Origin of the sequence: Candidatus Planktophila sp., assembly GCF_036734405.1 — a bacterium.
Lineage (GTDB): Bacteria > Actinomycetota > Actinomycetes > Nanopelagicales > Nanopelagicaceae > Planktophila.
In genome coordinates this window covers 229,578-286,285 of the sequence record NZ_DAIMYR010000002.1, presented here as the reverse complement: position 1 = coordinate 286,285, position 56,708 = coordinate 229,578, and the positions used below count along the sequence as shown (strand labels likewise).

The following is a 56,708-nucleotide window of genomic DNA, read 5'->3' as shown; positions in this document are numbered from 1 at the left end:
CCTGCCACTGTGCGCGTGGATTTCCCAAGAGCAATGGACGATCTCGGTTGAAGCCAACTCGAGGAGCAGCTGTGGCTAAAGAAACATCTAGAAAAACGACGTGCGATTCTGAATTCTTTATCTCGCTCTGAGCTTGCTCTGAAATTGGTGCTCCCCCGCCAAGACTTATCACACCAGCTTGACGAGTCAGTACGCCCCTTAGGGTTTCTAACTCGATCAAACGAAAATGTGGCTCACCATCTACAACAAAAATGTCGGTAATTGACTTTCCGGTTTCTTCCTCGATCAACTGATCCGTATCAATGAAGTCGATTTGTAAATCCTTGGCTAGCGCTACTCCAACCGTGCTCTTACCTGCTCCAGGAGGGCCAATCAAAAGTATGCGATTCATAGCTGACTTACTTGAAATTTAAGCTCGAGATGTATGATTCAAAGTTACGACGAGTTTCTGTAACTGAATCTCCACCGAACTTCTCCAAGACCGCTTCAGCTAGAACAAGTGCAACCATGGCTTCTGCGACAACTCCTGCTGCAGGTACTGCGCAAACATCAGAGCGTTGATTAATTGCTTTGGCTGCTTCACCAGTTGATACATCAATCGTATCTAACGCCTTGGGTACTGTTGAAATAGGTTTCATGGCGGCTCTTACTCTTAGGATTTCTCCATTAGACATACCGCCTTCAGTACCGCCAGCTCTATCGGTACGACGAACGATTGCCCCTTGGGAATTCTTTTCAATCTCATCATGTGCAACGGACCCACGACGCGCTGCAGTTTGGAAACCATCGCCGATTTCAACGCCTTTGATTGCTTGGATACCCATCACTGCGCCAGCCAATTTTGAATCTAGACGACGGTCCCAATGAACATGAGAGCCCAAACCTGGTGGCATATTAAAAGCTAGAACCTCAACCACTCCACCTAATGTGTCACCATCACGATGTGCCTGTTCGATCTCAGCGATCATTGCCTGACTAGTTTGCGCATCGGCGCAGCGAACTGGATCTTCATCAATTAACTTCATGTCCCCAGCATTAGGTAAGGCAGAACCATCGGGCACGCGAACCGAACCAATGGAAAGAACATGACTAAGAATCGTAATTCCAACACTTTGCTCAAGAAAGTTTCGAGCGACAGCTCCTAGTGCAACTCGGGCCGCTGTTTCACGCGCACTCGCTCTTTCCAAAATTGGTCGGGCATCATCAAAGTTGTACTTCTGCATTCCTACAAGATCAGCGTGGCCTGGTCGTGGCCTGGTTAAGGGTGCATTTCGAGCGAGATCTTTAATCTCTTCCTCTGGAACTGGGTCGGCAGACATTACTTTTTCCCACTTTGGCCATTCCGAATTCCCAACTTGAATCGCAATCGGTCCACCTTGTGTTAGGCCCAAACGCACGCCTCCAAGAATTGTGACCTTGTCAGCTTCAAAATTTTGACGTGCTCCACGTCCCACACCTAAGCGTCGTCGCTGCAAGTGATAATCAATGTGAGAGGTTGTTACGGTGACAGAGGCAGGAATACCTTCAACGATCGCACTGAGCGCTTGCCCATGTGATTCTCCAGCAGTTAACCAACGCATGTTCCTATTGTGACAGATAAGCGGGCTACTAGGTCGCCAAATAAAGTGCCAAGCCCACAAAGATGCTGGGAGCCAACGGAATTCTTCGGGGTAAGGTCTGATTCTTAAGGGTTCTCCACATTACGTGCAGTGAAGCGCTGAGAATGATCAATACAGCTAGAAGAGTTAGATCGCTGTAACCATCCGAGTTGAGAGTAAGCAGGATGATCAATAAAAGTTTTGCATCCCCCATTCCTAAACCAAGCAAGTTGAGCATTAATAGGATGAAGAGTGCTACAAGAATTGTAGAAATTTGTCCAAGGCCGTTGAAGAACACATACGGGGCGCAGAGCAGCGAAAGCATTACTAAGTACACATTTGGAATCGTTAAGGATTTCAAATCTGCCAAGGAAATTGGAATGGCCAGAACAAGAAAAGGAAGCCACATACGATGACTTTATCCAGCTCCTTCACACAAGAGCGTTACCTGTGGATTAAGCCAGTTTTGATAAAGCTGCTTCACGCATTTTCTGGTAGAGAACTTCTCGCTCGACCTTGATACCGGCGAAAATTTCGACCTGAGTTATTGCTTGATGGGTCAAAAGATCCAAACCATCTATGACTGGTGCATGTGAATCAGACCAAAATTTAGATATCGCAGTTGGCCAAGGGTTGTACAAAACCTCGAAGAAAGTTCCACGTGGAGTATCAATTGATGGAAGAAAGAATTCCGCTGCAAATTTCGGGGTTGTATTGATTACCAAGTCGAAAGAATTTATCCGATCAGTGAGCTGCCAAGGCAAGTAGGTAACATCAACAAAGCTTGCTTGATTCATCGCTGATTCACGCTCGGGGTTACGGCTAATCACTGAAACTTCTTTGGCAATCCGTGACACTGAAGCGACCGCTGCACGTGCAGTTGCCCCAGCCCCGATAACTAAGACCGAATCTATTTGTTTTAATCCGTGCGCACTCAAGGAATGGTCGAAGCCAGAGACATCAGTACTTGTTAACTTCCACGCGCCATCACTAAACCACAGAGTGTTTCCACAGGAAATTCGATTAGCGATATCAGAAATTGAACTCGCAACCAAAAGTGCTTCTTCTTTAAGTGGCATCGTAAGTGAGAGACAGTTCTTTTCAGTCGCTGATAAATACTTACTTAGCTCTCCTGCTTTGACTTCAACAGACTCGTAGCGCGCCGAAAGCCCTAGCTGCTCGTAGGCTAAAGCGTGAAGCAATGGACTGAGCGAGTGAGCAATCGGCGAGCCTAGAACCGCTGCATTAATCACTTAAATGCACCAGCCTTTCGATTCTTCGTATACAAAACTTTCCAATCACTGAACTCATCAAAACTGGCGGTGAAACGCGTGTCGCCAGGAGCAACAGTTATGAAATACAACCAGTCCCCCTGCATAGGTTCAAGTGCAGCTTTGATTGCAGCCGAACCGGGGCTACAGATAGGCCCTGGTGGCAAGCCGTACTTTCGGTAGGTGTTGTACGACGAATTAAGCATCGTGGCTTTGCGACTGAGGAAAATGTCTCCACGTGCTTGCATAACAAAATGCACTGTCGAATCCATTTGTAGTGGCATGCCGATTTTTAGACGATTGTAAATGACTCGAGAAACCTTCGTGAAGTCTACGTCCGTACTCTCGGCCTGAATTATTGAAGCGATAGTCAAAAGTTGTTGGGCCGAATATGTACTGGTTCCCTGTAGCAACTTACGACCTTGTGCATCATCACTAAATCGGTCAATCATCCTTTGCGCCGCAACTTGAGCAGATGTTCCTTCCGGAAAGGAATACTGAGCAGGAAAAATCAAACCTTCACTGTTTGAAAAACCTTTCGGAAGTTTTAATCCGGAGAACGCACTTCTTACCTGCTGCTTTGTAAATCCGTAATCTAGAAAAGCTTGCTGAACTTCACTCTTCCAAGCACCCTCGGCAACTCTAATCAAACTAGCAATTCTTTCTGGATCTAACAATTGATCTAGTGCTTGTCGAGCCGAAATCCCAACAGTTAATCGATGGCTTCCGGGTGCGACTTTTTGTGCCCGCACATCTCCAACCGCTACACGAAAGTAAGCCTCAGCAGATTTCACAACACCAGATTGCGCCAGAATCGCGCCAATCTGTGATCCCGTAGCACCCTGCGGGATTTCAACTGTGATCTCAGGTAAACCTTGGACTGATTGGGCGGTGTCAAAATCAGGAGCCGACGTTGTTTGTGAGCGCATGAGAAAGAGCGAGAAGGTGAAAACCACAATCACCAAACCTGCGGCGATAACTCTGGAAATAGCGCGCATCACTTTCTCTTCTCCAGATCAATGGCAAACTCTAAAATTGCGACAGCTGCCGCCATGTCGATGGCGTTCTTTGAATCTTTCGCGTTTCTACCGGCATCGCGCAAGTTACGTGCGGCAGTGACTGTAGATAAACGTTCATCAACCATGACTACTTGTACATCAGTAATTCCTCGCAAAAGCTGCGCAAACTCAATCGCTTTATCCGTTGCAATACCGTCCTGCCCACTAAGCAAAGCAGGTCTTCCGACGAAAATCTGAACAGGTTCAATCTCAAGAAATATCTCAGAAATGCCTTTGAGTAAAGATTTATCTGAAGCTTTCAAGGTTGTTAAAGGTGAACAAATGATCGAATCCGCATCACTTGTTGCAACTCCGATGCGGACATCACCATAATCAAAGGCGATTCGACGTCCTCGTTGCATCATCTAACCAATAAGAGATTGCGAGATAGCGGCGATCGCATCTAATGATTTACCTGCATCAGTGCCTCCACCTTGAGCAAAGTCATCTTTACCACCACCGCCACCACCTAGAACAGTTGAGCCAATCTTTACTAGCGCACCAGCTTTAACACCGGCTGCTCGTGACTCATCACTGACCGCTACAACCAGGACTGGTTTTCCTTCATTATTGCTCAGCAATGCGACCACGGAATTTGCGTTTTGGGACCTTAGGTCGATTGCAATCTTGCGTAGATCATCACCTGAAATTCCATCCGACATTACCGAACCAATAAATGTGTGACCGTTTATTTTCGTTGCTGCCTTAGCTAGATCGCCAACTTGTGACAAAGCTTGCGCAGAACGAACGGCAACTAATTCCTTTTCAATCTCTTTCATCTTGTTCAACATATCTGAAATTCGCTCGGGTAGTTCTTCAGTCCTAGAACCTTTGATCAGTTCAGTAAGCGAATTCAGCAAAATGTGTTCGCGAGCTAAAAACTTATAGGCATCGACTCCGACTAGCGCTTCCACGCGTCGAACTCCGGCACCAATTGAAGATTCTCCCAAAAGTTTTACAACACCCAACTGACCAGAACGGGAAACGTGGGTTCCTCCGCAGAGCTCTCGCGCCCAGTCGCCAACGCTTACGACTCGCACAACATCGCCATATTTTTCGCCAAACAGAGCCATTGCACCGATTTCCTTGGCCTTTGCCTGAGACATGCTTTCAGCGGTTACCTCTAAGTTATCTAACAACAAAGTGTTAACTCGTGATTCAACATCATCCAAAACTGAGGCAGAGACTGCGCCAGTTGCAGGGAAATCAAAACGGAAACGACCAGGAGAGTTTTCTGAACCTGCTTGAGTTGCCGTTTCACCAAGAACTTCTCTAAATGCTTTGTGCACCATATGGGTAGCGGTGTGCGCTCTTGAAATTGCAGAACGTCTTTCAGAATCAATTTCGGCAAGTGCATCAGCACCGACTTCGACAGTTCCATTGATAACTCGACCACGGTGAACCGATACTCCAGGTACCGGCGATTGAACATCATCAATTTCAATTACTGCGCCAGAACTCAGAGTGATTCTTCCACCGTCAGCTAACTGTCCTCCCCCTTCGGCATAGAAAGGAGTTCGATTCAGGATAATTTCTACATCGTCGCCTTCGGTAGCAGAGGAAACACCAACACCGTCAAGCAAGATGCCAGTCAACTTTGATTCAGAACTTGTGTTTGTATAACCAAGGAACTCTGTTTTGCCGCTCTTGTCAGCAATTGATCGATAGACCGACACATCTGTATGGCCGGACTTCTTTGATTTCGCATCAGCCTTCGCGCGATCTTTCTGTTCTTTCATAAGGCGGCGGAAGCCATCTTCGTCAACGCTCAGTCCCTCTTCACGGGCCATTTCAAGAGTTAAATCAAAAGGGAAGCCATACGTATCGTGCAGCTTGAAAACATCTTCGCCAGGTAATACTGAACTTTTGCTCTTCTTCAACGCCGCTGAAGAAACATCAAAGATCTGCGTACCACTCTTTAGAGTCTGCAAAAAGCTTTCCTCTTCCGAGGCGCTAACTGCCAAAATTCTTTTCTTATCTGAAACTAGTTCAGGGTACTGAGGGCCCATTGCACCGATTGCCGCGATAGTAAGTTCAGACATGATTGGATCCATAGAACCAAGAAGGCGCATATTTCGAATGGTTCGACGCATCATTCTGCGAAGAACATAGCCTCGACCTTCGTTTCCTGGTGTGACTCCATCACCAATCAGCATTGCCGATGTTCGAGCGTGGTCTGCAATGACGCGAAGGGATACATCGGATTTTTCAGATGCGCCGTACTTCACACCAGTTAATTCAGAGGCACGATTTAGAATCTGAATTGTCGTATCAATCTCATAAATGTTCTCAACGCCCTGCAAAAGTGCTGCGGTTCGCTCTAGACCCAAACCGGTATCAATACTCTTGGCAGGCAATTCACCAAGAATTGGGTACCCAGCTTTACCGCCGCCTGCTCCGCGTTCATTCTGCATGAAAACCAAGTTCCATACTTCAAGGTAACGATTTTCATCCGCGATTGGTCCGCCTTCAACTCCATAAGCAGGACCGCGGTCGTAGTAAATTTCTGAGCAAGGACCGCATGGGCCAGGAACACCCATAGACCAAAAATTATCCGCCATGTCACGACGCTGGATACGTTCCTTTGGCACACCGATTTGTTTATGCCAAATATCGGCAGCTTCATCATCATCTAGATAAACAGTTACCCACAACTTTTCTTCAGGAAATCCGTAACCACCATCAGCAATTGGTCGAGTCAATAGTTCCCAAGCAAGGGCAATGGCACCCTCTTTAAAATAATCTCCGAATGAGAAATTGCCACACATTTGGAAAAATGAAGCATGTCGAGTTGTCTTGCCAACTTCATCAATATCTAAAGTACGAACACACTTTTGCACAGAAGTTGCTCGCTTGTATGGCGCGGTTACTTCACCCAAAAAGTAAGGCTTGAATGGAACCATTCCAGCGTTAACAAGTAAAAGATTTGGATCATCGGCAATCAAAGAAGCCGAAGGAACAACTGTATGGGTTAACCCTTGACGGTTGTCAGATTCAAAAAAGCGCAGCCAGCGCGAACGGATCTCGGCGGATTCCACTAGTTAAGATCACTCAGCCTTCTTCTTTTTCTTGGAACGATCCTTATTCTTCTGTGCCGCTGAAATAAGGGCTCCCGCAACCTTGACTGCTGAACCATTCTTGTTCATGAATCCTTGCGTTGCTTCGTTTACCTTTTCGCTCATCTCTTCAATATTTTTGCTCACTCGATTGATGCTATGCAGGGGTCCGTTAACCAGAGTTACTGTTGTGTGTACCTCATCGATTAAAGGTGCGGTCTCTTCGGTAAGGGTCTTGAGCGAGGCGCTAGCTTCGTCAATCAAGCGACCTACACGGATGACGGCATAAGCAATCGCGATAGCAATGACAGCTAGCGATGATGCCGCGATTATTGTTGCAATTCCACCTGGACCCATGTTGTTAGCCTACCTGAACCCTTAACTACCCTGTGGGTTTTTAGGCTGTGGCACCCAATCAATTCCGCTCTCTTTTCGCTGAGCGGGCGTGATTGGTGTTGGAGCACCGGTTAACGGGTCTCCACCACTTGCAGTCTTTGGAAAAGCAATAACTTCTCTAATTGAATCTGAGCCCGTTAATAATGCACAGACTCGATCTAGTCCTAACGCGATTCCACCATGTGGAGGCGGACCATAATTGAAAGCTTCTAACAAGAAACCAAACTTACTTGACGCTTCCTCATCAGTTAAACCAATAACAGAGAAAACATCTTTCTGAATATTGCGGTCGTGGATACGAATCGAGCCACCACCTAATTCAGTTCCGTTGAGAACGATGTCGTATGCATAGGCCAAAGCAGATGCTGGATCGGATTTAAAAGTCGCTGCGTATTCTGGTTTTGGTCCAGTAAATGGGTGGTGAACTGCGGTCCATCCTCCGTTGTCAGTTGGTTCGAACATCGGCGCATCTACAACCCACAAAAACTCCCACTGACCATCAGGGATCAAGTTGCAACGCTTTCCAATCTCTAAGCGAACCGCTCCCAAAAGATTAAGCGATGCGGCGCGCTCTCCTGCTGCGAAGAAAATCGCATCCCCGACTTTTGCACCAGCTGCTGCAACGATTCCAGCGGTTTCTTGCTCAGAAATATTCTTAGAAACAGGGCCACCAAGAGTTCCATCCTCATTAACCAAAATGTAAGCCAGCCCCTTTGCGCCACGAGCTTTAGCCCAATCTTGCCAAGCATCAAGTTCACGACGAGCAGATGATGCTCCCCCTGGCATAACAACCGCGCCTACATATGGTGCCTGAAAGACGCGAAATGGGGTTTGTGCAAAGAATGAAGTGAGATCTACGAGTTGGTTATCGAAACGAAGATCTGGCTTGTCGGAACCGTAATTAGTCATTGCATCGGCATATGTCATTCGCTTCAGTGGAAGCGGAATGTTGTAGTTGACCGCTTCCTTCCATACTTGCGCAACAATCTTTTCAGCAACAGCCAAGATGTCCTCTTGATCAATGAACGACATTTCAATGTCTAGTTGTGTGAACTCTGGCTGACGATCGGCGCGGAAATCCTCATCTCGGAAACAACGAGCAATCTGATAATACTTTTCCATTCCAGCCACCATCAAAAGCTGCTTGAACAACTGTGGTGACTGAGGAAGTGCGTACCAAGAGCCAGGTTGTAAACGCACTGGCACAAGGAAGTCTCGAGCACCTTCAGGTGTGGAACGGGTTAAGTAAGGTGTTTCGATTTCTAGAAACTTTTCATCTTCCATGACACGGCGAATAGTCGAAGTCACCTTGGAGCGAAGTCTTAGATTCTGCGCAGGTTTTTCACGACGAAGATCCAAGTAGCGATAGCGCAAGCGGACTTCTTCATTAATATCAGTGTCATCGCCACTATCTACTGGAAATGGCAGTGGTGCGGCTTCAGAAAGAACCACAACAGTGTCACCCATAACTTCGATCTCACCAGTAGGAATATTCGTATTCTCATTACCAGCTGGGCGAGCAACGACCTCGCCAGTTATTAGTAAGCACCATTCTGCGCGAAGTGATCCGGCAACTTTTTCGTCGCGTATAACTACTTGAACTGAACCTGATGCATCACGCAAATCAATGAAAGCGACACCACCATGATCTCGACGGCGTGAAACCCAGCCAGCCAGAGTGACAGTCTGTCCTGCGTTGGATTTACGCAATGACCCAGCTTCATGTGAACGCAACATTTTGCTTCCTAATTCTACTTTTTGAGAGCTTCGAACAATGAATCAATCTTAACCGAGGTTCCAGTGCCAGATTTCATCTCTTTTAACTCGACAGTTCCGCTTGAGATCTCGGCATCACCAAGCACAATCACGTAAGTCGCACCGCTTTTATCGGCGCCCTTCATCGCACCTTTGAGGGCGCGATCACCAAAGGCGATCTCAACTCTCTTTCCTCTAGCACGCAAAGATGTTGCAATCGTGAGTGCCTGCAGTTTTGCACTCTCACCCAGCGGAACAATGAACAGATCAGATACAAATGAATCCGAACCAATTACTTCTTCTGCTTCAGCAGCAAGTAAGGCTCGATCCACGCCCAGACCGAAACCGATTCCCGACAGCGATTGTCCGCCTAATTGCTCCATGAGGCCGTCATAACGGCCGCCTCCACCGATTCCGGATTGAGCTCCTAGTAACTCGTGAACAAATTCAAAAGTAGTCCCGGTGTAGTAATCCAATCCGCGCACCATTCGTGGATTAAGCGTGTAAGAAATATTTAGCGCCTCTAAGTACCCCACAACTTGGTCGAAATGTGCACGGGAAGAGTCATTCAAATAATCCATCAGCAATGGCGCACCCGCCATCGCTTTTTTCATTTCCTCACGCTTATCGTCGAAAAGTCTGAGTGGATTAATGGCCGCACGTGCGGCGGTAGCTTCATCCAATTCCAGTGTCGAAATAAACTTAAGCAGTTCAACTCTGTGTGCTGCCCTTGATGCGGCATCGCCTAACGATGTGATGTCCAAACGATACTTCTTTAGTCCAAGTGCCTTGAAGCCAGCATCAGCAATAGCAATTACTTCTGCATCAATGGCTGGATCATCTAGACCTATTGCTTCAATTCCAACTTGATAGAACTGACGATAACGGCCGGCTTGAGGACGTTCAGCTCTAAAGAACTGACCTGAGTACCAAACTTTTACTGGTAACTGGCCACGATCCAATCCGTGTTCAATGACTGCGCGCATTACACCAGCAGTTCCTTCAGGTCGCAATGTGATTGAACGTCCACCACGATCTTCAAAGGTGTACATTTCTTTAGAAACTACATCCGTTGACTCGCCAACTCCCCGCTTAAACAAATCTGTATCTTCAAAAACTGGAAGTTCGATCAATTGATACCCCGCAAGTCGCGCAGGTGCGATCAAGAACTCACGAACGAATTCAAAGGAACTCGAACGAGGAGGTGTGTATTCACTGACGCCTTTAGGAGCAGCGATTTTTTGTTGAGACATCAGTATTTTCCCACCAGACTTTTTAGATACGGATTGTTCTTTTTCTCATATGACATAGAAGTTCGTGGGCCGTGACCTGGCAATACCTCAAGATGATCTGACAACGGAATCACTTTTTTACGCAATGTTTCATCCATATCTTTACTTGATCCAGTCGGTAGATCGGTACGTCCTATCGAACCAGCAAAGAGCACATCCCCGCTGACCAATACTTGATCCGAAACCTCAAACATTAGAGACCCGCGCGTATGTCCCGGTGCGTGAATTGCCCTGAAGGAAAGTCCCACCAAATCAATCACTTCGCCATTACGTAGTTCACGCACCTGTGCGGGTTCAGCAAAATTCATCGCCGAAACAGTTGCGGCAAACTCGGGGCCGAGAATCTTTTCAGGTGCAGAAAGATAAGCACGATCTTCGCTATGAATGTAGGTCGGGATTTCATATCCATCAGCGATTGGTTGAATAGAAAATGTATGATCTAAATGTCCATGTGTCGCAATGACGGCTACCGGTTTCAGATTATGGCGTTGAAGGATTTCATCTAATTGAGCGCTCACATCTGGCATACCCGGGTCGATGACGACGCATTCGCTGCCAGGCTCACTCGCCAAGACCCAGCAATTGGTTGCAAACATTGGGGCGGCAAAAGAGTCAATCAACAAACCCGGCACCCCCTCATTCACGCTCAATTTTGGCGCGATTGACGCTCACACCATGAGACAGGGTACCTTTTGCCCTACCAATCCACACTCGACCCACGCTTAGAGGGCCCAAATCTTCTAAGCATCGCACCCACACATAGCGAGCCTTACATAAGGTAACGCGCTGAAAGGATCACTCTCATGACAGATATGAATTTCCCACCACAGGGTAGCGCTGCAAGTGCGTTAATCGGAGATCCTTCAGCATTTGGTCGAGTAGCAGAAGATGGAACAGTTTTTGTAAGAACAGCTCATGGTGAAAAAGCCGTTGGGTCGTATCCAGGAAAAACCGCAGAGGAAGCACTTGCTTACTTTGTTCGAAAGTTTGAAGTTCTTGCAGCCGAAGTTGCCTTACTTGCTGCACGCATCAAGAGTGGAGCTATGGTTCCATCCGATGCTTACGCCGCAGTTAAGAAATTGCGTGAGCAAGTGAAGGAGTTAAATGGTGTCGGTGACCTGGATGCATTGGCCGCATCAGTTGAACAAATCGAGCCACTTATTGAGGGACATCGCGAAGCGTATGAAGCTAAGAAGGCTGCTGAAACAGCAGCAAAAGCCGCTCGTCGCGAACAGATTCTTGTCGAAAAGGAAAAAATTGTTGCTGAAGCCGAATCACTAGCACTTTCCGAGAGTTGGAAATCAACTGGTGACCGTCTCAAGGTTTTACTTGATGAATGGAAAGCAGCGCCACGTTTAGAAAAGAAGGCCGACGCCGATCTTTGGAAGCGTTTTTCTTCATCTCGCAACAAGTTCGATAAGCGACGTCGTACCCACTTTGCATCCCTTGAAGCTACGCAATCAGTAGTTGCAGATGCCAAGAAGAAGATTGTCGAAGAGGCTGAAAAGCTAGCAACTTCTACTGAATGGGTTCCTACTGCTAAGCGCTTTAAGGTCCTGATGGATCAGTGGAAAGCTGCAGGACGTGGCAAGAAGAATGATGATGCAAAACTGTGGTCACGATTTAAAGCAGCCCAAGATCAGTTCTTTACCGCAAAGAATGCTGATCTTGAAAAGCGCGATGTGACAATGGCTGCAAACCTTGCAAAGCGCGAGGAAATCGTTCCGCTTATGGAAGCGTTGCTACCTATTACAGATGTTAAAGAGGCTCGCAAGGCTCTAAATGAACTGCAGCGCTCTTGGGAAAAGATCGGCATGACCCATAGGGATAAGCGCGCAGCACTTGATGCTCGCGTAGCCAAGGTTGAATCCACAATTAAGGAAGCAGAAGCTGAAATTTGGCGCAAGACTGATCCGGCCGCAAAGAAGCGCGCGCAAGAAGTTGTTGCACAGCTCACCGAGTCAATCGCTAACTATGAAAAGGCTGCAGCTAAGTTTGCTGCAACTGGCAACACAAAGAAGGCAACTGAAGCTGCTGAATCTGCAGCTGCACGTAAGGTGTGGTTAGCAGAGGCGGAAAAGGGTCTTTCAGAGTTCAACTAACGACAAGATTTAGTTGTTCGTTGTTCGATACACATCGTAAACACCTTCGATGCCGCGCACCGCTGCCAGAACTGCATCTAGATGTGTTGCATCTGCCATTTCAAAAGTAAAGCGTGAAAAAGCTGTGCGATCTTTTGATGTGCTTACAGACGCACTCAAAATGTTTACATGTTGCTCGGACAATGTTCTGGTTACATCGGCCAGCAATGAAGCACGATCTAGCGCTTCTACTTGGATGTTTACCAAGAAGATCGAAGCGGCTCCAGTGCGCCACTTAACTTTGACTACACGATCGGCCTGATGGCTCTGCAGATCTGATGCATTGGTGCAATCGGAACGGTGAATTGATACTCCGCTCCCCTTTGTAATAAATCCCATGATCAAATCACCCGGCACCGGCGTACAACAGCGAGCGAGTTTTACCAAAACATCATCGGTGCCTTCAACATCAATGGCATTGCTGGATCGCCTGGTTGTTGGCGCGCGATTAGGCAACACATCCATAGTTGGCTCTGGATGAGAATCCTCTGCCCCCATTGATGCAACTAGCTTGTCGATAATGGAAGCTGCTGAAACATGACCATCACCGACGGCTGAATACAGACCATCAATGTCTGAATAACGAAGATCATGAGCGAGTTCAAGAAGTGAATGTCCTGCAAATATCTTTTGCAAAGGCAGTCCCGCTTTTCGCATTTGGCGAGCTATAGATTCGCGACCAGCATCAATTGCTTCTTCGCGTCGCTCCTTGCTAAACCAAGCCTTAATCTTCGAGCGCGCACGAGGACTCTTAACAAAGTTCAACCAATCCCTACTTGGCCCTGCGTTCTCACTTTTATTAGTGACAATCTCGACGACATCTCCATTGTTTAAGCGAGATTCCAGCGGAACCAAACGACCATTTACTTTTGCGCCAGCGCATCTAAGCCCAACATCGGTGTGAACAGAAAAAGCAAAGTCGACAGGTGTTGAGCCGCCGGGCAAGGCAACGACACTGCCTTTAGGTGTGAAGACGAAAACTTCTGGGGAACCTAAATCAAATCGCAACGCTTCCAAGAATTCAGAAGGGTCTTCAGTTTCTTTCTGCCATTCATGTAACTGACGAAGCCACAACATTTCTGGAGAAGAATCACTATTTTCTGGTCCCTGTTTGTATTTCCAGTGAGCAGCAATACCAAATTCAGCTCGTGCATGCATATCGTAAGTACGAATCTGGATTTCAATCGCTTTACCGTTAGGTCCAATTACTGTCGTATGAAGCGACTGGTACAAATTGAATTTAGGCATCGCAATGTAATCTTTAAAGCGGCCAGGAACCGGACTCCAGCGGGCGTGGATCGAGCCGAGAACGCCGTAACAATCACGAACATCATTAACTAATACTCGGATACCTACCAAGTCATAAATATCATTGAACTCGCGACCACGCACAACCATCTTTTGATAGACCGAAAAGAAGTGCTTCTTTCGACCCGTAACAGTTGCATCTATCGCATCCCGTAACAAATCCTCTTTAACTGATGCAATTACCTCTTCAGTTAATTTATCTCTAGATGGCGAACGCTCTGCAACTAATCGCGAAATTTCTTCAAACTTTTTTGGTTCTAAAACTTCGAAGGAAAGATCCTCGAGTTCCCATTTCATCGCATTCATTCCCAGGCGATGGGCAAGAGGTGCGTAGATGTCCAAAGTTTCACGAGCCTTACGCAGCGCACTCTCTTCAGAAACGTACTTCCAGGTTCTCGCATTGTGTAAACGATCAGCTAATTTAATAACCAAGACACGGATATCTCTGGACATTGCAATAACCATCTTGCGAACGGTTTCAGCTTCTGCAGTCGGGCCATAGGACAGCTTGTCTAACTTGGTAACGCCATCAACCAAATTGGCTATCTCGTCCCCAAAATCATGGCGAAGTTGTGTTGATGAATACTCGGTGTCTTCAACTGTGTCATGCAACAAGGCGGCAATGATCGTTGCTGGATTCAGACCAAGGTGGGCCAGGATTTCAGCAACTGCTACAGGGTGAGTTATGTAAGGCTCACCAGATTTGCGCAATTGGCCAGCGTGGGCATCTCGTGCGACTTCAAATGCACGAGAAACATCGGCCTCATTTACTGAGGCATGGTTTTCTTTGAGAGCACTAACTAGTGGTGCTATCAAAGTATCCACAAGAGACCCTACTTACGACCTTTGCGCTTTGGTTGGTTGCGAGGACCGCGACCATTAACAGCTGCAACAGGTGCGACCCCTGCAACTGAAGCAGTTGCTGATGCAGACCCGCGTGCTTCAACTCGCTTGGCAAGGGCCTGCATTGCTGGCTCCTTCTCACGAAGTTGAGCCAAGATTGCTGGCGCAATAAAGATCGATGAGTAAGTTCCAACAATCAATCCAATGAACAATGACAGTGATAGATCCTTAAGCGTTCCCGCGCCAAGTAAGCCAGCTCCTACGAACAAAATTGCTGCCACAGGCAGAATTGCAACGATAGAAGTGTTTGCAGAACGAACGATTGTCTGATTAACAGCAAGGTTTACCGCTTGAGAGTAAGTCTTGGTCGATACCGCCGAAATAGCTTTCGTATTATCTCGAACCCTGTCAAAGACCACCACCGTGTCATACAACGAGTAACCCAAGATAGTTAAGAATCCAATTACGGTTGCTGGTGTTACATCGAAACCTACAAGTGCATAGATTCCAACAGTAATGAAAACGTCATGCATAACCGCAATGATTGCCGCAACAGCCATCTTTGGTTCTAGTGCCATTGCAAGATAAATCATTACAACTAATAAGAAGCCGAAGAGACCGTAGAGTGCTTTACGAGTGATTTCCTTACCCCATGAAGGACCGATGATCTGAACATCAATTGATGCCAGATTGACAGAGAACTTGGCCGCTAAAGCATCCTGAACCGCATTGTTTAATGCAGGTTCTAGGGCTTGTGTTTGAACGCGAACCTTGTCATCTCCCACAAGTTGGACAATAGCTTCGCCAGGAACTCCTGCCTCTTCAGCTGCTTCTCTTGCAAGAGCCACCGATGGGTTTGGTGTATTTACTGTAAATGAAGAGCCACCCTTGAATTCAATTCCTAGAGTTAGACCTTGAACCGCTAGCGCTCCAATTGATAGCAGAACGAAGAAACCAGACAGGGCGTACCAACGACGGCGACGACCGATGAAATTAACAGATGTCTCACCACGATAGAGGCGACCACCTAAACCTGAAACCTTTGACACTTTATGCCTCCTTCGCAATGACTAGCCCCAGACTCTTAGGCGAGAAGCCTGAGAGAGGATGACCTGAGTTGAAGAACTTCATTCGAGAAATCAATACAAGTGCTGGCTTGGTGAATAGGAAGATAATGATTAAGTCGATCAATGTTGTTAGTCCAAGCGTAAATGCGAAACCACGAACTCCGCCTACAGAGAAGACATACAGAAGTACTGCGGCAATTAACGACACAAAGTCTGCAATCAGGATTGTACGACGTGCTCGTATCCATCCAGTTTCAGCAGCGGTTCGCAATGATCTGCCTTCTCGCATCTCATCCTTTACGCGTTCAAAGTAAACAATAAATGAGTCTGCCGTAACACCAATCGCGGTAATCGCACCAGCGATTCCGGCTAGCGTTAGCGTGAATCCAATCCATTGACCCATGAGCAAGATCAGTGCGTACAACATGATTGCTGCCACAGCCAATGAACCCACGGTCACAAGTCCTAGAGCTCGGTAATACAAGAGCGTGAAAATTACCACCAATAACATACCCAAACCTGCTGCTAGCACACCAGCGTTAAGTTGATCGGCACCAAGTGTTGGGGAAACTTGCTGTACTTCTCCACGATCAAATGCAAGTGGGAGTGCACCATATTTCAAAACATTAGCAAGATCTTGAGCCTCAAGTTGCGTGAAGCTTCCTGTGATTTGCGCATTACCGGAAGGAATTGCTTCATTAATTCTTGGTGATGAGACAACTAAACCATCGAGAACAATTGCTACCTGATTTGTTGGTTCCGGCAAAGAGGTAACTCTTGCTGTCAAAGCACCGAAAGCAGATGTTCCTTCGTTATCAAAGGTGAGACTTACAAACCATGCGCTGCCGGCCTGAGTGTCTAGCCCGGCTGAGGCCTTTGAGACTTGACGACCTAAAACTTCTGCTGGGGCCAAAATGTATTTTGTTCCACCTGCACGATCACACGTTACCAAAACAGAATTGGCATCATCTGCGCCGTTACCCTGTAAATTCTCTGGCTTTGTGCAATCAAGAGCTGCGAACTTTGCATTGTCTGCCGCGCTTACACCAGCTGCAGGAGTTGCCCCCGCATCACCAGCTGCTGGAATTCCTGAACCAGATGCAAGCACCTGGCGGAAACGAAGTTCTGCAGTCTGTCCAACCAAATCAACAACTCGTCTACCAGTGTCACCAGGTACCGAGATAACAATCTGACGATTTGTACCCGTTCCTTGTGAAGTTACTTCTGATTCAACAACACCTAATGAGTCAACACGTTGGCGAATAATTGAAACCGCCTGATCGATTGCCTCACTTGTAACACTGCCTTCTTGACCTGGTGCGATTCGAGGTTGCAGCGTGACCGATGTACCGCCTCGTAGATCCAAACCTAACTGCAGACTCTTGGAATCTTGAAGGAAAACTAGACCGATCATCGATACGAGGATTAGGCCAAGAATCGCCAAAGTTCGGCCAGGTCGTGAGCTGGTCTTTATTGGTTTCGTTGTTGTAGACATAGGGGCAGAGTCTAGAGGTCAGATGCGGGTAAGTCGAAAAGCGTAGAGATTTCAGCAGGTGGCGTTCGTCCTATATGGCGCCAACCTTGAGCGGTTGCTACCCGTCCACGCGGGGTTCGGGCCATGAAGCCATTGCGCACTAAAAACGGTTCAGCCACCGACTCTACGGTTTCGGTCTCCTCACCCACCGCAATAGCCAAGGTAGAAAGTCCAACGGGACCACCATTGAATCGCTCGATTAACGCTACTAAGACCGCACGATCCAAACGATCCAACCCGAGCTGATCAACTTCATACATCTCTAATGCAGCTTTGGCCTGGGTCAATGCAATAGTCGATGCACCTTGTACTTGCGCATAGTCACGAACACGTCGCAGAAGTCGATTCGCGATTCGAGGTGTCCCCCGAGATCTTCCCGCGACTTCCAAAACCGCATCCTTATCGATTGAAATCTTCAACAACTCTGAACTACGAGAAATTACCTGCGCAATATCGCTTTCTTCATAAAAATCTAAGTGCGCCGTGAAACCAAAACGATCACGTAAGGGACTTGGCAAAAGACCGGCCCGAGTAGTGGCACCTACCAATGTGAAATGTGGAAGTTGCAATGGAATTGCCGTCGCGCCAGGTCCTTTTCCAACAATTACATCTACACGAAAATCCTCCATGGCCAAATAGAGCAACTCTTCGGCAGGTCTTGGCAACCTATGAATCTCATCTAAAAAGAGAATTTCACCTTCTACTAATGATGACAAGATGGCAGCTAAATCACCCGCATGAGTAATTGCGGGACCACTTGTGATCCGAATCGGAGCATTCATTTCACTGGCAAGAATTAAGGCAAGCGTTGTTTTACCTAACCCAGGAGGACCCGAGAGCAAAATATGATCGGCTGGCGAATTACGGTTTCGTGCCGCTGTCAACAAAACATCAATTTGTTCACGTACTCGATGCTGACCAATGAAGTCAGATAGGGACTTTGGACGCAATGCATGCTCTAGTGCAGACTCTTCACTTTTTATGTGCGGAGCAACTAAACGATCATCAGCCACGTGAACTCTTCCCACTAGCTAAGGTGCGCTTTAGTAGATCACTTAGTTCAACACTTGCTGCATCGATTCCATCTGCTTGTAGCCCGGAAACAACTGCAGAAATCGCATTATCGGATTCTCTCGGTGAAAAACCTAGTGAAACTAAAGCACTTGATAACTGTTCTCTCCAAGCGGGCTGATGCCCCTTGTATTGCTGAACATGAGACAAATCGCTCAGCTTTCCTTTGAGCTCCAAGATCATGCGCTGCGCGCCTTTTCGTCCGATCCCAGGTACTTTTTCAATTACACCAATATCTTCTTGCGAAATAGCGCGACCAAGATCTTCTGGAGTAAGCGCTCCCAGAATCGACAGTGCCACTTTAGGTCCAATGCCTGAAACTGTTTGAACTAGTTCAAACAAGCTGCGAGATTCTTCGTTGACAAATCCGAAAAGCGTTAAGGAATCTTCACGCACCACCAGTGAGGTAAATAGTTGCACCTGCGAACCCAGAGTTACTTGAGTAGTTGTTAAAGGTGTGACTAAAACACTTAAACCGAAGCCACCAACTTCAACGACTAAACGATCACTTTGTATTGATCGTACGGTTCCGTTCAAAAGAGAAATCATCGTGATCTCAATTTCTTAAGTCGTGATTGCTCTGCGGTAACAGCTTGTGCCAGTCGGGTGTTTCCGCCACCACGCCAAATGTTACAAATAGCAAGAGCCAAAGCATCTGTTGCATCCACTGGCTTTGGAATCGAATCAAGGTTAAGAATCTTCTGGACCATCATTGCTACTTGGGCTTTGTTTGCGCGACCATTGCCAGTAACCGATGCTTTAACTTCAGATGGCGTGTGCATCATGACTGGGATTCCTGCCTTTGCTGCCAATAGCAATGCAACTCCTGCAGCTTGCCCGGTACCCATCACGGTTCGCACATTGTGTTGTGAAAAGACTCGTTCAACTGCGATTACATCTGGCTTCCACACATTTATCCATTGTGATAATTGTTGATCCAAATCTAAAAGGCGTTGTTCCAGAGGCGCATCAACTGGCGTCAAGATGACACCGACTTCGACAAGTGAAAGAGGTGAACCCACGGCACCATCGACGATACCCACACCGCAACGAGTTAAACCTGGGTCAACACCCAAAACTCTCATTGCCCGCCTCGTGCTTTCTCAATATGTCAAAGTTAAAGCCTAAGGTTATTGCACGAAGCTCTAATCGAGGCTCGCCATAACTTCATCAGAAACATCAAAATTACTATAAACATTCTGCACATCATCAAGTTCTTCAATTGCATCAATTAACTCAAAAACCTTCTTTGCACCTTCGGCATCCAAAGGTATGGACATTGACGGAAGGAATGAAGAATCAGCTGATTCATAGTCAATGCCGGCGCTCTGCAAGGCGGTTCGTACCGGAACCAAATCAACCGGTTCACTCACAATCTCAAAGGCTTCACCGAGATCGTTTACTTCCTCAGCACCTGCTTCTAGGACTGCTTCCAGAATTGAATCTTCGGTCAGAGTTCCATCCTTCTTGACGATGACAACACCTTTGCGATTGAACAAGTAGGAAACCGATCCCAGATCTGCCATTGATCCACCGTTGCGAGTAACTGCGACCTTAACTTCAGATGCCGAACGGTTTCGGTTATCTGATAGACACTCGATCATGATTGCAACGCCATTTGGACCATAACCCTCGTACATGATGGTGATCCAGTCTTTTGCGCCAGCTTCTAATCCTGCACCACGTTTGATTGCACGATCGATGTTGTCGGCGGGCATAGATGATTTCTTAGCTTTGGCCACTGCATCAAATAATGTTGGGTTGCCATCCATATCAGCACCACCATTTCGAGCGGCAACTTCAATAGCACGAATTTGCTTAGCAAATACTTTGGCGCGACGGCTATCAATGATCGCCTTTTTGTGCTTTGTCGTAGCCCATTTGGAATGGCCTGACATGGATTCACCTCACCTAAATAAAGATCAAACTTTTTTCGTCGTGGACTACTTTACCTTGTGAAGTGCTGGACGGGCTACTTGCTCGATAAAATAGCGATGGATTCGATGATCACCAGTTAATTCAGGATGGAATGATGTTGCAAGTGCAGTTTCTGAACGAACGGCAACGGGATGTGTATCAACTGTTGCCAAAACCTGAACTGATCCCGCAACTTTTTCGACCCATGGAGCTCGAATGAAGACCGCCCGAATCAATTCAGGCGAACCATCCTCGAATGCAATATCTGATTCAAATGAATCAACTTGGCGTCCGAAAGCATTGCGTCTAACAGTGATGTCTAATCCACCAAAACTCTTTTGACCAGCTTTTGCATCAAGAATTTCATCGGCTAACAAAATCATTCCAGCGCATGAGCCATACACTGGCATTCCGTTTTTTATCTTGCTCTTGAGCAAATCAAAGATGCCAAAAACCTCGGCCAATTGCGCGATTGTCGTTGACTCTCCCCCCGGTAAAACGAGGGCATCAATCTCATCGATTTCTTGCGCGCGTCTGACAGCAACTGCTTCAACTCCACACGCTAGCAATGATTCGATGTGCTCGCGGACATCACCCTGTAAAGCTAAAACGCCAACCTTCATTGAACGAGAAGTTACCAACCACGCTCTGAAAGACGGTGAGGTGCCGGTAGATCGGCAACGTTAATTCCAACCATTGCCTCACCAAGACCACGAGATGCATCAGCAACAACCTTTGCATCATCCCAAAATGTTGTCGCCTTCACGCACGCTGCTGCGCGTTGGGCAGGATTGCCTGATTTGAAAATACCTGAACCGATGAAGACACCATCTGCGCCCATGCTCATCATCAGTGCCGCATCAGCCGGAGTTGCGATACCACCAGCTGTGAATAGAACGACTGGCAGTTTTCCAGTTTGGGCAACTTCCTTCACCAGGTCATAAGGTGCTTGAAGTTCCTTAGCTGCGACATACAGTTCATCTTCACGCAATGATGACAGTCGACGAATTTCTCCACCGATCATTCGCATGTGCTGCATCGCATTTGAAACATCACCAGTGCCTGCTTCGCCCTTTGAGCGAATCATTGCTGCACCCTCATTAATACGGCGTAGTGCTTCGCCAAGATTTGTTGCGCCACACACAAAGGGAACGGTGAAATCAAACTTATCAATATGGTTTACGTAATCAGCTGGCGTTAAGACTTCTGACTCATCGATGTAGTCAACACCTAGTGATTCCAGGACACGAGCTTCAACAAAGTGCCCGATGCGTGCCTTTGCCATAACTGGGATTGATACCGCGGCTTGAATCTTTTCAATCATGTCAGGATCTGACATGCGGGCTACTCCACCTTGGGCGCGGATATCTGCAGGTACTCGCTCAAGTGCCATAACTGCAACAGCACCGGCATCTTCAGCAATCTTTGCTTGTTCGGCGTTAACAACATCCATGATGACGCCGCCCTTAAGCATTTCAGCCATGCCGCGCTTGACGCGACCGGTGCCTGTTACTTCAGCCATGATTTAGTACTCCGCTTCAATCGAAAGATAGAGCCCAATCCTACTTCGTCTTATCAACACCGCGCCACGTGAATTCAGGCTCACGATCGGTTAAGGCCACCCATATTTGCCCTGCAGCAAAGTTCATTATTGAGCCATCAGCTAATGTGAAGGTTGTCCCTGAATCAGCAAACGCCCTATTCCATGTGGCTGTGAAGAGTTGCCCATCGCGAAGTACATATGCCTTACCGGTGCCAACTGTTTCAGATAGCGGAGTTACTCCACCAAATTTGTCACCGTATTCCGATGGTGAAATCTTTACCATCTGAACAACAAGTGTTGTTGGACCAAGCACAACTCCACTGTCTGCCAGGTTTAACTTACCGTTGTGGGACAAATGCCAACGCGATTCCTTTTCCGACCAATCAGCAGAATACGTTGCAGATGGCCAATTAATTACAGCTTTTTGCACAGCTTTCCCGCCGTCTGGTAAATCACCGAAGACGAAACCAACATTCTTGGCAACATCAACGGACAAATCATCATCCTTGATTTTTTGCATGAGTAAATCAGCACGAAGAACCATTGCGACCGGGGAAACTCTGTTTGGGTCAGTTGTGTAAATCGTTGGGCTCTGGCGTTGCGCGCCCATGTCCTGCAGGTTAGCTGCTGCAATTACTGGAAGTAATTTTCGCTGAGCTCCGCTGTAAGCAAAGGCCACACGTCCATACTGACTTAAAATATCGATATCCGAAATTCGCGCACTGCGGACAGGTCCTATTCGCTGCGGAATAACAGTTGAATAAATTGCTGCCAATCTAGTTAGTCCAGCTTCAACCTGTTCTATGTAAACAATTTCCGCATCTTCTAAGCCGATTTGCGGATGTGCCGCATTTGTATCATCAATTTTTACAACTAGGACTTGCCCATCGATTCCTTCGCGGCCACTGAGAACACTGGTTGCCTTCTTTTCAGGCAACAAATCCGTAACCGCTGCACACCCGGTAAGCAATACAAATGATGCTACAAGAAGTGCAAAAGCTCTTTTAGAGAACATCAGATTCGAATTCATATGTGATCGGTAATGGCGCTGTTCCAGCCAGTCGGAAAAGTCGGACAATCAATTTACTGCGCACCATTTGGGTGCGAGCAACGGCATCAGTGTGCAAAGCAATGGCAACTCTGATTTTGTCGGTGAGCCCTGATAATTCGGTAAGTAAAGCGCTATCGGCCGCCGTTGCCAGATGTTGTGAATCCTCTAGAAGTAGACCCAAAGCCCCTGATAATCCACTTTCGGCTTGCGAACGATTTTGAATATTTGCATCGCGTGCTTGATATGCAGCCGCGGTCAACAACATAGAAGAAGCAGGATCAGCAATATCGCTATGAGCTATCTCTAGCGCAACCGCTGCGCGCTTTTGCAACAGGACATCCAAATTTGCCCAACTTGTTTCTACCCGATGGTGCAACCTGTCTAAACGAGTTGCAGTAAAGGTCAGGTACCACGCAATAAGCAGCACCAGCAACGCAGCGAGCAACCATTTAGTCATTACTTGTCATCCTTATTCAAGAATCGATTCCACGGACGGGTGTCTGAGGCCAATCGAACTTTCTGACTTCCGACCATGGACATTTCATATACAGAGAAAATTTGTTCTGCAACCACTTTCCAATCAAACATCTTTGCTCGTTCTTTACCGCGAGTGGACAGTACTTTTCTTTTCTTTTCATCTCGCAGCAGATCAATCGCGACTTTTGCCAATTCGGTGGAGCTTTCGGATTCAAACAATGCACCGTATTCTCCGTGACCCAACAAATCATCAAAGGCAGGAATATCACTCGCGATGACACAAGCGCCCCCAGCAAGTGCTTCAGCAAGGATAATTCCAAAGGATTCACCACCTGTATTGGGTGCGACATACAAAGAAACAGATGACACGAAGTCAGCCTTGTCTGATTCTGAAATCTTTCCTAGAAATTCAAATCGATGACGAAGTTGTGGGTCAATGCTCTCGATGACTTCTGCAGGATCACCAGGACCGGCCACGAATACCTTTACATCAGGTGCAAAACGGGAAATGACGGGTAGCGCATCAACCAGAACACTTAACCCTTTCCGAGGTTCTTCAAACCTCCCAATGAATCCAATCGTATTTCCAGACCACTTCTCTAAGGACTTTCCATCTGTGTAGCGATCGGCATAGATACCATTAGGGATGATCACTGCATCCGTTTCAAGGTGATCTGTCAGAGTGAAGCGTGCTGCTTCTGAAACCGCAATCCTTGCTGATAGTTTCTCAATTGCAGGTTCGAGTATCGGCCCAATTGCAAAAATAATTTTCTGACGCTTTGCCGCTGCATGAAAGGTTCCAACCATTGGTCCATCGGCAGCCCAACAAGCCAAGAGGGAAATGGACGGAATGGCAGGTTCGTGAAGATGTAACAAATCAAAATCACCTTGTGAAATCCATTGTCGAACTCGAGCAAAAGCAACTGGCCCAAATAGAACTCGCGCAACTGCGCCGTTATAAGGAATCGAAATCGGCTTACCTGCGTTGACAACGTAATCAGGTAACTTCGTTTCATCGATCGCTGGCGCTAAAACCGAAACATCATGTCCGGATGCAATTAAGAACTCGGCCAAATCACGAATATGGTTTTGAACTCCACCTGGTGTGTCCCAACTGTACGGACACACAATTCCTATTTTTAGCGATCGCGTAAGCACTATGCGCGATCCTTAAAATCGCCATCGACCCAAATGCGTTGCAACATGTGCCAGTCTTGGGGTTTCTCTGAGATACCGTCCTGGAAATACTCCGCCGTCATCTGAACTATTTCTTGTACCTTGCTTCTTTCATCCCCCGTGCTAGGCAAAACGACATTTCTAAACTCAATATGCACTCCATTGTCCGTGTACGAAACAAAAGCTGTTATCAATGGCGCCTTGGTTCGCAAGGCAAGTAAAGCCGGACCTGCCGGCATTCGCGCTGGAGCTCCAAAGAATTCAACCTCGATTCCAGAGCGTGAAAGATCTCTATCTGAAACAAGTGCAACTAATGCACCTTCATTAAGTCGTTCTTCCAAGGTGTTCAATACCCGACCATCTAGCGGCAGAACCTCCATGCCCATGGCTTGTCTGTAAGCAAGAAACTTCAAAAATAACTTTTCAGGCTTTAAGCGTTCGGCCACAGTTACCAACCGAATTCCCTTAGCGCAGAAGTACGCACCTGCATGATCCCAATTTCCGGCATGTGGGACCGCAACTATGACACCAGTTTTGGCTGCGATCGCATCAGTTAACAAGTGCTCATTTGTAACTGTTGTTGTTTCCAAAATTCGTTGATCGCTCCAGTCCGGCAATCTAAATGTGTCACACCAATAGCGCATGTATGACCGCATGGCTTCGATAATCAAGAGGTCCAGATTCAAGGCGGTTATGCCCGGCTGCGTCCTGGAAAGATTCGAACGCAATCGTTGAACGCTTTTTCCATTGCGTTTAACTAGAAAATCCGAGACCCGATATGCCAATTTGTAGGCAGTTCTTTCAGGTAGCCACCTAACGATTCGCCAACCTGCAAAATATACATACGCTGATAAATTATCCTTCATGCTAAATCGCTCGCTTAACAATTAGCATGCGTTGCACCACAGTGAACAAGCCAAGAATTGCTAACAACCACATTCCACCCGCAAGAACGTAAGGAACTCCTAAGCCATCAAAGCCGATTGCAGCAAGAGAGATGATTAGCCGCTCTGTTCGTTCGGCAATTCCACCAGAGCAAGCGATCCCAAAACTTTCAGCTTTTGCTCTGATGTACGGGACCAGCAATCCAGTAACCAGAGTCGCAAGTGCTACATAAGCAAGCTGATCATTTTCATTAATTAGATAAATCGTTACACCGATTAAGATTGAAGAATCAGTAATTCGATCAATCGTGGAGTCTAAGAACCCTCCCCAACGACTTGAACCCTTACTTGATAAACGGGCCATCGTTCCATCAAAAAGATCGCTTAAAGCCAAAACACAAATGGCTAGGGTTCCAACAAAAAACTCGCCACGAGGATAGAAGTACAGCGAACAGATCACGACCCCAGTCGCACCAATCCAGGTGACAGCATTCGGAGTAAGTCCTCGGCGCAACGCAAAAGCTGCCACTGGGGTAATTACCCGGGTGACCGCTGGCTTCAAACGTGCACTTAACATCAAGGTCCATCGTAGGCTGACCCAGTGCAAACACAAATCACCAAGGGCGTATTTCATGTCTATGGTCATGCCAGCGCTGAGCCTGAGCAGGTTGCACAAGCCTTCGGTGCAACCGTGGCACAACAAGTTCACAGTGATAGCGATCTTGCAATCTTTGCCATCAACCCCTCTGCTGGTGTGGATCAACCGACAATCGAGCAATGGGCCGAACTTGATGAATTTCAGATTCCGCGACTAGTTGTTGTTACACATCTAGAAAAACAAGAGGCCGACTTTGATGATGCGGTCATGATCGCAAATCGCGTTTTTTCTCCAATGGCTACGCCGTATTTGGTTTTGCATGATGAAGAAGGATTGCCAATTGCACTGATATCACTGAGTGACTTAAATATTATTGACTACTCAACTCGTCCTTCCACGGTGCGAATGAGCGATCCAGAACACCAAACTCTGGTGCAAGAGTTCCGAGATGAATACATGGAGTTAGTTCAATCAACTGGTGATCAAGCTTTTGCGGCAGGTTTGCTTTTTCCCGCAATCCCTCTATGGATTGAAAAAGGAATTGGCGTTGACATCGTTAATCAATACATCAACCAATTAAATCTTTAATCACCAAGCCGCTGATAACTCGTCTCGAGTTAGGTGCAACAATTGAGGCAGCACCTTAGTTTTACCAATAATCGGCATAAAATTTGCATCCCCACTCCAACGAGGAACAACATGCTGATGAATATGCGCAGCTACACCTGCACCTGAAATCGCCCCTTGGTTCATTCCTAAGTTGAATCCTTCTGGACCAGAAACCTTACGAATTGTCTGCATGGCATGGGCCGTCAGCGCCGAAATCTCATTGCGCTCTTCTTCACTTAAATCTGTCAGATCTGCAACGTGACGATAAGCGCAAACCAGTAGGTGCCCAGGGTTGTACGGATAAAGATTCATTACAACGTAGGCATTAACGCCTCGGTGAACTATCAAACCCTCTTCGTCACTCATTTCAGGAATAGCGCAGAATGGGCATGCAACATCATTGCCCACTAACGGTCTGTTCTCGCCACGTAAGTATTCAAGTCGGTGCGGAGCCCATAACCGTTGCCAGTTATCAGGCATTCCAACACCATTTATCTCATGACTCATTGACTACACCTGAGTTCGTTCGGAAACAACCTTTTTGATCTCAGCAATCGCATCAGCTATCGGAATGCCATTTTTTTGTTCGCCATTGCGGTAGCGGAAAGAAACCGCACCCGCCTGCTGATCCTCTTCACCGGCAATGACCATAAAAGGAATCTTTTGCAACTGTGCATTTCGAACCTTCTTCTGCATGCGGTCATCTGAGGCATCTAGTTCAGCTCGAATGCCTGCTTTACGCATGGTCTTTATGACTTCGCCCAAGTAATCAGAGAAAGAATCAGCAACTGGAATTCCTATTGCTTGAACCGGCGCTAACCATGGTGGGAATGCTCCGCTGTAATGCTCGGTCAATACTCCGAAGAAGCGCTCGATGGAACCAAACAAAGCTCGGTGAATCATCACCGGTCGTTGACGAGTTCCATCGGATGCTGAATATTCAAGTTCAAAACGTTGAGGCAATTGGAAATCAACTTGAATCGTAGACATCTGCCAGGTGCGACCAATTGCATCCTTTGCCTGAACCGAAATCTTTGGTCCGTAGAAAGCTGCTCCGCCTTCATCCAAAACTAGTTCAAGATTTTGCGCGGTTGCTGCTTTACGAAGCGCATCAGTTGCTTCGGCCCAATCTGCATCTTCTCCAACAAACTTTTCTTCATTTTTTGTCGATAACTCAAGATAGAACTCATTGAGTCCATAGTCACGCAATAAGTTCAAGACAAATGTCAGAAGTGAATCGAGTTCTCCCACCATTTGTTCTTTGGTGCAATAGATATGCGCATCATCTTGAGTGAATCCACGAGCACGAGTAATACCGTGAAGGACGCCTGACTTTTCATAGCGATAGACAGTTCCAAATTCGAAGAGGCGCAAAGGAAGTTCACGGTATGAACGTCCACGAGACTTATAAATCAAATTGTGGAATGGACAGTTCATTGGCTTCATGTAGTACTGCTGGCCAGCTTTTTTGACTGTCCCATCAGCATTGAGTTCTTCATCCAGGATCATTGGTGGATACATTCCATCGGCATACCACTGCAAGTGACCTGAAGTTTCAAAAAGTGCAGCTTTTGTTAAGTGCGGTGAATAAACGAACTCGTAATTCTCTTCTTCATGACGGATGCGTGAGTAATCCTCCATTGCGCGGCGAACGATTCCGCCCTTGGGATGAAAGACCGCTAACCCTGAACCGATTTCTTCAGGAAAAGAGAACAAATCTAATTCAGTTCCCAAACGGCGGTGATCACGCTTTTCTGCTTCGGCCAACAGTTCCAGGTATGCATTGAGTTCGTCTTGAGATGGCCAAGCAGTTCCATACACTCTCTGCAACATCGGATTCTTTTCAGATCCGCGCCAATACGCCGCAGCTGTTCGCATTAATTTGAAGGCAGGAATGTGTTTAGTTGATGGTAAATGTGGACCACGACATAAATCACTCCACACCGGATTGCCGTCACGGCCTAGATTGTCATAAATAGTTAGTTCAGCGCCGCCAACTTCAACCGATGCTTCTTCGCCTGCTGGCCCCTTAATCCCGATCAGTTCGCACTTGTACGGTTCGTGCGCTAATTCCTTAAGTGCCTCGGCTTCGGTGGTTACGCGTCGACGAAATCTTTGACCTTCTTTAACGATCTTGCGCATAGCACTTTCAATTTTTACCAAATCATCCGGATTAAAGGTGCTAACTGGATCGAAATCATAATAAAAGCCATCTTTGATTGGAGGTCCGATTCCAAGTCGAGTGTTTGCGTATACCTCTTGTACTGCTTGGGCCATCACGTGCGCAGTTGAGTGGCGCAACACAGCCAAACCATCTGGCGATGAAATCAATACTGATTCGACAACATCACCTTCGGCAAGTTCGGTCCACAAATCCTTGAGCGCCCCATTTACTCGACACACAACTACTTCTTTGGTGTCGGCAAAAATGTGCGTTGGACGTTGATCTGCCTCAACTTTTTGGGCAGCGCCATCAACTGTGATCGAAATCTGGGCCATGTCGCTAGCCTACCGAAGTCCTTAGCGCCATCGCTTCAATTTCCGACTTGAATTCCAAAGATTGCTCAATATCTCTTCCATCTATCGAAGCAACCGGTTGAGCTATACGCAAACTACTCAATAAAAATGCGGATTGAACCCGCGGAATTTCCGAACTACCAACGCTTCTGACCAAGACCCCGCAGTATTCAATGACCAAAGCGCGCATGACACCAGGCAAAACACCATCGCTAATGGGCGGGGTTACCCATTTATCATCGATGCGCAAAAGAAGATTTGTGACTGCTCCTTCGCTCACCTTGCCATTTTCATTACAAACAATTGCTTCGTCTGCCCCCAAATTCTTAATCGATTCAAGAATCGCTAAACGATGCTCATACGGAAAGCTCTTCACTGCTTGTCCCTGAATCGCGATCTTTTTGTCAAAAGTTATTAATTTCGCTGCATGGGTTAGGGGTACATGGGCAAGATGTACCGCGCTCCAATTTCCATTGCCGCCAAAGGAAAGCCTTAACAAACCACTTTCATGTTTCTCGATCTGACACAGTTGTTCTACGGCGCTTCGAATCAAATCTTCAGATGGAATTCGAAAACCAAACTGCTGGGCTCCCGAAACTGCCCTGCGCATATGTCTGGAAAAAGCCCATGGCTTGTTATCGACAGTCTTGATGGTTTCAAAAACTCCAGTTCCACTCATCCAGCCTTTGCCATCGCAATCACTGTCTTGAACAGGGACAAGTTCGCCATTTTGAATCACCTTCATGAAATTTTCCCCGCAGCTATTTTGATTAAACGAGAAGCTTTCAGTTCAGTTTCTTCCCATTCGGCTAAGGAATCACTGGCGAAAGTTATTCCAGCACCAGTTCCAAAGTTGATTTTTTCATCTTTCCAGAAAATACGAATAGCCACCGATAACGCAGCTTTGTCGCCTTCCACCCATCCCAGTATCCCGCAGTAAGGACCTCGTGGTTTCTCATGCTCTGCAATAACTGACAGAGATGATGACTTAGGTGCACCGCTTACCGAACCAGGAGGTGAGATCGCCGCAAAAATTTCTTTCCAACCGATTCCCTGAATCAAATCTCCTTCAACATCAGAAACTAAATGTTGCAAGCCAGGATGATCTTGACTGTAAAGAAGTTGCGTGACTTCTACGGTTCCACTTTGGCAAATCATTCCCAGATCGTTGCGCATCAAATCTACAATCATGATGTTCTCAGAGCGGTCTTTACTGCCAAACTCAGCTGAACCCAACAGCTGAGTACCTTTTATGGGCGAAGTTTTTACTCTAGGACCTGATCTTTCAAGAAACAATTCCGGTGAAGCTGAGGCAATGTTTAACTGTGGAATTTCCAGATAGCTTGCCCACGGGGCAGGATTGTTTTTCAAGATTCCGCTGAATAGCCCTCGTAAATTCACATTGAAATCATCAGCAGCCAAGTGCCTACATGCGTTGACTTGATACACCCAGCCTTGGGCAATCAGTTCACGAATTCGTTCTACGTAACTTATGTACCCATTTTTATTTGGAACGCTGTGCCACGACGAGTTAATGGGAATCCAAGGGGCGTCTGGAAAATCCGAATCAACCACTGTTGCAAACTTTGCCGCAGTAAAGGCTCCCTCGAAGGTTGTAGAGACCGCCCAGAAATCTCCGTCATTTAAACACGATGGGTCATGCGAGATCTCAATCAGATCAGTCGCTAATCGTCGGCCCATCCAAAACATGGGTTGATCCTTCTGGTTTGCCACGGGACAACGCTAACCAATCCCCCTCACTTTGGCGCTTACGGCTCTCCTGCGCTAGATTTGCTCTCCTCGCGGACGTAGCGCAGTTGGTAGCGCGGAACCTTGCCAAGGTTCAGGTCGCCGGTTCGAACCCGGTCGTCCGCTCTGATACTCGCCGTTTAGATTGAACTCTCTTCGAAGAATTAAATCTAGCGGCGATATTTATATGGTCGGGTGGCCGAGAGGCGAGGCAAGGGACTGCAAATCCCTCTACACGGGTTCAAATCCCGTCCCGACCTCCATTATTAGTGAAAGACTCATCGTCTACACATAACGGAGGATGTTGGCAATGTCAGCAGATGAATCAGTACGCCCGTGGGGACGTTACGAAGTTCTGCAGGAAAGTGCGCAACACAAAGTTAAGTGCATTTATGTAACGCCAGGTTTTCGTCTTTCATATCAGCGTCATGAAAAAAGAGCTGAACATTGGTTCATTGTTTCTGGTGTTGCAACGGTTGTGCTCGATGGAAATACCTTTACACGATCAGCCGGAGAAACCGTTGATATTGAAATCGGGCAACCACACCGAATCGGTAACGCTGGAACCGATGAGCTAATTTTCATTGAAGTTCAAACAGGAACCTACTTTGGCGAAGATGACATTGAGCGTATTGAGGATGACTTTTCGCGCCAATAGGCTCATGTATAGTTCTTCCATCTAAGGATCGTTGGCTCAGCGGTAGAGCACCACATTGACATTGTGGGGGTCACTGGTTCGATCCCAGTACGGTCCACTTAGTGCAAAATCCTTGATTGGGTACTTCATTACCAATCAGTACCAAAAGCTTTTCGCTACAGTTTGCAGGTGGCTAGTTCAGACAATACATTCAATTCGCAAGAATTCTCACAATTCCTAGCATCTCGTCGAAGTACCCGTGACTTTTTATCTACGCCTGTCTCACCAGAAGTTATTGAACAAATTCTGACTGACAGTCTTACCGCGCCCAGCTGGTCCAATACCCGGCCCTTCAAAGTCGCTGTGGCTAGCGGGGATGTTCGCGATCGAATTAGTGCGGAATTTCTTTCACGTTGGGGCGTACTTTCCAAAATTATGCGAAAGGGCATTTTAAATAAGTTGCGAATTATCTACTCGCGATACGGGCTGCCGACAAGTAATCGATTTATAGTAAAGCCTTACCCTGCCGAGCTAAAGCCACGTGCTGAACGAGTCGGCCGAGAAATGTATGAAACATTAGGGGTTACTCGCGGAGATCGAACAGCTCGGGATCAACAGTGGGCTAAGAATTATTCTTTCTTCGGAGCACCAGTAGAACTTTTCATCTACGTTCATAATTCTCTGCACATATATGCAGCATCTGATGCTGGATTGATGATGCAGAACATATCGTTGTCGGCACATGCTCAAGGTCTAGGAACATGTGCTCAGGGCGCAGTTGCAATTTGGGATGATGTTGTTCGAAGAGAGTTTGATGTACCCAAGAGCTACCGGTTGCTCTGTGGAGTTGCTTTGGGTTACCCAAGTGATTCTGCAGTAAATGATTTCAAAGCCAATCGATTATCAGTTGATGAAATCACGCTAAAACCACGGAATCCTTGATTGTGTCTTCGCTCTTACACAACTTGCCTTCATTTGTTTTAGCTACGGCCTTATTGGTAATGATTCCTGGCCAAGGCGTTGCAATGGTTTTGCGCCAATCCATAATCGGTGGACCAAAAGCAGCGTTTCTTTCATCCCTAGGAAACTGTTTAGGAATCCTAATCTGGAGCGTGTCTAGCGCAATCGGACTTTCTGCGATCTTCACTCGTTCAGATGCCGCGTATTCAATTCTCAAATGGTCAGGAGTCATTTTTTTGACCTTTATTTCTGCCCAAACTTTTCTGTCACTTCGACAAGAGTTTGGAAGGTTTGATTTAGAAAGTACCGAAACAACATCAGCTTGGGCATCCTTTAGATTGGGCTTAATCACCAATCTCACCAATGCAAAAGCAGCCGTTTATGCAGTTGCATTTATTCCAGCATTTATTCCAAAGGAAACTTCTCTTGGTTTGGGAATCATTGTTTTGGGCGCAACGTGGGCAATAATCTCAATAACCTGGAATATTGGCTTGATTTGGACGGTCGAAAAATCATCGTCCTACATTCAAAAGCCAGCCGTTCGAAGAGCGTTGACAGCAATTTCTGCAATCGGAATTTTGGGTATTGCAGTCAGTCTGGCGCTTTCGTAAAGCTATTTGGCGTGTGCTTCGATAAAGGTCAACGAGTTCTGAAAAATTAACTCTTGATCGTAATCCATTGTCGCTACGTGATAACTGTTCACCAATTCAATTCGAGTCTTGTTAGTTGTTCCAAGCTCGCTCAGAATGATTTCGGTATTTGTAACTGGCAGGGTGTGATCATCAACGGAATGAAATAACTGAACTGGGACAGTGATTGCGCCCAAATTGCGTCGCGTAATGCGCAGCATCTTTAGAAGTTGATGGATACCCCGTGTAGGTAATGCGTCATATCCCCATTCAGTGATCCCAGGACGTTTGATGTCATCGCCTACGCTGGTGCGCATCTTTTGAAATCTTGATAGAAAAAAGGCTAGTTCTACCGGTACACCCTTAATGTGGATCATTGGATTAACCAAGATCAATCCGGCTACATCATTGTTGATGGAAGCCGCCACATTGAGGACTGTTCCCCCGCCCATAGAAAGTCCTACAAGAAAAACAACATCACAACTTTTGCGAAGTTCGCTTAATTCATATTGAACTTTGGCTGGCCATTCTTGCCACTTAACTTTATTTAAATCTTCAGGGGTGGTTCCATGTCCTGGCAAAAGCGGGACGCGCACTGTGTAGCCCTTGGAATGAAGAAACTCTCCCCAGGGGCGCATTGATGCAGGCGATCCGGTAAAACCGTGGACCAATAAAACACCAACGCGAGCATTTTTACCGGAACCTAACGCGGCCCAATCCTGCATCCAACCTTCTGGCGCTCCAAGAACTGACATAGTTCAAGGGTACGTCTTATTCAATGTCAGTTCAATGACATACGATTGAACACATGCCAAAGATTGAGGAAAGATCTCTCGCAGAAACAATCTTTGCGGTGCTCGATCTTGAAACATCTGGTGGCTCTCCTCGATTAGGTGCCGGAATAACCGAAATCGGTGTAGTAAAAGTACAAGGTGGAGAAGTCTTAGGAACCTTTCAAAGCTTTGTAGATCCGGGTCACTCGCTTCCAGTTTTCATAACGCAGTTAACGGGAATTTCAGATGACATGCTGGTGTCAGCTCCATTTATCGATGAGATTCTTCCGACGCTATTTGAATTTTTAGGTAGTGCCGAAGAAACCGTAGTGGTTGCCCATAACTCACCTTTTGATTTAAGTTTCTTAAAAGCTGCCTCGCTTGCTCATGAAATTGGCTGGCCAGATTATTTAACTGTCGACACCGCCCGACTAGCCAGAGCCGTTCTAGACCGAGACGAAGTGATGAACTGCAAACTTTCCACCTTGTCTGAGTTCTTTGGCGCTACAACTTCGCCTAACCATCGAGCTCTAGATGATGCGTTAGCAACGGTCGATGTCCTTCATGGATTGATAGAGCGATTAGCTGGTTTTGATGTTCACAATTTTGAACAGATGCGAAACTTTCCGTCAAAAAGGAAAAGGACTAAGCGCCCAATTTCTGAGTAAGTAAAGACCACTGCGTAACAAGTTCTTGCGCAGCACCTGAATCAATCGCGACTATTGCTGCTTCAACTCCTGATGTAATTCGCTCATGTAATGAAAGTTCAGTGCGACCTTCATATGCAGCGATTGCTGCTGCCGCATTAAGAACACAGGCATCGCGATGTGCACCCTTGTCCCCCGCAAAAATTGCTCTGGTAATTCGTGCGTTTTCAGCTCCATCTCCTCCTACCAAAACCGAAACCGGCGCAACTGATATCCCGAAGTCACTCGGTGCAATTAAACCGCTGGTGATCTCATCTGTGCCGATACTCAAAACCGAAGTCGAGGTGGCAAGAGTTATCTCATCGAGTCCATCATCTCCGCGAAATACGAAACCATCCACACCTCGCGAACCTAGTACCTGTGCCATAACCAAGTGCATTCGGTCATTGGCAACACCTATAGCCGCTGACTTTGGCTTGGCAGGGTTGGCTAAAGGTCCCAAAATGTTAAACACCGTTGGGACGCCAAGTTCTTTTCTGGCACTTGCCGCATGTTTCATTGCTGGATGGAAAACTGGAGCAAAGCAAAAACCAATCCCCAAAGTCGCAAAGCTTTCTTCAACTGCACTGCCGTTGAGATTGATATTGATGCCTAAATTTTCCAGTAAATCCGCTGATCCGGACTTTGAAGAAGCGGCACGATTGCCGTGCTTGATTACTTTTGCTCCCGCAGCTGCTGCGATGATCGCCGATGTCGTTGAAATATTTATCGTATGTGCGCCATCGCCGCCAGTTCCAACAGTGTCGACCGCACGTTCTGTAATCGAAATGGGCGCACAATGTTCGTACATTTGAGCAACTAGAGCACCGACCTCTTCTGGGCTCTCCCCTTTGTTTTTGAGGGAGATAAGAAATCTTTTGATGGTCGCATTGTCGGCATCACCATTGAGGATTTCATTCATGCACCACTGAACTCGTTCAACTTCTAGATCTAAACCTGAATCGACAATCGCTATGTTTTCATCCCACAGCAATTGGCTCATGAGAAAAGTTAAGCAGAAACGACTGCGGTGCCGCGCAGCAATTCCGCCACGGTCTTAGCAAGAGTAAAGGGATCGATTGGGTGAACCACGGATGCCTCTGCAAGCGACCAAGCAGCTAGCCATTTATCTTCTTTGCGGCCAGTGATCACAACTATCGGTGGGCAGTTAAATACTTCATCCTTTAATTGACGAGCCATGCCCATTCCACCTTCTTGGGCTGCTTCTCCATCCAAGATGAAAAGGTCGGCGCGAAAACTACCGGCAAGATTCTTGGTGTCCACGTAAGCGCGAAGGGCTGCCCCTGTCGCAAACTCATGTATTTCATGTTCTGGTAAATCTTTTGCGACGCGAGCACCTAGAGCCGAAGCGATCTGGGAACGAACTGAAGAGTCATCTGAATAGACGATGATCTGTTTTTTGCTCTCGGTCATGTGCTTATTCTAATGAAAAATCGCGCTGCTTCCTCCCACTGCCGGTTCTCAGGAGCACGGTTTTTGAGGTGATCCGTTTCACCTCTTTGGGGGCAAAAACAAGGGCTTCTGGACGCTCCCCAGGCAGACGCCGAGCATGTTTTCGGGAATAATCACCTCCATGACTAGCGCTGTGTCACACCACAAAATCTCTCGCCCTAATGCAGTGGCGGTAGGAACGATTGTCTGGCTTTCCAGTGAGTTAATGTTTTTTGCCGCGCTCTTTGCAATGTACTTCACAATCAGAGCGGTTCAGGGTCCAGCTATTTGGGCCGAATCAACTGAACTTCTGAGCATTCCATTTGCAGCATTTAACACAACAATCCTGGTTCTCTCATCAGTGACTTGTCAGTTCGGTGTCTTTGCCGCTGAACGTTTTCAAAATCATCGCACGGGAAAGCTCTACCAGATAAATAAATGGGGAATGCGTGAATGGTTCGCTACAACTTTCTTGATGGGATCTTTCTTCATTGCAGGCCAAGTATATGAGTATGCATTATTGGTTTCAGAAGGTTTAGCGCTTTCAACTAATGCATACAGCTCTGTCTTCTACATAACAACAGGATTCCACGGACTACATGTGACCGGTGGATTGATCGCTTTCCTCATCGTGATGATCCGAGTTTCAAAAGCTCGTCGATTTACACATCAACAGGCAACAACTGCGATTGTTGTTTCGTATTACTGGCACTTTGTAGACGTCGTTTGGATCGCACTTTTTGCTGCGATTTACCTGATTAAGTAGTAAGGAATATAAGTGAAGCGTTTATCTCGCTACCGTCGCCACAAGGCGGTTGGTCCCTCATTGTTGATCTTTGCACTGCTTGCAATAGGAACAACATTTAGCGTTGCAAGTGCGACTACTACTGCGCAGACGACTAAAGCTGACCGTTCAGCGTTAATTGAAGAAGGCCGTCAAATCTTTTTAAAGGGCTGCTCTTCCTGTCACGGACTTAACTCAGAAGGTGGCGTGATTGCTCCATCGTTAGTTGGCGTTGGCGCTGCATCTGTGGATTTCCAAGTAGGAACTGGTCGTATGCCAATGGCAGATATGAGCCAGCAAGCAATGCGTAAAGAACCTTTGTATACCCCTGAAGAAACAGCTGCTCTGGCTGCTTATGTTGCATCCCTTGCCCCTGGTCCTGAAATTCCAACAGAGGCTCAGTTAAATTACGAACGTGATGGAAGCACAGCAGAAGGCGGGGAACTATTTCGTACTAACTGCGCAATGTGCCACAACTTTGCTGGCCAAGGCGGAGCGTTAACGCAGGGAAAGTACGCACCAACTTTGATGGGTGTAGAAACAAAGCACATCTATGAAGCAATGGTTACCGGCCCACAAGCAATGCCAGTGTTTAGCGATAAAACAATTACACCTGAAGAAAAATTATCAATTATCAAGTGGATTAAGTCCGCAGAGGCTGAACCAAATCTAGGTGGCGCATCTCTGGGTCGAGTTGGGCCAGTAACTGAAGGTTTGCTTGTCTGGACTTTTGGTCTTGGAATCCTTATCGGTGTAGCTGTCTGGCTAGCCATGAAAGCGAAGTAAAAATGTCCAATGAAATTGAAGCTATAAAAGATCCAGGACTTCCAGCACACGTTCACCGCAAAGCCGATCATGATCCGATCGCCGCACGTCGCGCCGAGCGACAAGTTGCTGCAATGTTTGGAATTTCCGCCCTGGGAACGTTGCTATTCATCGGCTCTTTCTTTATTCCGCAGGATGTTTTCATTTTTCTTCCAGTTATGGGAAATCAAAATGCTCATCAACTGGGTATCGGAGTGGGGCTCGCTGTTTCCCTATTTTTCATAGGTTTAGGCGCGATCCATTGGGCAAAAACACTTATGCCCGATCAAGAAGTTGTCATGCAACGTCATGAATTCAAATCCCCGGATCAAGATCGCAAAGAGTTTGTACAAACAGTAAAAGATGGTGCGCAAGCAGCTGGTCTTGGCCGTCGTTCATTAATCAAGCGAACACTTGGCGCAGCGGTTGGACTATCAGCGCTTTCACCATTGTTGCTTCTAAGGGATCTAGGTCCTCTTCCAGGCAATGATTTAAAGGAAACTTCTTGGAAAAAGGGAACCTACCTTGTAACAGATCCGGGTGATCGCAGAATTCGTGCCTCAGATCTTGAAGTAGGCGCTGTTGCGCAAGTTCTGCCAGAAACTGATGATCCCGAGCACAGAAAACTTAATGACATTGCCAAGGATGCAGTCTTGCTGATTCGTTTACGCCCAGAAGAGTTCAACTTAGATGCAGAGCGCCTGAGCTGGACGCACGAAGGAATCATCGCTTTCTCAAAGATCTGTTCGCACATGGGTTGTGCTGTTGCTCTGTATGAGCAGACCACTAAGCATCTTTTGTGCCCATGCCACCAATCCACATTTGATGTAACCCGCGCCGCTAAGGTCATTTTTGGACCTGCGGCCAGACCACTTCCGCAGTTAAATGTGACAGTGGACGCTGAAGGATTCCTTGTAGCCCGTGAACCATTTAATGAACCTGTCGGACCTAGCTTTTGGGGAAGGATCTCTTCATGACAACTGAAGCGCGTTTAGGACAAGTTGCCAACTATGTAGATGAGCGCACTGGTGCTGCTGCATGGATGAAGAAAAATCTTCAAAAGGTATTCCCTGATCACTGGTCTTTCCTGTTGGGTGAAATCGTTCTTTATTCTTTCGTCATTCTTTTGTTGTCGGGAACATATCTAACTTTTTGGTTTGATCCTTCTGCCCGTGAAGTGGTTTATGAAGGAAGTTATGAACCGCTAGAAGGTGTGCAGATGTCTGCGGCCTATGCCTCCACTCTTCACATCTCATTTGAAGTGCGTGGCGGTTTATTGATGCGCCAGATTCACCACTGGTCGGCATTGATTTTTATGGCCGCCATGGTTGCCCACCTTTTCCGTATCTTCTTCACTGGAGCTTTCCGTAAGCCACGCGAAGCTAACTGGATTATTGGTGTCGGTCTTCTAACTTTAGGAATCGTCGAAGGCTTCCTTGGTTACTCACTTCCAGATGATCTTTTATCTGGCACTGGTATCCGAATTGCTGAAGCAATTATTCAAGCGATACCGGTTGTTGGTTCGTATCTGTCTTATTTTGCATTTGGCGGAGCCTTCCCTGGTGAAGCTTTCATTCCACGAATTTACATAGTTCACGTGCTGCTCTTACCGGGAATTTTCTTGGCGTTAATTACCGTCCACTTAATGATGGTTTGGTACCAGAAGCACACTCAGTACCCAGGTCCAGGGCGCACTGAAAAGAACGTTGTTGGTTACCCACTCATGCCGGTGTACATGGCAAAAGCTGGTGGCTTCTTCTTTATCGTCTTTGGAGTTACGGCGTTCTTAGGCGCCGTTGCATCGATTAATCCGATTTGGTTATACGGTCCTTACACGCCAGGCCAAGTGACTGCAGGGTCGCAACCTGACTGGTACATGGGCTGGCTTGACGGTCTAGTACGTATGGCACCACCGCTTGAAACATATCTCTTCGGTTACACCGTTTCTTGGAACATTCTGATTCCTGGATTAATTGTTCCTGGCATTCTCTTTACGGGTATGGCTTTGTATCCATTTATTGAAAGTTGGATTACCGGTGATAAGCGTGAGCATCACTTGCTAGATCGCCCACGCAATGCACCAAACAGAACCGCACTTGGTGCAATGTCAATCACCTTCATGGTTGTCGCCTTGATCAATGGTGGTAACGATTTGATCGCGACACAGTTTGATTTATCCATTAATCAAATCATGTGGGGAACTCGAATAGGTATCTTTGTCCTCCCTCCCCTGGCATTCGTAATCACCAAGCGCCTGTGTCTATCGCTACAACGTGCCGATCGTGAGTTGGTATTACATGGCCGTGAAACTGGTCGTTTATTGCGCTTGCCAAGTGGTGAGTTCGTTGAAGTGCACGAACCAATCTCACCTGAAAAGGCTTGGCTACTAACATCACATGAGCAAGCTCCAGCCCTTGAACTTCCTGCCGCAGATGCACGCGGTGTTAAGCGATCAGGCGCGATCAGAAATAAGATTCGCTCTCGAATGAGTGTTGCGCACTCTGAATCAGTTCCTAAGGCAACTGTGAACGATCTAAAGGAGATCGACAGTCACTAATTGGTAGTGACTTGAACTAACCTCGCATTACAAGCCAAACACCCAAGGCGGTAATTCCGATACCTAGGAAGCCTTGGGTGTTTACTTTTTCTCCAAAAAGAAAGAATGCTTCGAGTGCTGTTGCTGGAGGTACAAGATAAAAAAGTGAGGACACTTTGGCAGCACTGCCGGAATTAAGAAGCCACAGAAGCAACAAAATAGCTCCAACCGATATGCCCAGTAGCAGCCAAACAAAGGCAGCAGTAAATCGAAGGTTCCAATTTATAGATGTTTCTTGGGTTGCAATTGCGATTACGCCAAGAACGCATCCGCTAAACAAATATTGATAAGCAGTACCGCTAAGCAACGGAATATCAGCGCCAATTTTCTTTTGCAGCAAGGTGGCTGTTGTGCTTCCTATCAATGCAACAAATATTGCAAGCATTGCCGGCATCGGGATCTGGGCATCAAAAGATGGCCCAAGAACCAAGATGACTCCTAAAAGCCCCACAAATAGACCAATTACTTGGCGTGGACGAAGCTTCTCACCCAGAACTTTTACGGCCAAAACCGATACAAGAACAGGTTGCAAACTGGTGACTACGGCAGCAACGCCTGCAGGCAAGCCTTGTGCAATGGAATAAAAAACTCCACCGAGATAAAAAGCATGTAAGAAAAATCCAATTAGACCAGAGCGAGTTACCGCTGAACGCCCAATTCGAATCGGCATTCTCATCACTTTAGCTAATGCGAATAAAAGCATCGCAGCAATTAGAACGCGTACAGCTAAGAAAACAAAGGGGTCTGCGTACGGCAATCCATACTTAGCACCTACGAACCCAGTGCTCCATAAAAGAACGAAGAGAGCTGGCGCAAATCTTTCTAAGATCAACCTTCGCAGATCGCCTTCAGGGCAACCAAAGACTTAGCCATCCACTTTGGATTGTGCGACATTGCGCCGGTGCGCTTCAACCACCATTTGGGAAACGCTGCGATTTTACTGGCATCAAATGATTCGGTCACGATTGTTTGATTAGGAGTGACGGCCTGAAGCTCGTAACACCAGGTCCACTTCATTAAATGGCACCAGGTAATTTTCTTATTCTCTTCAAATTCCACAACGGTATTCTTGATTCGATATGGCACCTTAATCTTCATTGCCATGCCAAAGGTTGCACCTAAATACAGACGCTCAGGTCCAGAAATTGCATCCTTTACCGATCCAGATCCATCAAAACGTTGATGTGCAGCCGGTGCAGCCAATAAGTCAAAGATTACCGATGCTGGTGCATCTATTGTTATTCGCGCCGCAGCTGTATTTGGAAAATCGACCGGCAGTATCTCAGCGCGAACAGAACTCATTAGTGGGCAGAAGCAATCTCTGGTTTTTCATACTCGGTAACCATTCCAATAATTGAAATGACTAGCGCACCTAAACCAATAAGTGAAAGCCACCAACCGATGATCAGACCAAGAGCGAACACGCAAGCACTTACCGCAACCGGCAATGGCCACCATGAATGCGGGCTATAGAAACCAAGTTCACCAGCACCATCTGCGATTTCGGCCGTCAAGTTATCTTCCGGAAGCGTTACACCGATGCGCTTTTGTGTAAACCACACATAGAAGCCAACCATTCCAGCCAAGCATGCTGAAAGCAGCATTCCGGCTATACCAACTTCTTCGCCACCGATTTGCCAGTAGATCACTGTCATAATCACATAGAAGACACTTAAGCCGCCAAATAACTTCCACGATGCCTTCATGACTTAGCTGTGCCCTTCAGTCTTGATGTGCGGATGGTGCAGATCAAATGCTGGACGCTCCGATGAGATGCGAGGCATCGATAAGAAGTTGTGACGAGGTGGAGGACATGATGTTGCCCATTCAAGTGATGACCCGTAACCCCAAGGATCATCGACTTCGACCATTGGCGCTTTGCGAGTGATCCAGATGTTAATTGCAAAAGGAATCATTGAAAGTGCGAGCAAGAATGAACCAACTGTCGAAACGGTGTTCATGAAAGTGAAACCATCTGTTGGCAAGTAATCGGCATAACGACGTGGGAAGCCCTTAATTCCAAGCCAGTGCTGAATCAAGAAGGTTAAGTGGAAGCCGAAGAAGAGTGTCCAGAAGTGGATCTTTCCAAGGGTTTCATTGAGCATGCGACCGGTGAACTTAGGCCACCAGAAGTAGAAACCTCCGAACATCGCAAATACCACTGTTCCAAAAAGAACATAGTGGAAGTGCGCAACCACGAAGTAGCTTGCAGAGACAGCGAAATCTAGCGGAGGTGAGGCCAAGATGATTCCGGTGATTCCACCGAATAGGAATGTCACTAAGAATCCCATAACCCACAACATAGGTGTTTCGAAAGTAACGTGACCGCGCCACATTGTTCCGATCCAGTTGAAGAATTTCACACCTGTAGGAACACCAATCAAAAATGTCATGAAGGAGAAGAAGGGCAAGAGAACCTGGCCACTTGCGAACATGTGGTGCGCCCAAACAGAAACTGAAAGTGCTGCAATCGCAATCGTTGCGGCAATCAGACCAAGATAACCAAAAATTGGCTTTCGGCTAAACACTGGCAGAATTTCTGTAACTATTCCAAAGAATGGAAGCGCCAAAATATAAACTTCGGGGTGCCCAAAGAACCAGAACAAGTGCTGGAATAACATCACTCCACCATTTGCCGGATCAAAAAGATGCGTTCCATATAGTCGGTCCGATTCAAGACCCAATAGCGCGGCGGCTAATGGTGGGAACGCTAGTAGTACCAAAATTGAAGTCAGCAATACGTTCCAGGAAAAGATTGACATGCGGAACATCGTCATACCAGGTGCACGCATTGTGAAAATTGTTGTAATGAAGTTAACGCCACCAAGAATTGTTCCGACACCACTAATGGCTAAACCAATCAGCCAAAGATCGGATCCGATACCTGGTGAGTATTGCGAATTAGAAAGTGGCGCATAGACAGTCCAGCCAAATGATGCAGCTCCACCTGGTGAGAGGAATCCACCAAATGCCATCAATGAACCAAAGAGATACAACCAATACGACAACATATTAAGTCGTGGGAAAGCCACATCTGCAGCGCCGATTTGCAGCGGCATAATCACATTGGCAAAGCCCACAAAAAGAGGTGTTGCAAACATCAGCAACATGATTGTTCCGTGCATTGTGAAAATCTGGTTGTACTGCTCATTACTCAGGAATTGCATTCCTGGTCGAGCTAATTCTGCACGCAAGGCAAGAGCTAGAACTCCACCGATGAGGAACCAAGCAAATGATGTGAGCAGATACAAATAACCAATGGTCTTGTGATCAGTTGACGTAATCCACTTTACGAATGCCTTTCCTTTGGGAGTTGGCATCGGACGACCCTCGGTCATCGTTGGTCTTTCAGCATAAGTTGTCATGCTTGGCCTCCCTTAAGGGTTTCAAGAAACGCATCAAATTCAGCTGGCGTTACTACTTTGACGTTAAACAACATCTGAGAGTGATTACGTCCGCACAAAATATTGCAACGTCCCGGGAATTCACCCAATTTGTTTGCCGTAAATTCCAGACTATTGGTCAATCCAGGAAGATTTTGCATCTGAATCATGAAAGCCGGAATCCAGAAACCGTGAACAACATCGTTAGCTGTAAGCGTGTAGCGAACACGCTCTCCCAGCGGAACAACTAAGGTTGGAGTTTGTTCTGGCGTACCCGTAATCAGGGCCTTAGGGCCTGCATCTGGATATCCGAATTGCCATGACCACTGGAAACCTTCGACAGTAATTTCATGTGCGTAGGTATCTGTCTTTTCAGTAATGATTGTTTGCTTCTGTGCGGTGTAGTAGAAAAGAACCGCAACAATGATGAATGGAATTATTGTGTAAGCAACTTCAACTGGCACGTTGTACTGAGTTTGCTTTGGAAATGATGGGTCATCTTTTTTGCCACGATGAAAAATTGCTGGCCACAAAATTAGAACTAAGGTAATAACACCAACAACTCCACCAGCGATCCAAGCACCTTGCCAGAGCGATAACGATTGGTCATTGACGCTGGTAACGCCTTCTTCAAAACCTAAGCCAGAAACTTGGGAGCAACCCGTCAAAAACATAACTGGGGCTAGAAGGAGTAGAGCTTTGCTGGGGCTCAAAACTGTGCGTCGGGACATGGAGTAAGGATAGTTTGAAAACCCCCCAAGCGTGACACGAGCCTATTCTCGGCGAGGGGTGGCACTGCTCACATTACTTAAGATGTACTGCGATCTCATCGGCAGCGGACTGCCCATAGGCCTGGGCAAAACGTCCTACAAATTGCGCGCTGGTGAATCGGTATTCCTGAGTTCCAAGAGTTTCTATTACATAGGTTGCGATAAGTGCACCTAATTGAGCACACCGTTCATGGGAAACCCCCCAAGCCAAACCTGCAATAAAGCCCGATCGAAATGAGTCTCCGACGCCGGTTGGGTCGGTTTTGGAGTTTTCTTTAGGGCAGCTGACTTGAACAAACTCCCCTGCCGCACTTTCTACTTTGGCACCCTTAGAACCAAGAGTCACAACTCGGTATTTCACGCGTTCTAAGATTTCTCTATCGCTCCACCCAGTCTTTTGCATAGCTAAGGCGAGTTCATATTCATTGAGAAACAGGTAAGAAGCACCTTCAATCAAAAGTTTGATTTCATCACCTGACATACGCGCCATCTGTTGCGAAGGGTCGGCGGCAAAGGCGATACCTAGTTGGCGGCACACATCAGAATGGCGCAGCATTGCTTCTGGATCATCAGGTGAAATAACCATCATGTCTAAACGACCAGTTTTTTCCATGATGGGACTTAATTCAATGTTGCGGGCCTCTGACATTGCGCCTGGAAAAAATGACGCTATCTGGTTGAGATCTTGATCTGTCGTTACAACAAAGTGAGCGGTGTGAAGCGTTGTCGACACCAATGCATGTGATGTATCAACGCCGTGACGAGATAGCCAGGCTTCATAATCAGCCCAGTCTTTGCCGACTGCGGCAATCAAAATTGGATTAAGGCCAAGCACGCCCATTCCATAGGCGATGTTTGCAGCACATCCTCCGCGACGAACATCCAAGCTATCTACCAGAAAACTTAAGGACACTTTCTCGAGCGATCCAGCAACCAAAGAATCGGTGAACTTTCCGGAGAAAGTCATTAAGTGGTCAAGACCTACCGAACCCGCTACACCGATTTTCATGTAGGGATCCTAGTGTGTTGCAGGCAGGTGGTTAGTTAAATGAATCGCCGCAGGCACAAGAACCTGCTGCGTTTGGATTATCAATTGTGAAGCCTTGCTTTTCAATTGTGTCAACGAAATCGATAGTTGCACCAGACAGGTATGGGTCAGACATCTTGTCTGTGATCACCTTTACTGCACCGAATTCACGAATGATGTCGCCATCCATATTGCGGTCATCAAAGTACAGCTGGTACTTGAGGCCTGAGCAACCTCCAGGTTGAACAGCAACACGAAGGTTCAGATCATCGCGACCCTCTTGCGCAAGCAGGGCAGATACCTTTGATGCGGCGACATCTGTTAAAAGAATTCCTGTTGTTGTTGCTTCTGTTGTCATTATTGCTCCCCTTAATTGACTACCCCGTAATCCTACTCCCTGCGCAGGCCCGCTGCGAGTCGAGGCTTTAAGAGTCGGGCTCTATAGTTGCGCCTATGACAACTAATGACGGTAAAGGGACAACAAGCGAGGGAAAGGGTCGTCCGACCCCCAAACGAAAAGAAGCAGAATCAAAGCGCAAAGTTTCTACGTTAGCTCCCGTCGTAACTAAGGATCAAAAGCGCGCATCAAAGGCACTAGCCCGACAGAGTCGTGTCGCACAACGCGCAGCCTATTTGCGTGGCGATGAGTCAGCGCTGCCTGCTCGCGATCGCGGACCTGCCCGACGCTATGTTCGCAACTTCGTTGATTCACGCCGATCAACTGGTGAATACTTCTTGCCGATCATCTTTATCGTTTTAGTTCTCACGCTTTTTCCAATTCCTGCGGTGCAAATTGGCGCAGTTGCATTGATGTACGCGGTTCTGGTTCTTGCAGTTATTGATGGATTCTTTCTATCACGCAAGATCCGTAAAGCGATGGCAATTAAGTTTCCAGGAACATCTACAAAGGGTCTAGGAATGTATGCCTGGTTGCGTTCAACTCAAATGCGCAGACTTCGTGCACCGCACCCTCAGGTAAAGGTCGGCGACTCGATCGATTAAAGAAGCGTTAAGCCCGTGGGTTAGGGCTTACGTTCTTTGCAGCATCGCGCTCAGGAAGATTTCCAAGAGCTTTATCGATAGCTTTCATTACATCGGCATCTAGCTTTACACCAGCGGCCTTAACATTTTCTTTAACCTGCTTAGGCTTTGTCGCACCCATGATTGCACAAGAGACATTTGGGTTTTGCAGTACCCAAGCAATTGCCAGTTGCGACATTGTTAATCCGGCTTGATCTGCAATTGGTTTCAGGTTTTGAACTGCTTCTAATACCTCTTCGCGCAACCAGCCCTTAATCATGTTTGCGCCACTTGCCTTGTCGGTGGCTCGTGAACCAGCAGGTGCCTTCTTGCCTGGCAAGTACTTTCCAGTCAGAACACCTTGGGCCATTGGAGACCAGACAATCTGTCCGATTCCTTCCTTTTGGGAAAGCGGAACAACTTCAGCTTCAATAACCCGCCACAAAGCTGAGTACTGGGGTTGGCTCGACACGAAGCGGTTGTAACCACGGGCGTCCTGAATTGCTAACGCTGATTTAATCTGCGAAGCATCCCATTCCGAAAAACCAATGTAATGAACTTTGCCCGCACGAACAAGGTCATCAAAGGCGCTTAGTGATTCTTCCAGCGGCGTCTCGTAATCAAAACGATGCATCTGATACAAATCGATGTGATCGGTTTGCAAACGCTTTAGCGATGCGTTGCATGATTCGATGATGTGCTTTCTAGACAACCCTCGATCATTCTTGCCGGAACCCGTTGGCCAGTACACCTTTGTGAAAAGCTCGTATGACTCGCGCTTAACACCCTTGAGTGCTTTACCTAAAACAACTTCGGCCTTAGTGCCGGCATAGACATCTGCGGTGTCGTAGGTAGTAATTCCTTCATCAAGTGCGGCTCTTACACACTTGATAGCTGCTTCTGATTCGATTTGGTTTCCGTGCGTAATCCAGTTTCCATAAGCGATTTCAGAAACGTACATTCCGGTACTGCCAAGGCGTCTGTATTCCATCCCAAAAGCCTATGGCGTGCGCGCCTAGTTGCCAACCCTCACTGCTTGTGGTTTGGTTCGCACACAACTAAATAGCTCACCTTGTAGGGGAAGTTCGGTGAAAATCCGACGCTGACCCGCAACCGTAAGTCTTTACGTGAATAAAGAAATTTGTTCACGAGACAAGTCGGATTACCTACTTGGTGTAGATGAGACAAACACCCGCCGAGGTTTGCGGGGTGTGCTCCTAACGTCAGTACAAGTTGTTTGCATGACTTGTCCTATATTCGTGTGGTTCACTCCCTGTGAGACTCTTACACATTCGAGAGGCTCCACAGTTATGAAAATGAAATTCTTAATTGTTTTATTTACTCTGACATCACTATCCATCCCTCAATCTCAAGCTGCCGACACGGGTTGGCGTTATTGGGGTTACTTCCAAGCCGCACCAAATGCAACAACATGGACAGCAGCGATGACCGGACCAACAGTCGGCGTTGCCGATGGTTCTGTAGAAGGTTGGGCATTTACCTTTAGCAACGATGCAATTCCTGATGCTAAATCTCCCAAGGTCGCTCCCTCATTTTCTAAGATCTGCGGAAAGACCAAAGCAGTTGCTGGTAAAAAACGAGTAGCTGTCATGATTGATTTCGGATCTTCAGTTTTACGCCCCAAGGGTGAATCAACGCCTCGGTTAATCCAAAAGTGTGTGGTTGCAGATAAAGATGCTTTAGGTATTGATGTGCTGGGGCAAGTTGCCAAAGTTCGAGCACAAGGCTCTGGCTTTATTTGCGGCCTTAATGGATACCCGGCCAAAGAGTGCGGCGTAGAAATGAAAACACCTAAGGGCTACCTCAAAAAATAATTATGACAAAACCATCCCTGCACCCTTTCACTTGGTGGCTATGGGCTATCGGCTTGGCAATTGCCATTATTCGCTTCGATAGCACCTGGTTCACTCTCGCCTGTCTGGGTGTAGTGATGGTTGTTGTTTTTAGTTTGCGTGATGATGCTCCGTGGGCGAAAAGTTTTGATTGGACTTTGAAACTATCTGCCTGGATTCTGGCCATCCGCACCCTGATAGGTATCACAATTGGTGTTCCGATTCCCGGAACGAAAATTATCGAGCTGCCTATCGTTCCACTGCCGACATGGATGCCCGGAATACGTATAGGTGGCGTTGTCACGTGGGAACGACTTTCTTCGGCTCTGACAGAAGGACTTCTGATTTGTTCCATCATCGTGATCTTTGGCGCAGCTGCTTCACTTACGAGCCCACACCGCCTGTTGCGAGTTTTACCGGTTTACATTTATGAATTTGCAGTTGCGGTAGTAATCGCGACATCGGTGCTCCCACAGATTGTTACTTCCGTAAAAAGAATTCGCATGGCGCAGCGGTTGCGCGGACAGAGCACCAAGGGCTTTACCTCTTGGAAACGAGTTGCAATTCCATTGCTCGAAGAATCTTTGGCTAGATCGCTAGATCTGGCTGCAGCCATGGATAGTCGCGGTTATGGCGTAAGTAAAAAACGATCCCGATATCGCCCGATCTCGTGGAGACTGAAAGATTCACTTGTCGTTGTATCGGCTCTTTGTGTGTTGGTGATTTCATGATCAAGTTCTCGCATGTATCCCTGATTTATCCAAATTCAACTACAACAGTTTTAGAAGATTTGAATCTGACTATCGAAGAAGGCGAATTAGTCCTAGTCATTGGTCCAACAGGTTCTGGTAAATCATCTTTACTGCGTCTAATTAACGGCCTAGTCCCTCATCACACCGGTGGCATTTTGGCCGGAGATGTAAGTGTGAACGGAACCTCTACCCAACTGGCTAAACCTGGAGCCATGGCACATCTAATTGGAATCGTCGGTCAAAATCCTGCAAATGGTTTTGTGGCTGACACGGTAGAAGAAGAGTTGGCTTTTGGCATGGAGGTTCTAAATCTCCCAAATGAAGTCATGCGAAAGCGCGTAGAAGAGGTTTTAGATCTCTTAAGCCTTGCCCCGCTACGAAATCGATCCATCGCAACTTTGAGCGGCGGTGAACAACAGCGCGTGGCGATTGGTGCGGCACTTGTTACTCATCCAAAGGTTTTAGTTCTAGATGAACCAACAAGTGCGCTAGACCCTATTGCGGCTGAAGAAGTTCTATCGATTCTGCACCGACTAGTTCACGACTTAGGACTTACGGTGGTGATTGCAGAGCACAAACTGGAAAGAGTTATCCAGTTTGCCGACAGAATCGTGCATATCAATGGCGCTGGTATCGCAAATGTCGGTACGCCTGAAGAAATATTAATGAACTCTCCAATTGCACCGCCGATTGTTCATCTTGCTAAAGCGTTGGGTTTACAGGAAATAGGTTTAACGGTTCGTGAGATGCGCCGAATGACCACGCAGTTTAGAGAACTACCAACACAAGCAAGAAAAAATGCGCCAGATAAAATTAGCACCGCGGTTATTTCAATCCAGAATCTAAGTGTCAGTTATGGATCAAAGGTTGCTCTGAACAATGTTTCTTCGCAGATCAATCAAGGCGAAATCGTTGCGGTAATGGGAAGAAATGGCGCAGGAAAAAGTTCACTTCTCAAAGCTATTGCAGGTGTGAATCCAATTCAGTCAGGAAAGATTGATTTATTGGGCAAAGACCCTCTGGAACTACAAGGAAAACAGCGTCGCCAAAGTATTGGTTTTATCCCCCAAGAGCCCAGCGATCTTTTGTATGGCCAATCTGTGCAGATTGAATGCGAGCAAGCAGATCGAGACAATGAATTAACCGCGGGAACTACGTATTCGGTGCTTGAGCAACTAGTTCCCGGAATATCAGGAAATATCCACCCCAGGGATTTGTCAGAAGGTCAACGTCTTGGTCTAGCGCTCAGCGTTGTTGTCTCTGCCAATCCAGCTATCTTGATTTTAGATGAACCGACCCGGGGTCTTGATTACGAGGCGAAGAGTCAATTGACACGAATTCTGATTCAGTTTGCTGCAACTTTCGGAAGAGCTGTAGTGCTTGCCACCCATGATGTTGAACTTGTTGCAGAGCTTGCGAGCCGAGTCATATTTATCGCTGATGGAGACATTGTCGCTGACGGATCAACATTAGAAGTCCTGCTGTCATCACCAGCATTTGCACCGCAAGTTGCCAAGGTCATGTCCCCCCAACCTTGGTTACGTGTTAAAGATGTTGTTGCTGCCATTCAGGAGTTGCAATGAAAACTACAAGTAATGTCATTACTTTTTCTAGACAAACCGCCTTCGTTTTATTGATCACATCAATGTTTAGTGCAGCTGGGTTTTTGTGGCCTTTTTTCTATGAAGGTGAGAATCTGCCCCAAACTCAACTTTTCTTTTGGATAGCGGTTGGATTCTCTTTTGTAGTAGTTGTGCTTCAGGTTTCCAGTCAACAATTAGATGCGAAATCAATTGCGTTGCTCGGGGTTTTATCTGCGCTCATTGCAGCGCTGCGTCCCTTGGGCGCGGGTGCCGTCGGAATCGAGCCAATGTGGTTCATCCTAATTTTAAGCGCTCGAGTGTTTGGCCCGTCATTTGGATTTCTCTTAGGAATGATTTCGATGTTTGTATCTGCGTTGCTTACAGGAGGAATCGGACCTTGGCTTGGATACCAAGTATTTGCTGCCGCCTGGATAGGTCTGATAGCTGGCTTCTTACCTAAAGCAACGCGGGGAAATCGAGAAATTGTGATGATGATTGTTTATGCAATCTTTGCGGCACAACTGTTTGGAATTTTGATGGACCTTCAGTTTTGGCCCTGGGCATTAGGGTCATCAACTCAATTGTCGTACTTACCAAATGGCGATATCTCAGAGAATATAAACCGTTTCATAACATTTCACTTTGCTACAGCTATGGCCTGGGATATTCCACGAGCAGTATTTACTTCAGCTCTAATCATATTTTCTGGAAAGCCGGTCCTGTCAGCTCTACGTAGGACTCATACCCGCGCTGCGTTTCTAGCCCCAATTAACTTTATCGAACGTGTGAAGTAACAAAAGGCAGTTTTACGACTTCGCACTGACTTTCGCGACCGCGAACATCAATAACAAGTTTCTGCCCCAATTTTACGTCGGGGGTCAGCAAGGCAAGACCTATGCCATGTTTTAACGTTGGCGAAAATGTTCCACTTGTAATTTCACCGACAACGATTCCCTCTAGGTTTTTAACCGACATGCCTGCTCGTGGTATTCCACGATCCAAAGACTTAAGTGCAAAACTTTTGCGCGGAGCACCCTCTTCTTTTTGGGACTTCAAAGTTGCTGCGCCGATAAAACTTTCTTTTTGCCAACCAACCGCCCAGTTGGCGCTGGCTTCAACAGGTGAAATATCAAGAGATAGTTCATGGCCATGCAATGGATATCCCATTTCAGTTCTTAATGTGTCGCGAGCTCCCAGCCCACACACCAAGCCACCCATTGGAGTAATGACTTGAACAATGGCGTCCCAGACTTTTGCCGCATCCTGTGTCCGTGGAAGTAGTTCAAAACCTAGTTCACCGGTATATCCGGTACGACAAAGAATTACATCAGCACCAGAAATGCTGACATGCGTGAAAGCCATGTAATCAATGTCTGTCGAAATTCCTAATTTGGTAAGGACCTCTGGTGCTAGCGGACCTTGTATCGCAAGGACAGCAAAATCATTGTGCAAGTTAGTAACAGTGATGTGTGCAGGTGCCTGCTCTTGTAGCACTTTTACAACATCGGTCGTGTTTGATGCATTGGGCACTAAAAAAAAGTCGCTAGGAGAATTTCGATATGCAATCAAATCATCAATGACTCCACCGTTGGCAGAACACAACAAGGTGTACTGAGCCGAACCGTCAGTAATTTTGGTCAGATCATTTGTCAGGCACGCATTGAGAAACTCAAGGGCCCCATCACCTGTAACTGATGCCTTGCCTAAATGGGATACATCAAAGAGTCCCATCTTTTCCCGAACCGCTGCGTGCTCAGCAAGAACACCTGCGCCGGGATACTCGATTGGCATCAACCAGCCACCAAAATCCGCCATTTTTGCGTTCAGCGTTAGGTGTTTGTCATGTAAAGGTGATGTCTTCATTGTGCAAACCTACCAATACATCTATTACGCTTCAGGGTATGAGCACACTAAAGATTTCTGATGGCGTCGTTAAAGATGAAGTACTTGTCCTGGGTCTTGCCTCTACAAATTCAAAGGGCGGAATCGCCATCGAATCTGGCGAGATGGCGATCGACACAAAAACAGTCCTAGCCCAACTTGTTGACATGGGCGCTACTGGAAAGACTGATGAAGTAATTAAGGTGCCAGGTACTCATGTTCGGATGTTTGTTTTCACCGGCCTAGGTGCTAAAGCAACGCAGTATTCACATGAAACTCTTCGCCGTGCCGCAGGTTCTGCTTCACGAGCTTTAGCCGGCAATGCATCAGCAACATTTTCACTTCCAGCTAAAACGCTGCCAGAGATTGCCGCTGTTGCTGAAGGCGCAGCACTTGGTGCTTATTCCTTTACCGAATTTCGCGGATCGACAAAGGCTGATTTCAAAGCTCCGCTAAAGACAATCACTATTCATTCCAAGCTTGCAACTCATGCAGATGCCAAGTCGGCCATTGTGCGTGCTGGAATTGTGGCCAAGTACACATACCTAGTAAGAGATTTAATCAACACTCCCCCAAGTCACTTAACACCAGATTCCTTCACCAAGAAAATGGCAGCGGTTGTAAAAGCTGCAGGCGGATCAAAATCTGGATTAAAGGTTCAAATCTGGGATGAGAAACAACTCAAGTCTCAGGGCTTTGGTGGAATCATCGGAGTAGGTCAAGGTTCAGCAAATCCACCTCGTTTGCTACATATTTCATACACACCAAAAGGCAAGGTCGCCAAGCGTTATGCATTTGTTGGAAAGGGAATCACCTTTGATACAGGTGGCTTAGCCTTAAAGCCTGCCGCGGGTATGGAGGCGATGAAGTCAGATATGAGCGGAGCCGCCGCGGTGAGCGCCGCAGTTGTCGCAATCGCTGAATTAAAACTTAACGTGGCAATCGATGCATGGGCACCACTGGCAGAGAACATGCCAAGTGATACTGCGACTCGACCAAGTGACATCATCACAATCTTTGGTGGCAAGACCGTTGAAGTTTTAAACCCTGATGCTGAAGGTCGTTTGGTTCTAGCTGATGCTTTAATGAAAGCTCAAAAAGTTAATACCAAGTTAGATGGAATTATCGATGTCGCGACTTTGACAGGAGCACAAGTTGTTGCGTTAGGAACTCGTACCAGTGCCGTAATGACCAACAACCCAGAATTTAGCGAAGCTTTCATGAAAGTAACTGCGATCAGTGGCGAGCAGTTCTGGCCGATGCCACTTCCAGAAGAGCTACGTGCTTCACTTGATTCCCCAGTTGCAGATTTAGCCAATATTGGTGATCGCATGGGCGGCATGCTTGTTGCTGGACTTTTCCTTAAGGATTTCGTTTCTCCGGATCTGCCATGGCTGCATTTGGATATTGCGGGTCCTGCTTACAACGAAGCCAAGGCACATGGCTACACACCCGTCGGTGGAACCGGTATTTCTTTGCGCTCACTTGTGACTTTGGCCGAGCAGGGGTAGCCCTTCGCTTTGCATTGGGAGGTTTGCCCCTCTTTGAGGCAAGATAAGCACATAGCCCGCGTGGGCGCATGGAGGGAGCCGTTTAGTGTCTCAATTTGATCTCGTCATCCTTGGTGGAGGAAGCGGTGGTTATGCCGCAGCCCTTCGCGGCGCACAACTTGGTTTGAGCGTTGCTTTAATCGAAGCGGACAAGGTCGGCGGAACGTGCTTACACCGAGGTTGCATTCCCACCAAGGCGCTTTTGCATTCCGCAGAGATCGCAGATGGCGCTCGCGAAGGTTCACACTTTGGAGTCAAGTCAACATTTGATGGCATCGACATGGCTGGGGTCAACTCATACAAAGATGGCGTCATCAGTAAGTTGTACAAAGGTTTATCTGGATTAGTTAAATCCCGCGGCATTACCTTTATTGAAGGTTACGGAAAACTCGTTGCCAAAGATGCAGTAGAAGTTAATGGCGTTCGCTACACCGGAAAGAATGTCATTCTCGCGACAGGATCGTATGCAAAGACGCTTCCCGGTTTAGAGATTGACGGCGAAAAAATTATTACCTCAGATCATGGAACGAAGATGTCTTATGTTCCAAAGAGCGTGATTGTTCTTGGTGGTGGAGTAATTGGTTGTGAATTCGCCTCTGTGTGGAAGTCTTTTGGTTCAGATGTAACCATCATCGAAGGTTTGCCTCATTTAATTGCCCTAGAAGATGAGTCATCCAGCAAGCAGCTAGAGCGTGCCTTCCGCAAGCGTGGAATTAAATTTGAGCTTGGTGTTCGCTTTCAGTCTGCCGTTAAGAATGCAGATGGCGTCACCGTTACTTTAGAAGATGGAAAGACATTTACTGCCGAAGTACTTATGGTTTCAGTTGGTCGTGGACCAGTGTCGGCAAATCTGGGCTATGAAGAACAAGGCATCTCAATGGACCGTGGTTATGTACTTGTTGACGATAAGTGCCGCACCAACGTTCCTGGCATCTGGGCAGTTGGCGATTTGATCCCTACTTTGCAGCTTGCCCACGTTGGTTTTGCTGAAGGAATTTTGGTTGCAGAAGAAATCGCAGGTTTAAATCCACGTCCAATTAATTACGATGGCGTTCCACGCGTTACATATTCAGAGCCTGAAGTTGCCTCAGTTGGTTTAACTACTGCAGAGGCAAAAAAGCGTGGGCATGATGTCGTCGAGCTGACTTATGACTTGGCCGGAAACGGTAAGGCTCAGATTCTCAACACAGCCGGTTCAATTAAACTTGTTGCACAAAAAGATGGTCCAGTACTTGGGGTCCACATGGTTGGCGCACGTGTTGGAGAACTATTGGCTGAAGCAGAATTAATTTATAACTGGGAGGCGCATGCAAACGATGTGGCTCCTTTGATACATGCACACCCAACACTGTCAGAGGCAATGGGCGAAGCTCATATGGCACTTGCAGGCAAACCGCTTCACGCACACGGATAACCAAGGAGAGAAATAGATGACATTCTCAGTAACGATGCCCGCACTTGGCGAGAGCGTTAGCGAAGGCACAGTCACTCGTTGGTTAAAGGCCGAAGGTGATCATGTGAATGTTGATGAACCATTACTAGAAGTTTCAACAGACAAAGTAGATACCGAAATTCCTTCACCAGTTTCTGGAACTCTTCAAAAGATTGTTGTTCAGGTAGATCAAACTGTTCCAGTTGGCGCAGAACTTGCGATTATTGCCGATAGCGCTGGCGCATCAACGCCTGCTCCTGCAGTTGCTCCAGCTCAACCAGTGACTCCAGTAGTTGTGCCTGAAGCCGCCCCAGCACCAGTTGCCGCAACACCAGCACCTCAAGCACCAGCAGCACCGGCAGCACCGGCTGCAACAGGTGCGGGAACAGTAATCACTATGCCCGCACTTGGTGAGAGCGTTAGCGAAGGCACGGTTACACGTTGGCTAAAAAATGTTGGAGACTCTGTTGCAGTTGATGAAGCGCTACTAGAAGTTTCAACTGACAAGGTTGATACAGAAATCCCTTCACCAGTTGCTGGAACACTTCTTGCTATTGATGTCGCAGTTGATACAACAGTTGCAGTGGGAGCGCGTCTTGGATTAATTGGATCCGCTGGCGGAGCAGTCTCTGCCCCTGTAACTCCACCACCTGCGCCAGTTGTTGCCGCACCTGCGACTCCACCTCCTGCACCAGTTGTGTCCGAGCCTCTGATTTCCAATCCGGTGGCACAGGTTCCACCTCAACCATCGACCCCAGTCGCTGTGTCTGTACCGAGTTCACAACCTGCTGATGCTTATGTAACTCCCCTAGTTCGCAAACTTGCATCTGAACTTGGCGTCAATCTTGCACAAGTTAAGGGAACAGGAATCGGCGGAAGAATTCGTCGTGAAGATGTTGAAGCTCTTGCTCGCCCAGCAGCACCTGCAGCTGTCGCATCAGTTGCATCAACACCATCGGCCGCTAAACCGCCAGTTGTTGCAGTTTCTCCGTTGCGTGGAACAACAGTGACCATGTCACGACTTCGCAAAGTTATCGCAACTCGCATGGTTGAATCACTTCAGGTAAGTGCTCAGCTAACGACGGTTGTTGAAGTTGATGTAACGAAGATTGCACGTCTTCGTGATCGTGCTAAGGCAAGCTTTGAAGCTCGTGAGGGTGTCAAGCTTTCTTTCCTTCCATTCTTTGCCGTTGCAGTATGTGAAGCACTGAAGCAACATCCTGTT

59 protein-coding genes, 3 tRNA genes and 1 riboswitch (2 of these 63 cut by a window edge) are annotated in these 56,708 nt (G+C 47.0%); of the genes, 21 read left to right on the top strand and 41 right to left on the bottom strand.

Annotated features, from left to right (window positions below; all coding sequences use genetic code 11):
- The 11 genes in view from AC9UC2_RS03575 to AC9UC2_RS03525 are tightly spaced (at most 46 nt apart) and all read right to left on the bottom strand, a layout consistent with a single transcriptional unit that may run on beyond the window.
- A protein-coding gene (locus tag AC9UC2_RS03575) for a shikimate kinase (protein ID WP_509525307.1) crosses the window boundary here: on the bottom strand, positions 1–391 show its 5' portion. 113 nt of this gene lie to the left of the window's left edge; the window shows 391 of its 504 coding nt (coding positions 1–391); the start codon lies at positions 389–391; the stop codon falls past the left edge of the window.
- 7 nt (positions 392–398) lie between these two features.
- A complete protein-coding gene (gene aroC / locus AC9UC2_RS03570; protein WP_509525306.1) occupies positions 399–1,580 on the bottom strand; it encodes a chorismate synthase in 1,182 nt (393 codons plus the stop codon).
- Between the two features lie 28 nt (positions 1,581–1,608).
- Positions 1,609–2,007, bottom strand: coding sequence for a prepilin peptidase (locus AC9UC2_RS03565; RefSeq protein ID WP_509525305.1), 399 nt, complete (start codon positions 2,005–2,007; stop codon positions 1,609–1,611).
- A 46-nt stretch (positions 2,008–2,053) separates the two neighbouring features.
- Positions 2,054–2,851, bottom strand: a complete 798-nt coding sequence (locus AC9UC2_RS03560) for a shikimate dehydrogenase (protein WP_509525304.1) — start codon at positions 2,849–2,851, stop codon at positions 2,054–2,056.
- A complete protein-coding gene (gene mltG, locus AC9UC2_RS03555; RefSeq protein WP_509525303.1) occupies positions 2,848–3,867 on the bottom strand; it encodes an endolytic transglycosylase MltG in 1,020 nt (339 codons plus the stop codon). The genes AC9UC2_RS03560 and mltG overlap by 4 nt, the downstream gene beginning before the upstream one ends.
- Positions 3,867–4,289, bottom strand: a complete 423-nt coding sequence (gene ruvX / locus AC9UC2_RS03550) for a Holliday junction resolvase RuvX (RefSeq protein ID WP_509525301.1) — start codon at positions 4,287–4,289, stop codon at positions 3,867–3,869. The genes mltG and ruvX overlap by 1 nt, the downstream gene beginning before the upstream one ends.
- A gap of 3 nt (positions 4,290–4,292) precedes the next feature.
- Entirely contained in the window at positions 4,293–6,965 is a 2,673-nt protein-coding gene (gene alaS / locus AC9UC2_RS03545; RefSeq protein WP_509525300.1) for an alanine--tRNA ligase, read from the bottom strand.
- Positions 6,966–6,974: 9 nt separating this feature from the next.
- The gene (locus AC9UC2_RS03540; RefSeq protein WP_509525299.1) at positions 6,975–7,340 is read right to left on the bottom strand and encodes a DUF948 domain-containing protein; all 366 of its coding nucleotides are present in this window, start codon (positions 7,338–7,340) and stop codon (positions 6,975–6,977) included.
- Positions 7,341–7,361: 21 nt separating this feature from the next.
- A complete protein-coding gene (aspS, locus tag AC9UC2_RS03535) occupies positions 7,362–9,116 on the bottom strand; it encodes an aspartate--tRNA ligase (protein ID WP_509525297.1) in 1,755 nt (584 codons plus the stop codon).
- A 14-nt stretch (positions 9,117–9,130) separates the two neighbouring features.
- The gene (hisS, locus tag AC9UC2_RS03530; RefSeq protein WP_509525295.1) at positions 9,131–10,387 is read right to left on the bottom strand and encodes a histidine--tRNA ligase; all 1,257 of its coding nucleotides are present in this window, start codon (positions 10,385–10,387) and stop codon (positions 9,131–9,133) included.
- The gene (locus AC9UC2_RS03525; protein ID WP_509525456.1) at positions 10,387–11,022 is read right to left on the bottom strand and encodes an MBL fold metallo-hydrolase; all 636 of its coding nucleotides are present in this window, start codon (positions 11,020–11,022) and stop codon (positions 10,387–10,389) included. Before AC9UC2_RS03525 ends, hisS begins: the two co-directional genes overlap by 1 nt.
- A 207-nt stretch (positions 11,023–11,229) precedes the next feature.
- On the opposite strand from AC9UC2_RS03525, the gene AC9UC2_RS03520 reads away from it, so the two are divergent.
- The gene (locus tag AC9UC2_RS03520; protein ID WP_509525293.1) at positions 11,230–12,528 is read left to right on the top strand and encodes a DUF349 domain-containing protein; all 1,299 of its coding nucleotides are present in this window, start codon (positions 11,230–11,232) and stop codon (positions 12,526–12,528) included.
- Between the two features lie 9 nt (positions 12,529–12,537).
- Here the strand turns inward: AC9UC2_RS03520 and AC9UC2_RS03515 are convergent, their stop codons facing one another.
- From AC9UC2_RS03515 to pgsA, 14 genes are read right to left on the bottom strand one after another with little or no spacing between them, the layout of a single operon-like run.
- Entirely contained in the window at positions 12,538–14,700 is a 2,163-nt protein-coding gene (locus tag AC9UC2_RS03515) for a RelA/SpoT family protein (RefSeq protein ID WP_509525291.1), read from the bottom strand.
- Between the two features lie 8 nt (positions 14,701–14,708).
- Positions 14,709–15,767, bottom strand: a complete 1,059-nt coding sequence (secF, locus tag AC9UC2_RS03510) for a protein translocase subunit SecF (RefSeq protein WP_509525290.1) — start codon at positions 15,765–15,767, stop codon at positions 14,709–14,711.
- Position 15,768: 1 nt separating this feature from the next.
- The gene (gene secD, locus AC9UC2_RS03505) at positions 15,769–17,280 is read right to left on the bottom strand and encodes a protein translocase subunit SecD (RefSeq protein WP_509525288.1); all 1,512 of its coding nucleotides are present in this window, start codon (positions 17,278–17,280) and stop codon (positions 15,769–15,771) included.
- Positions 17,281–17,291: 11 nt separating this feature from the next.
- Complete coding sequence (ruvB, locus tag AC9UC2_RS03500; protein ID WP_509525287.1) at positions 17,292–18,332, bottom strand: Holliday junction branch migration DNA helicase RuvB; 1,041 nt, start codon at positions 18,330–18,332, stop codon at positions 17,292–17,294.
- Positions 18,325–18,939: a Holliday junction branch migration protein RuvA gene (gene ruvA, locus AC9UC2_RS03495; protein WP_509525285.1), complete on the bottom strand. Its 615-nt coding sequence runs from the start codon at positions 18,937–18,939 to the stop codon at positions 18,325–18,327. Before ruvA ends, ruvB begins: the two co-directional genes overlap by 8 nt.
- Positions 18,936–19,475: a crossover junction endodeoxyribonuclease RuvC gene (gene ruvC, locus AC9UC2_RS03490; protein ID WP_509525284.1), complete on the bottom strand. Its 540-nt coding sequence runs from the start codon at positions 19,473–19,475 to the stop codon at positions 18,936–18,938. Before ruvC ends, ruvA begins: the two co-directional genes overlap by 4 nt.
- A gap of 60 nt (positions 19,476–19,535) precedes the next feature.
- Complete coding sequence (locus tag AC9UC2_RS03485; protein WP_509525283.1) at positions 19,536–20,288, bottom strand: YebC/PmpR family DNA-binding transcriptional regulator; 753 nt, start codon at positions 20,286–20,288, stop codon at positions 19,536–19,538.
- A gap of 45 nt (positions 20,289–20,333) precedes the next feature.
- Positions 20,334–20,930: a pyridoxal 5'-phosphate synthase glutaminase subunit PdxT gene (gene pdxT / locus AC9UC2_RS03480; protein ID WP_509525281.1), complete on the bottom strand. Its 597-nt coding sequence runs from the start codon at positions 20,928–20,930 to the stop codon at positions 20,334–20,336.
- Between the two features lie 11 nt (positions 20,931–20,941).
- The gene (pdxS, locus tag AC9UC2_RS03475) at positions 20,942–21,829 is read right to left on the bottom strand and encodes a pyridoxal 5'-phosphate synthase lyase subunit PdxS (RefSeq protein ID WP_509525279.1); all 888 of its coding nucleotides are present in this window, start codon (positions 21,827–21,829) and stop codon (positions 20,942–20,944) included.
- A 40-nt stretch (positions 21,830–21,869) separates the two neighbouring features.
- The gene (locus tag AC9UC2_RS03470; protein WP_509525278.1) at positions 21,870–22,880 is read right to left on the bottom strand and encodes a DUF3048 domain-containing protein; all 1,011 of its coding nucleotides are present in this window, start codon (positions 22,878–22,880) and stop codon (positions 21,870–21,872) included.
- Positions 22,855–23,358 (bottom strand): LemA family protein, encoded by a 504-nt coding sequence (locus AC9UC2_RS03465; RefSeq protein ID WP_509525276.1) that lies wholly within the window; start codon positions 23,356–23,358, stop codon positions 22,855–22,857. Before AC9UC2_RS03465 ends, AC9UC2_RS03470 begins: the two co-directional genes overlap by 26 nt.
- On the bottom strand, positions 23,358–24,536 hold the full coding sequence (locus AC9UC2_RS03460; protein WP_509525274.1) for a glycosyltransferase family 4 protein: 1,179 nt from the start codon (positions 24,534–24,536) through the stop codon (positions 23,358–23,360). Before AC9UC2_RS03460 ends, AC9UC2_RS03465 begins: the two co-directional genes overlap by 1 nt.
- The gene (locus AC9UC2_RS03455; RefSeq protein ID WP_509525273.1) at positions 24,536–25,420 is read right to left on the bottom strand and encodes a phosphatidylinositol mannoside acyltransferase; all 885 of its coding nucleotides are present in this window, start codon (positions 25,418–25,420) and stop codon (positions 24,536–24,538) included. Before AC9UC2_RS03455 ends, AC9UC2_RS03460 begins: the two co-directional genes overlap by 1 nt.
- Position 25,421: 1 nt before the next feature.
- On the bottom strand, positions 25,422–26,015 hold the full coding sequence (pgsA, locus tag AC9UC2_RS03450) for a phosphatidylinositol phosphate synthase (protein WP_509525272.1): 594 nt from the start codon (positions 26,013–26,015) through the stop codon (positions 25,422–25,424).
- A 24-nt stretch (positions 26,016–26,039) separates the two neighbouring features.
- Between pgsA and AC9UC2_RS03445 the strand changes: the two genes are divergently transcribed.
- Complete coding sequence (locus tag AC9UC2_RS03445) at positions 26,040–26,624, top strand: hypothetical protein (protein WP_509525270.1); 585 nt, start codon at positions 26,040–26,042, stop codon at positions 26,622–26,624.
- Here the strand turns inward: AC9UC2_RS03445 and AC9UC2_RS03440 are convergent, their stop codons facing one another.
- The 4 genes from AC9UC2_RS03440 to AC9UC2_RS03425 are packed head-to-tail and all read right to left on the bottom strand — an operon-like array spanning position 26,625 to position 30,896.
- Positions 26,625–27,152 (bottom strand): HIT family protein, encoded by a 528-nt coding sequence (locus tag AC9UC2_RS03440; protein ID WP_509525269.1) that lies wholly within the window; start codon positions 27,150–27,152, stop codon positions 26,625–26,627. It abuts the gene before it with no gap.
- Positions 27,153–27,155: 3 nt separating this feature from the next.
- Complete coding sequence (thrS, locus tag AC9UC2_RS03435; RefSeq protein WP_509525268.1) at positions 27,156–29,144, bottom strand: threonine--tRNA ligase; 1,989 nt, start codon at positions 29,142–29,144, stop codon at positions 27,156–27,158.
- A gap of 4 nt (positions 29,145–29,148) precedes the next feature.
- Positions 29,149–29,907, bottom strand: a complete 759-nt coding sequence (locus AC9UC2_RS03430) for an aminotransferase class IV (RefSeq protein WP_509525267.1) — start codon at positions 29,905–29,907, stop codon at positions 29,149–29,151.
- Positions 29,904–30,896, bottom strand: coding sequence for a chorismate-binding protein (locus AC9UC2_RS03425; protein WP_509525266.1), 993 nt, complete (start codon positions 30,894–30,896; stop codon positions 29,904–29,906). Before AC9UC2_RS03425 ends, AC9UC2_RS03430 begins: the two co-directional genes overlap by 4 nt.
- A 68-nt stretch (positions 30,897–30,964) precedes the next feature.
- On the opposite strand from AC9UC2_RS03425, the gene AC9UC2_RS03420 reads away from it, so the two are divergent.
- The 6 genes from AC9UC2_RS03420 (at position 30,965) to AC9UC2_RS03395 (ending at position 33,119) form a co-directional block, all read left to right on the top strand.
- Positions 30,965–31,037: transfer RNA gene (locus AC9UC2_RS03420), tRNA-Gly, on the top strand.
- Between the two features lie 63 nt (positions 31,038–31,100).
- Positions 31,101–31,174 (top strand) — tRNA-Cys (locus AC9UC2_RS03415).
- Between the two features lie 47 nt (positions 31,175–31,221).
- On the top strand, positions 31,222–31,569 hold the full coding sequence (locus tag AC9UC2_RS03410; RefSeq protein ID WP_509525264.1) for a phosphomannose isomerase type II C-terminal cupin domain: 348 nt from the start codon (positions 31,222–31,224) through the stop codon (positions 31,567–31,569).
- Positions 31,570–31,594: 25 nt separating this feature from the next.
- Positions 31,595–31,666, top strand: a tRNA-Val gene (locus tag AC9UC2_RS03405).
- Between the two features lie 71 nt (positions 31,667–31,737).
- Positions 31,738–32,490 (top strand): nitroreductase, encoded by a 753-nt coding sequence (locus AC9UC2_RS03400; protein WP_509525263.1) that lies wholly within the window; start codon positions 31,738–31,740, stop codon positions 32,488–32,490.
- A 2-nt stretch (positions 32,491–32,492) separates the two neighbouring features.
- Positions 32,493–33,119, top strand: coding sequence for a LysE family translocator (locus AC9UC2_RS03395; protein WP_509525261.1), 627 nt, complete (start codon positions 32,493–32,495; stop codon positions 33,117–33,119).
- A gap of 2 nt (positions 33,120–33,121) precedes the next feature.
- On the opposite strand, the gene AC9UC2_RS03390 is transcribed toward AC9UC2_RS03395, so the two are convergent.
- Entirely contained in the window at positions 33,122–33,892 is a 771-nt protein-coding gene (locus AC9UC2_RS03390) for an alpha/beta hydrolase (protein WP_509525259.1), read from the bottom strand.
- 53 nt (positions 33,893–33,945) lie between these two features.
- On the opposite strand from AC9UC2_RS03390, the gene AC9UC2_RS03385 reads away from it, so the two are divergent.
- Positions 33,946–34,578, top strand: a complete 633-nt coding sequence (locus AC9UC2_RS03385; RefSeq protein ID WP_509525258.1) for an exonuclease domain-containing protein — start codon at positions 33,946–33,948, stop codon at positions 34,576–34,578.
- Here AC9UC2_RS03385 and trpD read toward each other — a convergent pair.
- Both trpD and AC9UC2_RS03375 read right to left on the bottom strand, forming a co-directional pair.
- Positions 34,556–35,599, bottom strand: coding sequence for an anthranilate phosphoribosyltransferase (trpD, locus tag AC9UC2_RS03380; protein WP_509525256.1), 1,044 nt, complete (start codon positions 35,597–35,599; stop codon positions 34,556–34,558). The genes AC9UC2_RS03385 and trpD overlap by 23 nt on opposite strands.
- 8 nt (positions 35,600–35,607) lie before the next feature.
- Complete coding sequence (locus AC9UC2_RS03375) at positions 35,608–36,030, bottom strand: hypothetical protein (protein ID WP_509525254.1); 423 nt, start codon at positions 36,028–36,030, stop codon at positions 35,608–35,610.
- 160 nt (positions 36,031–36,190) lie between these two features.
- On the opposite strand from AC9UC2_RS03375, the gene ctaE reads away from it, so the two are divergent.
- Genes ctaE through qcrB form a run of 4 tightly spaced genes read left to right on the top strand, consistent with a single transcriptional unit; the run spans position 36,191 to position 40,193 of the window.
- Positions 36,191–36,814 (top strand): aa3-type cytochrome oxidase subunit III, encoded by a 624-nt coding sequence (gene ctaE / locus AC9UC2_RS03370; RefSeq protein ID WP_509525253.1) that lies wholly within the window; start codon positions 36,191–36,193, stop codon positions 36,812–36,814.
- A 12-nt stretch (positions 36,815–36,826) separates the two neighbouring features.
- Positions 36,827–37,618: a cytochrome bc1 complex diheme cytochrome c subunit gene (gene qcrC / locus AC9UC2_RS03365; protein WP_509525252.1), complete on the top strand. Its 792-nt coding sequence runs from the start codon at positions 36,827–36,829 to the stop codon at positions 37,616–37,618.
- A gap of 2 nt (positions 37,619–37,620) precedes the next feature.
- Positions 37,621–38,613 (top strand): cytochrome bc1 complex Rieske iron-sulfur subunit, encoded by a 993-nt coding sequence (qcrA, locus tag AC9UC2_RS03360; RefSeq protein ID WP_509525251.1) that lies wholly within the window; start codon positions 37,621–37,623, stop codon positions 38,611–38,613.
- On the top strand, positions 38,610–40,193 hold the full coding sequence (gene qcrB / locus AC9UC2_RS03355; protein ID WP_509525249.1) for a cytochrome bc1 complex cytochrome b subunit: 1,584 nt from the start codon (positions 38,610–38,612) through the stop codon (positions 40,191–40,193). The genes qcrA and qcrB overlap by 4 nt, the downstream gene beginning before the upstream one ends.
- A gap of 16 nt (positions 40,194–40,209) precedes the next feature.
- On the opposite strand, the gene AC9UC2_RS03350 is transcribed toward qcrB, so the two are convergent.
- The 7 genes from AC9UC2_RS03350 to AC9UC2_RS03320 all read right to left on the bottom strand — a co-directional run bounded on the left by AC9UC2_RS03350 (position 40,210) and on the right by AC9UC2_RS03320 (position 45,770).
- Positions 40,210–41,064, bottom strand: coding sequence for a DMT family transporter (locus AC9UC2_RS03350; RefSeq protein WP_509525247.1), 855 nt, complete (start codon positions 41,062–41,064; stop codon positions 40,210–40,212).
- A complete protein-coding gene (locus AC9UC2_RS03345; RefSeq protein WP_509525245.1) occupies positions 41,061–41,534 on the bottom strand; it encodes an SRPBCC family protein in 474 nt (157 codons plus the stop codon). Before AC9UC2_RS03345 ends, AC9UC2_RS03350 begins: the two co-directional genes overlap by 4 nt.
- Positions 41,534–41,938, bottom strand: a complete 405-nt coding sequence (locus AC9UC2_RS03340) for a cytochrome c oxidase subunit 4 (RefSeq protein WP_509525243.1) — start codon at positions 41,936–41,938, stop codon at positions 41,534–41,536. The genes AC9UC2_RS03345 and AC9UC2_RS03340 overlap by 1 nt, the downstream gene beginning before the upstream one ends.
- A gap of 3 nt (positions 41,939–41,941) precedes the next feature.
- Positions 41,942–43,597, bottom strand: a complete 1,656-nt coding sequence (gene ctaD, locus AC9UC2_RS03335) for an aa3-type cytochrome oxidase subunit I (RefSeq protein ID WP_509525241.1) — start codon at positions 43,595–43,597, stop codon at positions 41,942–41,944.
- Positions 43,594–44,346, bottom strand: a complete 753-nt coding sequence (gene ctaC / locus AC9UC2_RS03330; RefSeq protein ID WP_509525240.1) for an aa3-type cytochrome oxidase subunit II — start codon at positions 44,344–44,346, stop codon at positions 43,594–43,596. Before ctaC ends, ctaD begins: the two co-directional genes overlap by 4 nt.
- Before the next feature lie 73 nt (positions 44,347–44,419).
- The gene (locus tag AC9UC2_RS03325; RefSeq protein ID WP_509525238.1) at positions 44,420–45,394 is read right to left on the bottom strand and encodes a carbohydrate kinase family protein; all 975 of its coding nucleotides are present in this window, start codon (positions 45,392–45,394) and stop codon (positions 44,420–44,422) included.
- Between the two features lie 31 nt (positions 45,395–45,425).
- The gene (locus AC9UC2_RS03320) at positions 45,426–45,770 is read right to left on the bottom strand and encodes a HesB/IscA family protein (RefSeq protein WP_509525236.1); all 345 of its coding nucleotides are present in this window, start codon (positions 45,768–45,770) and stop codon (positions 45,426–45,428) included.
- A 95-nt stretch (positions 45,771–45,865) separates the two neighbouring features.
- On the opposite strand from AC9UC2_RS03320, the gene AC9UC2_RS03315 reads away from it, so the two are divergent.
- Complete coding sequence (locus tag AC9UC2_RS03315) at positions 45,866–46,414, top strand: DUF3043 domain-containing protein (protein ID WP_509525234.1); 549 nt, start codon at positions 45,866–45,868, stop codon at positions 46,412–46,414.
- A 7-nt stretch (positions 46,415–46,421) separates the two neighbouring features.
- Here AC9UC2_RS03315 and AC9UC2_RS03310 read toward each other — a convergent pair whose 3' ends face one another.
- Positions 46,422–47,423 (bottom strand): aldo/keto reductase family protein, encoded by a 1,002-nt coding sequence (locus tag AC9UC2_RS03310; RefSeq protein WP_509525233.1) that lies wholly within the window; start codon positions 47,421–47,423, stop codon positions 46,422–46,424.
- Positions 47,424–47,454: 31 nt separating this feature from the next.
- Positions 47,455–47,646: riboswitch (cobalamin riboswitch) on the top strand.
- A 102-nt stretch (positions 47,647–47,748) separates the two neighbouring features.
- Between AC9UC2_RS03310 and AC9UC2_RS03305 the strand changes: the two genes are divergently transcribed.
- From AC9UC2_RS03305 to AC9UC2_RS03290, 4 genes are read left to right on the top strand one after another with little or no spacing between them, the layout of a single operon-like run.
- Positions 47,749–48,267 (top strand): SCO2322 family protein, encoded by a 519-nt coding sequence (locus AC9UC2_RS03305; RefSeq protein WP_509525231.1) that lies wholly within the window; start codon positions 47,749–47,751, stop codon positions 48,265–48,267.
- 2 nt (positions 48,268–48,269) lie between these two features.
- On the top strand, positions 48,270–49,016 hold the full coding sequence (locus AC9UC2_RS03300) for an energy-coupling factor transporter transmembrane component T family protein (protein WP_509525230.1): 747 nt from the start codon (positions 48,270–48,272) through the stop codon (positions 49,014–49,016).
- Positions 49,013–50,620 carry an ABC transporter ATP-binding protein gene (locus AC9UC2_RS03295; protein WP_509525228.1) on the top strand — a complete coding sequence of 536 codons (1,608 nt, stop codon included), beginning with the start codon at positions 49,013–49,015 and terminating at the stop codon, positions 50,618–50,620. The genes AC9UC2_RS03300 and AC9UC2_RS03295 overlap by 4 nt, the downstream gene beginning before the upstream one ends.
- Positions 50,617–51,414, top strand: a complete 798-nt coding sequence (locus AC9UC2_RS03290; protein WP_509525226.1) for an ECF transporter S component — start codon at positions 50,617–50,619, stop codon at positions 51,412–51,414. The genes AC9UC2_RS03295 and AC9UC2_RS03290 overlap by 4 nt, the downstream gene beginning before the upstream one ends.
- Here the strand turns inward: AC9UC2_RS03290 and gcvT are convergent.
- Positions 51,395–52,483, bottom strand: coding sequence for a glycine cleavage system aminomethyltransferase GcvT (gene gcvT, locus AC9UC2_RS03285; protein WP_509525225.1), 1,089 nt, complete (start codon positions 52,481–52,483; stop codon positions 51,395–51,397). The genes AC9UC2_RS03290 and gcvT overlap by 20 nt on opposite strands.
- 38 nt (positions 52,484–52,521) lie before the next feature.
- On the opposite strand from gcvT, the gene AC9UC2_RS03280 reads away from it, so the two are divergent.
- The 3 genes from AC9UC2_RS03280 to sucB form a co-directional block, all read left to right on the top strand.
- Positions 52,522–54,012: a leucyl aminopeptidase gene (locus AC9UC2_RS03280; protein ID WP_509525223.1), complete on the top strand. Its 1,491-nt coding sequence runs from the start codon at positions 52,522–52,524 to the stop codon at positions 54,010–54,012.
- 85 nt (positions 54,013–54,097) lie between these two features.
- A complete protein-coding gene (gene lpdA, locus AC9UC2_RS03275; RefSeq protein ID WP_509525222.1) occupies positions 54,098–55,465 on the top strand; it encodes a dihydrolipoyl dehydrogenase in 1,368 nt (455 codons plus the stop codon).
- Positions 55,466–55,481: 16 nt separating this feature from the next.
- Positions 55,482–56,708, top strand: partial view of a 2-oxoglutarate dehydrogenase, E2 component, dihydrolipoamide succinyltransferase gene (gene sucB / locus AC9UC2_RS03270; protein ID WP_509525220.1) — the 5' portion only. Its footprint extends 483 nt past the window's final position; the window shows 1,227 of its 1,710 coding nt (coding positions 1–1,227); its start codon is at positions 55,482–55,484; its stop codon lies beyond the right edge, outside the window.

Excerpts from the sequence above, each read along its gene's own strand:
- AC9UC2_RS03320 (WP_509525236.1), bottom strand. The coding sequence starts at position 45,770 with ATGACAACAGAAGCAACAACAACAGGAATTCTTTTAACAGATGTCGCC.
- trpD (WP_509525256.1), bottom strand. The coding sequence starts at position 35,599 with ATGAGCCAATTGCTGTGGGATGAAAACATAGCGATTGTCGATTCAGGT.
- qcrA (WP_509525251.1), top strand. The coding sequence starts at position 37,621 with ATGTCCAATGAAATTGAAGCTATAAAAGATCCAGGACTTCCAGCACAC.
- ctaD (WP_509525241.1), bottom strand. The coding sequence starts at position 43,597 with ATGACAACTTATGCTGAAAGACCAACGATGACCGAGGGTCGTCCGATG.
- ctaC (WP_509525240.1), bottom strand. The coding sequence starts at position 44,346 with ATGTCCCGACGCACAGTTTTGAGCCCCAGCAAAGCTCTACTCCTTCTA.
- AC9UC2_RS03385 (WP_509525258.1), top strand. The coding sequence starts at position 33,946 with ATGCCAAAGATTGAGGAAAGATCTCTCGCAGAAACAATCTTTGCGGTG.
- ruvC (WP_509525284.1), bottom strand. The coding sequence starts at position 19,475 with ATGAGAGTTTTGGGTGTTGACCCAGGTTTAACTCGTTGCGGTGTGGGT.
- AC9UC2_RS03300 (WP_509525230.1), top strand. The coding sequence starts at position 48,270 with ATGACAAAACCATCCCTGCACCCTTTCACTTGGTGGCTATGGGCTATC.
- ctaE (WP_509525253.1), top strand. The coding sequence starts at position 36,191 with ATGACTAGCGCTGTGTCACACCACAAAATCTCTCGCCCTAATGCAGTG.
- AC9UC2_RS03305 (WP_509525231.1), top strand. The coding sequence starts at position 47,749 with ATGAAATTCTTAATTGTTTTATTTACTCTGACATCACTATCCATCCCT.
- pgsA (WP_509525272.1), bottom strand. The coding sequence starts at position 26,015 with ATGTTAAGTGCACGTTTGAAGCCAGCGGTCACCCGGGTAATTACCCCA.
- aroC (WP_509525306.1), bottom strand. The coding sequence starts at position 1,580 with ATGCGTTGGTTAACTGCTGGAGAATCACATGGGCAAGCGCTCAGTGCG.
- hisS (WP_509525295.1), bottom strand. The coding sequence starts at position 10,387 with ATGTCTCAACAAAAAATCGCTGCTCCTAAAGGCGTCAGTGAATACACA.
- secD (WP_509525288.1), bottom strand. The coding sequence starts at position 17,280 with ATGTCTACAACAACGAAACCAATAAAGACCAGCTCACGACCTGGCCGA.
- pdxS (WP_509525279.1), bottom strand. The coding sequence starts at position 21,829 with ATGGCTGAAGTAACAGGCACCGGTCGCGTCAAGCGCGGCATGGCTGAA.
- AC9UC2_RS03410 (WP_509525264.1), top strand. The coding sequence starts at position 31,222 with ATGTCAGCAGATGAATCAGTACGCCCGTGGGGACGTTACGAAGTTCTG.
- AC9UC2_RS03295 (WP_509525228.1), top strand. The coding sequence starts at position 49,013 with ATGATCAAGTTCTCGCATGTATCCCTGATTTATCCAAATTCAACTACA.
- AC9UC2_RS03455 (WP_509525273.1), bottom strand. The coding sequence starts at position 25,420 with ATGAAGGATAATTTATCAGCGTATGTATATTTTGCAGGTTGGCGAATC.
- AC9UC2_RS03440 (WP_509525269.1), bottom strand. The coding sequence starts at position 27,152 with ATGAGTCATGAGATAAATGGTGTTGGAATGCCTGATAACTGGCAACGG.
- AC9UC2_RS03310 (WP_509525233.1), bottom strand. The coding sequence starts at position 47,423 with ATGGAATACAGACGCCTTGGCAGTACCGGAATGTACGTTTCTGAAATC.
- gcvT (WP_509525225.1), bottom strand. The coding sequence starts at position 52,483 with ATGAAGACATCACCTTTACATGACAAACACCTAACGCTGAACGCAAAA.
- AC9UC2_RS03485 (WP_509525283.1), bottom strand. The coding sequence starts at position 20,288 with ATGTCAGGCCATTCCAAATGGGCTACGACAAAGCACAAAAAGGCGATC.
- AC9UC2_RS03520 (WP_509525293.1), top strand. The coding sequence starts at position 11,230 with ATGACAGATATGAATTTCCCACCACAGGGTAGCGCTGCAAGTGCGTTA.
- AC9UC2_RS03375 (WP_509525254.1), bottom strand. The coding sequence starts at position 36,030 with ATGACCGAGAGCAAAAAACAGATCATCGTCTATTCAGATGACTCTTCA.
- AC9UC2_RS03315 (WP_509525234.1), top strand. The coding sequence starts at position 45,866 with ATGACAACTAATGACGGTAAAGGGACAACAAGCGAGGGAAAGGGTCGT.
- AC9UC2_RS03525 (WP_509525456.1), bottom strand. The coding sequence starts at position 11,022 with ATGTTTGCAACCAATTGCTGGGTCTTGGCGAGTGAGCCTGGCAGCGAA.
- AC9UC2_RS03325 (WP_509525238.1), bottom strand. The coding sequence starts at position 45,394 with ATGAAAATCGGTGTAGCGGGTTCGGTAGGTCTTGACCACTTAATGACT.
- thrS (WP_509525268.1), bottom strand. The coding sequence starts at position 29,144 with ATGGCCCAGATTTCGATCACAGTTGATGGCGCTGCCCAAAAAGTTGAG.
- AC9UC2_RS03540 (WP_509525299.1), bottom strand. The coding sequence starts at position 7,340 with ATGGGTCCAGGTGGAATTGCAACAATAATCGCGGCATCATCGCTAGCT.
- ruvA (WP_509525285.1), bottom strand. The coding sequence starts at position 18,939 with ATGATTTCTCTTTTGAACGGAACCGTACGATCAATACAAAGTGATCGT.
- AC9UC2_RS03345 (WP_509525245.1), bottom strand. The coding sequence starts at position 41,534 with ATGAGTTCTGTTCGCGCTGAGATACTGCCGGTCGATTTTCCAAATACA.
- AC9UC2_RS03290 (WP_509525226.1), top strand. The coding sequence starts at position 50,617 with ATGAAAACTACAAGTAATGTCATTACTTTTTCTAGACAAACCGCCTTC.
- AC9UC2_RS03430 (WP_509525267.1), bottom strand. The coding sequence starts at position 29,907 with ATGAAGGTGATTCAAAATGGCGAACTTGTCCCTGTTCAAGACAGTGAT.
- AC9UC2_RS03465 (WP_509525276.1), bottom strand. The coding sequence starts at position 23,358 with ATGACTAAATGGTTGCTCGCTGCGTTGCTGGTGCTGCTTATTGCGTGG.
- AC9UC2_RS03470 (WP_509525278.1), bottom strand. The coding sequence starts at position 22,880 with ATGAATTCGAATCTGATGTTCTCTAAAAGAGCTTTTGCACTTCTTGTA.
- ruvX (WP_509525301.1), bottom strand. The coding sequence starts at position 4,289 with ATGCAACGAGGACGTCGAATCGCCTTTGATTATGGTGATGTCCGCATC.
- mltG (WP_509525303.1), bottom strand. The coding sequence starts at position 3,867 with ATGCGCGCTATTTCCAGAGTTATCGCCGCAGGTTTGGTGATTGTGGTT.
- AC9UC2_RS03390 (WP_509525259.1), bottom strand. The coding sequence starts at position 33,892 with ATGTCAGTTCTTGGAGCGCCAGAAGGTTGGATGCAGGATTGGGCCGCG.
- aspS (WP_509525297.1), bottom strand. The coding sequence starts at position 9,116 with ATGTTGCGTTCACATGAAGCTGGGTCATTGCGTAAATCCAACGCAGGA.
- AC9UC2_RS03280 (WP_509525223.1), top strand. The coding sequence starts at position 52,522 with ATGAGCACACTAAAGATTTCTGATGGCGTCGTTAAAGATGAAGTACTT.
- AC9UC2_RS03340 (WP_509525243.1), bottom strand. The coding sequence starts at position 41,938 with ATGAAGGCATCGTGGAAGTTATTTGGCGGCTTAAGTGTCTTCTATGTG.
- pdxT (WP_509525281.1), bottom strand. The coding sequence starts at position 20,930 with ATGAAGGTTGGCGTTTTAGCTTTACAGGGTGATGTCCGCGAGCACATC.
- qcrB (WP_509525249.1), top strand. The coding sequence starts at position 38,610 with ATGACAACTGAAGCGCGTTTAGGACAAGTTGCCAACTATGTAGATGAG.
- AC9UC2_RS03565 (WP_509525305.1), bottom strand. The coding sequence starts at position 2,007 with ATGTGGCTTCCTTTTCTTGTTCTGGCCATTCCAATTTCCTTGGCAGAT.